Raw genomic sequence first — 40,708 nt, forward strand, 5'->3', positions numbered from 1 at the left:
TGCTTTCGGCAGCAATCTTCCAGCGACCCTTCGAGCCAACGTGCTTGCCGTGCAAGGCGCGATCGGCGCCACCTTCTTGCTGTTCATCCTGGCGACGTCCAACCCGTTCGCCAGGCTCAATCCGGCGCCGATCGAGGGCCGCGATCTCAACCCGATCCTGCAGGATCTCGGCCTCGCCATCCATCCGCCGCTGCTCTATCTCGGCTATGTCGGCTTCTCGATCTGCTTTTCCTTCTCGGTCGCCGCCCTCATCGAAGGCCGCATCGACGCGTCCTGGGCGCGCTGGGTGCGGCCATGGACGCTGGTCGCGTGGATGTTCCTGACCGGCGGCATCGCCATGGGTTCCTACTGGGCCTATTACGAACTTGGCTGGGGCGGTTTCTGGTTCTGGGATCCGGTCGAGAACGCCTCGTTCATGCCTTGGCTGGCCGGCACCGCGCTGCTCCATTCGGCGATCGTCATGGAAAAGCGCTCGGCCCTGAAGATCTGGACGCTGTTGCTGGCGATCCTGACCTTCTCGCTGTCGCTGCTCGGCACCTTCCTGGTGCGCTCCGGCGTGCTCACCTCCGTCCACGCCTTCGCCACCGATCCGACGCGCGGCGTGTTCATTCTCTGCATCCTGACACTGTTCATCGGCGGCTCACTGGCGTTGTTCGCCTTTCGCGCCTCGAGGTTGACGGCCGGCGGCCTGTTTCATCCGATCTCGCGCGAAGGGGCGCTGGTCCTCAACAATCTGTTCCTGACCACGGCCACCGCCACCGTGCTGATCGGCACGCTGTATCCGCTGGTCGTCGAGGCCGTTTCGGCCGACAAGATTTCGGTCGGCGCGCCGTTCTTCAACCTGACGTTCGGCCCGCTGATGGTGCCGCTCCTGGTCGCTGTTCCGTTCGGGCCGCTGCTGGCCTGGAAGCGCGGCGACATTTTCGCCGTCGCCCAGCGGCTGATGGCGGCCTTCGCCGCCGCGCTTCTGGCCGTGCTGGTGACGGCCTTGTTCATCGACGGTGCGTCGGTGTTCGCAGCACTTGGCGTCGGCCTGGGCTTCTGGCTGATCTGCGGCGCGCTCACCGATATTGCCGTCAAGTCCGGCTTTGGCAGTGTCGCGCCCGGCATCATGCTCAGGCGCTTCGCCGGCCTGCCGCGTTCGGTCTTCGGCACCGCGCTCGCCCATCTTGGCCTTGGGCTGACGACTCTGGGCATCATCGGCACACTTTGCTTCGGCACCGAGAAGATACTGTCGATGCGTGCAGGCGAGACCGTGCAACTGTCCGGCCACACACTGCGCTTCGAAGGGCTCTATCCGGCCCAGGGGCCTAACTACAGCGAGGATCGCGGCCGCTTCGCCCTGCTCGGCGCTGATGGAAGCACCACCGCCGTGATCACCTCGTCCAAGCGCTCCTATCCGGTCCGGCAGATGACGACGACCGAGTCGGGTATCAAGACGATCGGTTTCAGCCAGCTCTACCTCTCGCTTGGCGATGAGGCGACCGACGGCTCCGTCGTGGTGCGGCTGTGGTGGAAGCCGCTGGTGACGCTGATCTGGGGCGGCGCCCTTGTCATGATGGCAGGTGCTGCGATGTCGCTGATGGACCGGCGGCTGCGCGTCGGCGCACCGTCGCGCCGCCGCAGATCGGCGGGCGCCATGCCTTCGGCGAGCCTGCCATGACCGCAAGAAAAACTTCACTGGCCTCCCTGATCCTGCTGCTGACGCTGTTGTTTGCCGGCGCCGCACTTGCGGTGAAGCCGGACGAGGTTCTGGCCGACCCGGCGCTCGAGGCGCGAGCACGGACGCTTTCGGAAGAGCTGCGCTGCATGGTTTGCCAGAACCAGTCGATCGACGAATCCGACGCCGAGCTTGCCCGCGACCTGCGCGTGCTGGTGCGCCAGCGCCTGGTCGCCGGCGATACCGACCGGCAGGTGATCGACTACATCGTTTCCCGCTACGGCGAGTTCGTGCTGTTGAAGCCGCGCTTCAGCCTGCGCAATGCGCTGTTGTGGGGCACGCCGGTCCTTCTGCTGCTTGCCGGCGGGATTTTCATCGTGCTGACCGCCCGGTCGCGCCGTTCAACGCCTGCGGCCATGCTCACCGCCGAGGAGAAGGCAGCGTTGGACAAGGTGCTGGGTAACTAATTCGGCCCGGCCGCCCCGCCGCCAAGGCCACGGCCGTGTCACGATGTCTCGCGACCAGGTGACGAACCGCTTCAAGCCTTGTCTGCGCGCTCGGCTTCCGACGCTTCGATGATGGCGTCGATTTACGCCATGGCTTCGTCGTGCGGCACGACACGGCCAGCTGCCGCATCGGCCATGCCGCGTTTGATGCCTTCGATGATCTCAAGCTCGCGATCGACATAGGCCGATATCGCCTCGGCCGCGAGGAAGGATTTGCTGCGCCGCGTGTCGGCGGCGATCCGCTCAAGCTTCAGCTTGGTTTCGCACGAAACCCGAATCGTCATGGTGGCGCTTGCGGTCATGGTAAAAGCCTTGTGCTGAACTGTGTACAACATAGGGCGACGGGCGGGCGCAACCAAAGGGTTGGTGCCTGCAAACATTACCAAAGTTTCATGCACTGGAAATGGCGCCGTAATGTGCGCGCCTCTATTTCTCCTGGCCGAGGATGCCGACCGAAGCGCATCCCTTGAAAGAGGATACGAGACCCATGAATATTGCCCCCAATTTACATTCCCGCACCCGCAAACGCCTGATGGCTGCCGCCGCATCAGTGGCCATTGCCGGCGCGATCGGCTTCGGCGCGGTTGCCACCGGGACAGCCCCCGTCCTGGCCGAGGCCGTGCGTGTCGAGGCGCCTCAGGTCCCGAGCTTCGCCGACGTGGTCGAGCGCGTTTCGCCGGCGGTCGTCAGTGTCCGCGTCAAAGCCAAGATAGAATCGACCGCTGACGACGGCTCCGACCTTCCCGACGCCTTCGGCAATCTCCCCGACGATCCGCAATTGCGCCGCTTCTTCAGGGAGTTCCGTGGCTTTGGCGATCAGGATGGCCGGGATGGGATGCGACGTTTCGGACGTGGTGACCGCCAGCCGCGGCCGGTCGCTCAAGGGTCCGGCTTCTTCATCTCCGAGGATGGCTACCTCGTCACCAACAACCATGTCGTCGGAGAGGGCTCGTCCTTCACGGTGGTGATGCATGACGGCAAGGAACTCGACGCCAAGTTGGTCGGCACAGATCCGCGCACCGATCTCGCAGTGCTCAAGGTCGAAGGCGACGGCACGTTCACCTATGTCGACTTCGCCGACGATTCAAAGGTTCGCGTCGGCGACTGGGTGGTGGCCGTTGGCAATCCGTTCGGCCTCGGCGGCACGGTCACCGCCGGCATCGTCTCGGCCCGTGGTCGCGACATCGGCGCCGGTCCTTATGATGACTTCATCCAGATCGATGCCTCGGTGAACCGCGGCAATTCGGGTGGCCCGACCTTCAACCTCAACGGCCAGGTCGTCGGCATCAACACCGCGATCTTCTCGCCGTCCGGCGGCAGCGTCGGCATTGCCTTCGACATTCCCGCCTCGACTGCAAAACAGGTCGTGCAGGATCTGATGAAGGACGGCACCGTCCAGCGCGGCTGGCTTGGCGTCGAGATCCAGCCGGTCACCTCCGAAATCGCCGAATCGCTCGGGCTGAAGTCCGATAAGGGCGCTCTCGTTTCCAGCGCCCAGGACGATGGTCCCGGCAAGGACGCCGGCATATCGGCTGGTGACGTCATCACTCAGGTGGACGGCAAGGACGTCGCTTCGCCGAAGGAACTCGCCCGTCTGATCGGCGCCTACCCGCCCGGCAAGCCGGTCGACGTCACGCTGTGGCGTGACGGCAAGAGTGAAACGGTCAAGGTCGACCTCGGCACGCTGCCTTCGAGTGACAAGCAGGCTTCGGCCGACCAGCAGCCTTCGGCTCCGCCAAAGGCCGATACGCTGGCCGACCTCGGTCTCACCGTCACCAGGTCCGACGATGGCAAAGGGCTTGTGGTGACCGATGTCGATCCCGACAGCGATGCCGCCGATCGCGGCATCCAGCCCGGCGATGTCATCACCTCGGTCAATTCGACGGAGGTCAATGGCACCGAGGACGTCGCCAAGGCCATGGCCGACGCGGTGAAGTCGGGCCGCAAGGCGGTGCTGATGCAGATCACCCGCGACGACAGCAACCGCTTCGTCGCGCTGCCTGTCGCCAAGGGCTGACGTTCCAGACTTTTCCGATGCGGCGGTTTCAAACACCCGAGCCGTAGCATGGGAAAGCACGGGGCTTGAATACGTTAGTCAGTCATCGTGTTCCGCCCCAGCGGCAGCGGGCGCCCATCGCCCGCTGCCGCTCGAACAACAGAGCAGTCGCCCAAAGTGTGAAGCGGTTTTGGGATGACGACATGCTCAAACAACAAAGCATGTCGCCCAAATCCGAGGATGCGGCGGCTCGACGCCAATAACATTATAAAACAACGACTTACTGATCGTTCTTGAATCATTTTGTTGGCGATACACCTCGAGGCCATGATGCTATGCCGGCCACTCAATCTTCCAGCGAAATCGCGTATAACGGTCCCATGAAGATTCTCGTCATAGAAGACGATCGCGAAGCGGCCGATTACCTCCAGAAAGCCTTTACCGAGGCCGGGCATACCGCCCATGTCGCCGGCGACGGCGAAACCGGCTTCGCGCTCGCTGACTCCGGCGACTATGACGTGATGATCGTCGACCGCATGCTGCCGCGCCGCGACGGCCTGTCGGTCATCGCCGGTCTTAGATCCCGAGGCAAGACTACGCCGGTGCTGATCCTGTCGGCGCTCGGCGAAGTCGACGACCGGGTCACCGGCTTGCGCGCCGGCGGCGACGACTATCTGACCAAGCCCTATGCCTTTTCGGAGCTGCTGGCCCGGGTCGAGGTGCTGAACCGCCGCGCCAGCGCCAGGGAGGCCGAAACCGTCTACCGGGTCGGCGATCTCGAACTCGACAGGCTGTCGCATTCGGTGCGGCGCGCGGCCCGCGAGATTACGCTGCAGCCGCGCGAGTTCCGCCTGCTCGAATATCTGATGCGCCATGCCGGCCAGGTGGTGACGCGCACCATGCTGCTGGAAAATGTCTGGGACTATCATTTCGATCCGCAGACCAACGTCATCGACGTTCACGTCTCGCGGCTGCGCGGCAAGATCGAGAAGGGCTTCGACAAGCCCATCCTGCACACGGTTCGTGGCGCCGGCTATATGCTCAAGAGCGGCTAGCATGGCCCTTTCCATGCCGGCCATCATGAAGACGACGGCAGCGCGGCTTTCGGCGCTCTATCTCCTGCTGTTCGCCATCTGTGCGGTGCTGCTCGTCTTCTACATGACCTCGCTGTCGGCGCGCATGCTGACCGGCCAGACGCAGGAGACCATCAACGACGAGGTGCTCGGCCTCGCCCGGGTCTATCAGCGCGGCGGCTTGCCGCTGCTGGTCCGGGTGGTCGAGCAGCGCTCCCGCCAGCCCGGCGCCAACCTCTATTTGATCGCCGATGCCAACGGCCAGATCCTGACCGGCAACGTGCAGAGCCTGGAACCCGGCGTTCTCGTGGCCGAGGGCTGGACGACGGAGCCGTTTTCCTACCGGCGCTTTGGCGAGGGCGAGCTCGAGCGGCAACGCAACCCGATCGCCGACCCGAACGAACCCAGCCAGAGCGAAGCCCAGGTCGAAGGCGAGAAGGGCCACAACGCCATTGCCTTGGTGCTGCGCCTGCCGAACCAGATGATCATGCTGGTCGGCCGCGATCTCGGCGAGCCTGAGCGGTTCCGCGCCGTCATCCGCCGCGCCTTGACGTTGGCGCTCGGCATGATGGCGCTTGGCGGAATTTTGATCTGGTTCTTCGTCGGCCGCGCGGCGCTGAAGCGCATCGACTCGGTGTCGCAGGCCAGTCGCCGCATCTTGGGCGGCGACCTTTCCGGCCGGCTGCCGGTCACCGGCGCCGGCGACGAGTTCGATCGGCTCTCCGAAAATCTCAATTCCATGCTGGCCAGGATCGCCACGCTGAATGAAGGGCTGAAGCAGGTCTCCGACAATATCGCCCACGATCTGAAGACGCCGCTGACCCGGCTGCGCAACCGCGCCGAGGCGACGCTCTCCGGCAAGCACAACTCCGCCGACTACCGGCAGGCGCTGGAAGCGACCATCGCCGAGTCCGACCATCTGATAAAGACCTTCAACGCCATCCTGATGATCTCAAGGCTGGAGGCGGGCTATTCCTCAGAAATCACCAGCCGGGTCGATCTGGCTGCTTCCGTGCGCGATGTCGTCGAGCTCTACGAGCCGGTGGCGGAGGAGGCGGGAGTGACACTCGAGACCTCTGTGCAGGACGGCTTCGCCGTTGAAGGCAATCGCGAGCTGATCGGCCAGGCGCTATCGAACATCGTCGACAACGCGATCAAATATTCGACCGACTCGACAGCCAAGCCGACCGTTCGCGTGGCGCTCGATCGCGTCGGCAGCGAAATCAGGCTTTCCGTCACCGACAACGGCCAGGGCATTCCCGACGATGCCGATCGCGCCAGGGCGACCGAGCGTTTCGTGCGGCTGGAGAAGAGCCGCTCGCAGCCGGGTTCCGGTCTCGGCCTCAGCCTCGCCAAGGCGATCATGACATTCCACAAAGGGCGGCTTGATCTCCTGCCCGCCAATCCTGGATTATCCGTCGTCATGAGTTTTCCCGAACGGGAGGATCGCTGATGGCGGTGAAGGCGGCTGCGGAACACACCAACTGGCTTCTGAAGCCGGCGGCAAGGCTCGTGCCTCTGGATCAGAACCGAGCCCGGCGGGAATTGTCGGAGATCGCTTCCGCAGCGCAGGAAGAGGGGCTTGCCGTGCTGGCGAAATTCCTGGCCGGAGAGGGCGCCGTCCAGGAGTTTCTCGCGGCAGTCTTCGACCTGTCGCCGTTCCTGCGCGACACGGTGCGCCGCCGCCCGCAGATCCTGGATGCGCTTTTCGATGAGACCGTCGAGGCCCGGCTGGCGTCGATCGGCGCCGCCATCGACAAGGCCGCGCGGGCGGAAGCCATCTCTGAGAACGGCCTGATGATGGAGCTGCGGCAATGGAAAGCGGAAGCGCATGTTCTGATCGCGCTGGCCGATCTTGCAGGCGAGGCCGAAACTGCAATCACAGTACGGCGGCTGAGCGATCTTGCCGACGCCTGCACCCGCGCTGCCGTCGACTTCCTGCTTCGCGACGCGCACCGACAAGGCAAGCTCAAACTGCCGGATCTCGAGGATCCGGCGCGCCGGTCGGGCTGGATCCTGCTCGGCATGGGCAAGCTTGGCGCGCATGAGCTGAACTTCTCCTCCGACATCGACCTCGTCGTTTTCTTCGACCCGCAAGCGCCAGCAGTCGTCGATCCGCTCGATGCGACGGAGCTGTTTTCGCGCCTGACCCGCCGGCTGGTCCGCATGCTCCAGGACCGCACCGAACACGGCTATGTTTTCCGCACCGACCTCAGGCTTCGTCCCGACCCCGGTTCGACACCGCTGGCGATCCCGGTCGAGGCGGCGCTGCGCTACTACGAGGCGCGGGGCCAGAACTGGGAGAGGGCCGCAATGATCAAGGCGCGTCCGGTGGCCGGCGATGTCGCCGCCGGCACTGCGTTCCTGAAGGAGCTCCAGCCCTACATCTGGCGCAAATACATGGACTATGCGGCGATCGCCGACGTCCATTCGATCAAGCGCCAGATCCATGCCCACAAGGGTCTTGGCGAGATCGCGGTGAAGGGCCACAACGTCAAGCTCGGCCGCGGCGGCATCCGCGAGATCGAGTTCTTCGTCCAGACCCAGCAGCTCATCGCCGGCGGCCGCTTCCCCGAACTGCGCGGCCGCGAGACGGTGCCGATGCTTGGCCAGCTTGCGGCACGCGGCTGGATCACTGCCGATGCGCGCGATACGCTCACAAGGCAGTACTGGCTCCTGCGCCGCGTCGAGCACGCCGTTCAGATGGTCGCCGACGAGCAGATCCACATACTGCCGGACGATGACGAAGGGCTCGAACGCATTGCCCGCCTGCTCGGTTTTGCCGATGCGGCGGCCTTTGCCGAGGCGTTCCGCGCCGCACTCCATCAGGTCGAACGCCACTACGCAGCGCTTTTCGAGACCGCGCCCGAGCTTTCGGCTGGCATCGGCAATCTGGTCTTTACCGGCGATGTCGACGACCCCGATACGTTGCAGACCCTGCAGAGATTGGGATTCCAGCGGGCGAGCGACATCTGCCGCGTCATCCGCGGCTGGCATTTCGGCCGCTATCGCGTCACCCAGTCAGCCGAGGCGCGCGAGCGGTTGACCGAACTGACGCCGGCGCTGCTGCAATCCTTCGGCCAGACGCGCCGCGCGGACGAGGCGTTGATACGCTTCGACGAATTCCTTGCCGGTCTGCCCGCCGGCATTCAGCTGTTCTCGCTGCTCCACTCCAATCCGGCTCTGCTGAAGCTGCTGGCGACCATCATGGGCGCGGCGCCCCGGCTGGCCGCCATCATCACACGCCGGCCGCACGTGTTTGACGGCCTGCTCGATCCGGCCCTTTTGACCGAACTGCCGGACCGCGCCTATCTGTCCGGCCGTCTCGCCGCGTTCCTCGAAGGCGACAGGGCCTATGAGGACGTGCTCGACCGCTTGCGCATCTTTGCGTCCGAGCAAAAATTCCTGATCGGCGTCAGGCTGCTTGCCGGCTCGATCGATCCGGCGCGCGCCGGCCGTGCCTTTTCCGATCTGGCCGATCTCACCATCGACGCGGCGCTGCGGACGGTCATCGCCGAGTTCGCGCTACGCCACGGTCGCATCGCCGGCGGCACGGTTGCGCTGCTCGGCATGGGCAAGCTCGGCAGCCGCGAATTGACGGCCGGCTCAGACGTCGACCTCATCCTGCTCTATGATCACGACGCCGATGCCGAAGAATCCGATGGCGACAAGCCGCTCGCCCCGTCGCACTATTACGCCAGGATGACGCAGCGGCTGATCGCTGCGGTGTCCGCGCCGACCGCCGAGGGCGTTCTCTACGAACTCGACCTTCGCTTGCGGCCGTCCGGCAACAAGGGGCCGGTGGCGACCCATGTCGATGCCTTCAAGAAGTACCAGCGCAAGGACGCCTGGACCTGGGAGCATATGGCGCTGTCAAGGGCCCGCGCGATCGGCGGCGATCAAGCGCTATGCGCCGAGGTCGAGACCGAAGTGGCACAGGTGCTTGCCCTGCCGCGCGACAGCACCAAGGTGATGGCCGAAGCATTCGAGATGCGTGCGATGATCGAGAAGGAGAAGCCGCCGCGCGATCTCTGGGACATCAAGCTGATCCCGGGTGGTCTCATCGATCTCGAATTCATCGCGCAGGTTGCGGTGATCACGGGAAAGGTCGAAGCCGGCCGCCGGGCCACCGGGACAGCGGACGTGCTGTCGAGGCTGGCGCCGGATTTCGCCGAGGCCCAGGTCAGGCAGGAGCTTTGCGATGCCTATGCGCTCTATCTGGCGCTGACCCAGATGATGCGGCTCTGCCTCACCGGCGTATTCGAACGCGACGATGTTCCGCCGGGGCTTTCGGATCTACTACTGGCGGTCACCGACCTGCCGGATTTCGGCGTGCTGGAAGCGCACCTCAAGGAGACGTCGCAAAATGTCAGGAAGGATTTTGGCTTTTTGCTTCGTGTGAATGAGTAGTGAGTGGTGAATGGTGAATGGTGAATGGAATTAGATATTCACTACTGACTATTTCACTATTCACTATTCACTATTCACTAGTCAGGCGGCGGCCCTGACTGGCTGCGTCGGCTTCCTGGTCGGAATGCGCACCGACACGATCGTGCCGGTGCCTTCGGTGGAGCGGATTTTCAAGGCGCCGCCCTGAAGCTCGGCCAACGAGCGTGAGATGGCAAGGCCAAGGCCGGAACCGGCATGGCTCTTGGAAAACTGGTTCTGCACTTGCTCGAACGGCCGCCCGAGCTTGCTCAGCGCCTCCTTCGGGATGCCGCAGCCATTGTCTTCGATCGTCAGCACCAGAGCGCTGGAGGTGTTGCGGGCCCTTACCGCAATGCGGCCGCCCTGGCCGGTGAACTTCACCGCATTCGACAGCAGGTTGATGATGATCTGCTTGATCGCCCGGCGGTCGGCGAACAGCGTCAGCGAATCGGGGATGCGTGTTTCGACGGTGATCGACTTTTCCGCCGCCTGCAGCGAGATGACGCGCACCGTTTCCCGCATCAGCGGGCAGAGGTCGATTTCCTCCTGATCCATCGAGAACTGGCCGGCCTCGATCTTCGACATGTCGAGGATGTCGTTGATGACGCCCAGAAGATATTTGCCGCTGCCGTTGATGTCGGTGGCGTATTCCTCGTAGCGCGGCGAACCCAGGGGCCCGAACAGCGCCTGTTCCATCAGTTCGGAGAAGCCGATGATCGCGTTGAGCGGCGTGCGCAATTCATGCGACATGTTGGCCAGGAACTCGGATTTGGCCCGGTTCGCGGCCTCGGCGCGCTCGGTTTCCTTCATGTATTTGTGATTGAGCTCGACCAGTTCGCGCGACCGCTCTTCCTCTGCCCGGCGGGCAAGGCTGAGGTCATGGATCGTCGCCATCAGCCGGCGCTCACTGTCGACCAGCTTCTCCTGGTGCAGCTTGATCTGGGTGATGTCGGAGCCGACCGAGACGGTGCCGCCGTCCCTGGTCCGCAACTCGTTCACCTGCAGCCAGCGGCCATCGGCAAGCTGCCGCTCGAAGGTCACGCCGCCTTGCTGCCCGTTGGTGTTGGCAAGCCGGCGCTCCGAAGCGAAGGCAAGCATGCGATCTTCGAGAACGGCGCGCGAGGCGCCCGGCATCACGTCGCGATCCGACAGGCCGTTGTCCTGCTGGTACTTGGAATTGCACATGATCAGGCGCTGGGCCGAATCCCAGAGCACGAAGGATTCGTTGATGTTTTCGATGGCCGTTCGCAGGCGAAGATCCGCGGCCTCGGAACGCAGCGCCAAATGCCGCTGCTCGGTGACGTCGACGGCGATGCCGATCAACTGGATCTCCGGCGCTTCCGGGTCGATCACCTGCGCTCTTGCGCGCATCCACACCCATTGTCCGTCGGCGTGGCGCATCCGGAACACCTGGTCGATGTGGTCGATCTCGCGTGCGACGATCCTGTTGGCGAGCTGGAACAGGTCGCCGTCCTCCGGGTGGATGATCCCGTCGACCTCGCCGAACGACAGCATCGTGTCGCAGGGCTCATAGCCCAGCATGTCGTACATCGAACGCGACCAGTACATCTTGCCGCGCACCATGTCCCAATCCCACAGGCCGCAGCGGCCGCGCACCAGCGCCATGTCGATGCGCTGGTGCGCTTCGAGATAGATGCGGTCGGCGGTCTGGGCGCGCGCCGCCTGGCCGAAATAGGCATAGAGGACGATGATCAGCACGCCGGCCGTCAGCACGAACAGCGTGACGTTGAGCGAAACGGTCTTGCGCCACGTGTCGAAGACCGCATCCTGCGGAACGAGCGCTGCGGCAGCACCATTTCTGCCGTTTGCCAGGCTCACCGCGGCATACCAGTCCTGGCCGCCGATGCTGACCTCCATCACCCCGGCGCGGTCGCCGAACATGAACAGCGGTTGACCGCCCTGGGCGATGGCGTCGAGCGACCGCCCCTCCCAGCCCGTCGATTGCGGTGTCACGGCAACGATCTTGAACGCGCTGTCGGTGACCGCAAGCACGTGGCTTCGGCCCATGGCGCCCTGACGGCTGATGCCCTCCAACAGGTCCTGCGTCGCGCCAGGCGTCGAGGCCATGTTCGCATCGACGCTGATCGAACTGGCCAGTTGGCCCGCCGCGAGCGAGAGGATCGCCTTGGCGTCGCGTTCCACGTCGTCGCGCTCGTGCATCAGCGACAGGAACCGCAGTGCCGCGATGACAATCAGGAAAATGATGATGAGGGCCGGTATCGATCGGCGCAGCAATGGCTCGGCTACCAGAAGCCGTCGGTAGGCGGGTTCGGCGATCAGCCGCGCATTGCCGGCGAGACCGTCGCTTCCCGCCTCACGCTGCTCAAAACCCGTCCCTCCGGGCGCGCCCCACGCGTCCGCCTTCGCCATAAATGGCTCTCCCCGATCTTAAATCTGCTTGACGATCCGGCGACGCCGCACTTCCGAATCTTCAGCTAAAGAATCAAAGGTGATTCGGCTTGTCCAGTGGCGCAGCGAAAAAAGATTAAAAATCGACTAAAATAATGGCTTTATGGGCGGGCTTCCCTTCTCCCCTTGTGGGAGAAGGTGGCCGAGCGAAGCTCGGTCGGATGAGGGGTGCTCCAGCTTGGCACCGACAGCACTCCGTCCAACACCCCTCATCCGTCTCGGCGCTACGCGCCGATCCACCTTCTCCCACAAGGGGGAGAAGGGAAGGACCATTACGCCAGCGTGCGCTCAATGATGTCGCGCAAATCGGCCGACAGGTTCTCGGTATTGGCAATCGAAAGCAGCGCTTCCCTTGCCTTGCCCTGCCGGGCAGGTTCCAGCGAGCGCCATGATCTGAGTGCCGTCGCCAGCCTGGCGGCCAATTGCGGGTTGCGCTTTTCGACCTGCAGGACCGTTTCGACGAAAAACCGGTAGCCTTCGCCGTCGGCGCGATGGAAGCCGGTCTGGTTGGCGCTGGAAAACGTGCCGACGAGCGAGCGCACCCGGTTCGGGTTGGCCATCGAGAAGGCCGGGTGGCCGGTCAGGGCGCGCACTGCATGAATGGTTTGCGGGCCCGGCACGCTGGCCTGGATATGGAACCATTTGTCCATCACCAGCGGATCGGTCGCATATTTCGCTTCGAACTCCGCCAGCGCCTTGACCGTCTCGGGCGAACCGTTATGGCGAAGCGCAAGCACGCTCAATGCGGCGGCCCGGTCGGTCATGTTGGTCGCGGACTGGAAATGCCGGGCCGCAAGCGCCGCACCTCCATGCAGCAGCGAAAGATAGTCGAGCAAGGTGTTGCGCAGCGCCCGGCGACCGGCGCTTGCCGCATCAGGACTGAAAGCGTCCTTGTCGGTCAGTCGATCGTAGAGGTCGGAGAATATCTCGCGATTCGCCTCGGCGATCGCGACCGTCAGCGCCTCGCGGGCCGAGAAAATGGCATCGGGGTCGATGTTCTTGCCGATGTCACGGGCGATATCGGCTTCGCTCGGAAGCGCCAGAGCCAGCGCCCGATAGGCCGGTTCGAGTGTCTCGTCGCCGGCTATTTTGCCGGCAAGCTCGATCAACCGCGATGCGAAACCGGGCTGCTTGCCGTCAAGGACCTGGCGGAAGGTGGATATCAGAGCCTCGGTCAAAAGCGTGTTGAACGCCTGCCAGCGCGAGAAGGTATCGTTGTCATGGCCAGCAAGGAAGAACTGATCGTCGGCCCTCTGCTCGACGGAAAGCGTCACCGGCGCCGAGAAGCCGCGGTTGAGCGACATCGCCGGGCGCTCAGTGACGCCCGAGAAGCGCACCATGTGCCGGCGCTTGCGGATATGGATGACGCCGTCCTCGACGCTGGCACCCTCGACGCCGCCATATTCTATCGCTTTGCCGTCGGTGCCGACCAGGCTGAAGGCCAGCGGAATATGCATCAGCCGCTTGCGGCTTTCGGACGGCGTTGACGGCACCGACTGTTCGATCTCGAGCGTGAATTCCTGGGCCGCCGCATTGTGCGTCGAACTGATGGTCAGATTGGGCGTGCCGGCCTGATGGTACCACAGCGAAAATTGCGCGAGGTCGCGCCCGGACACATCCTCGAACACCTTGATGAAGTCTTCGATGGTTGCAGCCTCGCCGTCATGGCGCTCGAAATAGAGATCCATGCCGGCCCGGAACGTCTCGGCGCCGAGAATGGTGCGGATCATGCGCACCACTTCCGAGCCCTTTTCGTAGACTGTCGCCGTGTAGAAATTATTGATCTCGCGGTAGCGGCGCGGTCGCACCGGATGCGCCAGCGGTCCCTGGTCTTCGGGAAACTGATGTGCCTTGAGCGTGCGCACTTCGGCGATGCGTTTCACCGCTCGCGAGCGTTGGTCGGCGGAGAATTCGTGATCGCGGAAAACCGTCAGCCCTTCCTTCAGGCAAAGCTGGAACCAGTCGCGGCAAGTGATTCTGTTGCCGGTCCAATTGTGGAAATACTCATGCGCGATGATCGCCTCGATATTGGCGAAATCGGCGTCCGTTGCGGTCTCCTGGTCGGCCAGCACATACTTGTCGTTGAAGATGTTAAGGCCCTTGTTCTCCATCGCGCCCATGTTGAAGTCGGACACGGCGACGATGTTGAAGACGTCGAGGTCGTATTCGCGGCCGAACGCTTCCTCGTCCCATTTCATCGACCGTTTCAGGGCGTCCATGGCGTAGCCGGCGAGCCGCTCCTTGCCCGGCTCGACAAAGATGCCGAGCTCGACCTGGCGGCCGGACAATGTGACGAAGCTGTCCGCGACCTTGCCGAGAGCCCCCGCCACAAGGGCGAACAGATAGGACGGCTTGGGGAAGGGGTCGTGCCAGACTGCATAGTGCCAGCCGTCGGCAAGTTCGCCGCTGCCAGCCGGGTTGCCGTTGGAAAGAAGCAGTGGCGCCTCGTGGTGCGGCGCCTCGATGCGCACCGTATAGACCGACAGGATATCCGGACGATCGAGAAAATAGGTAATGCGCCGAAAGCCCTCGGCCTCGCATTGCGTGCAATAGACGTTGCTCGAGCGATAGAGGCCCATCAGGGCTTCGTTGTGCGCCGGCGCCAGCTCGGTTTCGATCAGCAGCTGGAAGCGGGCTGCTGTAGGCGGCGTGGTGATCGTCAACTGATCGGGCGTGGCGAAAAAATCGGCCGGCGCAAGTGTCTGGCCGTCGATTGCGATGCGGCCGAGCGTCAGGCCATCGCCGTCCAGCACCAGCGGCACTGACGCCGCGACGCCGTCACGGCGCTCGACCGTCAGCACGGCGATGACGCGCGTGGCTTCCGGCGACAGCCGGAAAGTCAGGCCGGTTTCCGGAATGAGATAGTCGGTGGGGCGATAGTCTTCGAGCTTGAAGACCTGGCCGGTGTCCGTGCGCATTTCCGTTGGTTTTCCTGTCGATTCCCGCAGCGGCAGGTGGGTCCGCTGGTCGAAGAAATGTGAAGCACGCGCTCTTTACACGAAACCGTCACTCGACAAAACTGGCGCAGCGCCTATTTCAGGCACTCGTTTTCCAATCATCGTCGCGAGGTATCCATGACCGTCGTCACACCGAAATTCGGCATGGGCGCCTCTGTGCTGCGTCGCGAGGACCAGGCCTTCCTAAAGGGTCTCGGTCGCTATACGGACGACATCCAGCCGGCCGGCCTCCTGCACGGCTATGTCCTGCGCTCGCCGGTGGCCAAGGCGAGCTTCACCCTCGGTTCGACCGAGGCGGCCAAGGCGGCATCTGGCGTCCATCTGGTGCTGACCGGTGCTGATCTTGCTCATCTCGGCAAGCTGAAATCCGGCGTCATGCAGAGGCAGCCGGACGGTACCAAGGCGCCGACCCGCGACATTCCGGTCCTTTGCCGCGACCGGGTCAATTATGTCGGCGACGCCGTCGCCTTCGTCGTCGCAGACAGCCGCGCGCTGGCGCAGGACGCGGCCGAACTGATCGAGGTCGATTATGAGGGCGAGGATGCCGCGTCCGGCACCGCCACGGCGCTTGACGAAGGCACGCCGCTGGTCTGGCCGGAACTCGGCTCCAACCGCGCCTTCAGCTACCACATCGGCGACAAGGCGAAGACCGCGGCGGCATTCGCCAGGGCGGCGCATGTCACCCGCATCGAATTCATCAACAACCGGCTGGTCTGCAACTACATGGAGCCGCGTTCGGCGATCGGCGAATGGAACACGCAGGAGAACCGCTTCGTGCTGACCACAGGCTCGCAGGGCGTGCATTCCATGCAGTACATCCTGGCCGATATATTCAAGATCAAGAAGAACCAGCTGCGCGTCATCACTCCGGATGTCGGCGGCGGCTTCGGGCCGAAAAGCTTCGTCTATCGCGAGCATCCGCTGGTGCTGGAGGCCGCCAGGCGCCTTGGCCGCCCGGTGAAATGGGCCGGCGACCGCACGGAGCATTTCCTCACCGATGCGCAAGGCCGCGACAATGTCGTGACCGCCGAAATGGCGATGGACAAGGACGGCCGCTTTCTCGGCATGAAGGTCGATCTCATCGCCAATATCGGCGCCTATATCTCGCAATACGGCCCGTTCATCCCCTATATCGGCGTCACCATGTCGACCGGCGTCTACGACATCCGGGCGCTCGACGTTTCGGTGACCGGCCTCTACACCAACACTTGCCCGGTCGATGCCTACCGCGGCGCCGGCCGTCCGGAAGCGGCATTCCTGCTGGAAAAGCTCGTCGACGCCTGCGCCCACGATCTGGGCTTGCCAGTCGAAGAGATCCGCCGACGCAATTTCATCAGGCCCGAGCAGTTCCCTTACCGCACGCAGACCGACCGCCTCTATGATACCGGTGAATTCGCAGGCCATATGGACCGCGCCATCGAACAAGCGGAGTGGCAGGCGTTCCCGGAGCGACTGGCGCAGTCGAAGGCGGAAGGCAAAATCCGCGGCATCGGCATGGCGACCTATATCGAGGCCTGTGCCTTTCCCGGCTCCGAACCGGCCTTTGTCGAATTGAACGGCGACGGCACGGTGACGCTGAAGATCGGCACCCAGACCAACGGGCAGGGGCATGCGACCGCCTATGCGCAGTTCCTCTCGGAAAAGCTTCATCTCGACATCGGCAAGATTCATGTCCGCCAGGGCGACACCGACGAGCTGAAGGCCGGCGGCGGCACCGGTGGCTCGCGCTCCATTCCGCTTGGCGGTGTGTCAGCTTCTCGCGCCGGCGAGGATCTGGCCATCAAGATCAGGCGCATCGCCGCCGATGAGCTGGAAGCCTCGGCCGACGACATCGAATTGTCCAACGGCGTTGCCCGCATCGTCGGCACCGACCGCACGATCGATTTTTCGAGCATCGCCAAGGCCGCCAAGAACCCGGACGATCTCAAGGGCTTTGGCGAGTTCGTGCAGGACGAATGCACCTATCCGAACGGCACCCACATCTGCGAGGTCGAGGTCGATCCCGACACCGGCGTGACGGAAATTGTCCGCTATACGATCGTCGACGATTTCGGCGTCACCGTGAACCCTGTCCTGCTGGCCGGCCAGGTGCATGGCGGCGTCGTCCAGGGCATCGGCCAGGCGCTGACCGAGAACACGGTCTATGACGAGGACGGACAGCTGTTGACGGCAAGTTTCATGGACTATGCCATGCCGCGCGCCGACGATTTGCCGTTCTTCCATTTCGAGACCCGCAACGTGCCCTCGACCACCAATGCGCTCGGCATCAAGGGGGCAGGCGAGGCGGGCACGATCGGAGCGACGCCGGCCGCGCTCAACGCGGTGACGGATGCGCTCTATCGCGCCTACGGCATCAGGCACATCGACATGCCGGCAACGCCGGCGCGCATCTGGGCGGCGATCCAGGAAGCAGCTGCCAAGTGAGCCCGACGGACCATCCCGGCGGGCACAACACGCTGACCGGGATCATGCTCAAGATCGTGTCGGTGGCGGTCTTCGTCGCCATGTCGTCCTGCATCAAGGCGGCGGGCACGGTGCCGGCGGGCCAGATCGTCTTCTTCCGCTCGTTCTTTGCCATCTTTCCGATCGTCGTCTTCCTGGCCTTTCAGGGAAAGCTTGGCACCGCGTTTTCGACCAAGCGCCCGCTCAACCACATTGCGCGTGGCCTTGTCGGCGTCTGCGCCATGGGGCTCGGCTTCTTCGCGCTGATTCGGCTGCCGCTGCCGGAAGCGATCGCGCTGAACTACGCACAGCCGCTGCTGGTGGTGGTGTTCAGTTCGATCTTTCTCGGCGAAGCGATCCGCGTCTATCGCTGGAGCGCGGTTGCGGTCGGACTGGTCGGGGTGCTGGTCATCTCATGGCCGGAACTGACGCTGCTGGGTTCGGGCGCAGCACTCGGCGATCAGGAGGTGCTCGGCGTCATCGCCGCACTGGTCGCGGCAGCGATCTCGGCCGTCGCCATGCTGCTTGTGCGCAACCTCGTCCAGAGCGAGCCGACGGCAACCATCGTGCTGTGGTTTTCGGTGACGGCGAGCCTCTTGGCCTTGCTGTCGCTGCCGTTCGGCTGGCAGGCGCTGACACCGGCGCAGGCGGGCCTGCTCATTGCTGCAGGCTTTTGCGGCGGGCTCGCCCAGATTCTGATGACGGCCGCCTATCGCCATGCCGAGGCCTCGGTCGTGGCGCCTTTCGAATACACGTCGATGCTGCTTGGCATCGTTGTCGGCTATCTCGCCTTCGGCGACGTCCCGACGGTTCATATGCTCATCGGTGGCGTGATCGTCGTTGCCGCCGGCATCTTCATCATCTGGCGCGAGCGCCAGCTTGGCCTCGAACGCGCCCGCACCCGCCAGGCGACCCCACCGCAAGGATGATCAGGACGGCTCGGCCCGCTCGTTCGCCAATCGCACCAGCACGGTCCTTGTCTGCTCATCGGCGGGGAAAAAAGATTCGATCGCCAGTTCCGACAGCGTCACGTCGAGCGGCGTGCCGAACACGGTGATGGTGCTGATGAACGACAGCACGGCATCGCCATGCGCAAGCCGCAGCGGGTGCACGATCGCGTTCGGCTCGACCGGCACCGGCCGTGCGCCGTTCAGGCCGGACGGATAGGTCCGAAGCTCGCGCTCCAGTTCGACCAGAACCGGGTCGCCAGTGGCGTCGTTCTGGTGTTTCAGCCGGTCGAGAAGATGCGCGCGCCATTCGGCCAGATTGACGATGCGCGGCGCGACGCCACCCGGGTGCAGGCTGAGCCGCAGCACGTTGACCGGCGGCTTCAGCAAGGAAGGCTCGGCAACGTTGGCGAGGAACGGGCCGATGGCAGCATTTGCCGACACCAGGTTCCAGTGCCGGTCGACAGCCAGCGCCGGGAAGGGTTCGTGCCCCTTGAGCACGATCTCGACCGCCGCCATCGCCGGCGCCAGCGAGGCATCGGTGAGCGGACGCTCGCTGAAGCTGGGGGCAAAGCCCGCGGCCAGCAGGAGCTGGTTGCGCTGCCTCAACGGGATCGACAGCTGCTCGGCCAGATGCAGCACCATGTCGCGCGAGGGTGCCGCGCGGCCGCTTTCCACGAAACTCAGATGCCGCTGCGAGATTTCGGCTTCCATGGCGAGGTCGAGCTGGCTCATGCGCCGGCGCGTGCGCCATTCGCGAATGAGGCTGCCGGCGGAAGTCTGGGTTGCGGTCATGGGCGCATGACTAGGCCGGCCGCAGATGCATTTCAATTACCGGGGAGGTTATAGCGCCGCTCTTCCCTTCACCCTCAACCCAGCGTCCGCAGTTTCGCCTTCACCTCAAGAAAATCCCGCCACGCCAGCTTCTTGTGCGCGGGGGTTCTCAAGAGATAGGCCGGGTGGAGCGTTGGCATGGCGGGGATGGCAATGCCGGCGGCGGTCGTGTGGACGCGCCAGTTGCCGCGCAGCCGCAGGATGCCCTCTGTGGTGTTGAGAAGGGTGCTTGCCGAGGGGCCGCCCAAATTGACCAGCACCTTCGGATTGACCAACTCGATCTGCCGTTCGATGAACGGCCGGCAGATCTCGGTCTCGTGCGGCGTCGGCGTGCGGTTGCCCGGCGGCCGCCAGGGAATCACATTGGCGATGTAGGCCGAGGTCCGGTCGAGGCCGATCGCGGCCAGCATCCGGTCGAGCAGCCGGCCCGAGCGGCCGACGAACGGCAATCCCTCGATGTCCTCGTCGCGCCCGGGTGCCTCGCCGACCAGCATCACCGCGGCATTCGGATTGCCATCGGCGAACACCAGGTTCTTGGCGGTGAATTTGAGGTTGCAGCCGTCGAATGCCGCCATGTGCTGGCGAAGTTCGTCCAGGGTTGCCGCCGTCGTCGCCAGGTGTCGCGCCAATGCCGCTTGCTGCTCGTCGGGCACTGTCGCCGTACCGGACGGCGCGCGCACCGCCGGCGCCGCAGCTTGCCTTTCGCCCATTCCGGCGCGTGACAGGCTTGTCGAGCGTGGCAGCGCTGCGTTTTCACCGGTTGGCGGCGTAACTGTCGCTGGTGCCCGCTCAGGCGGCTTTGACGCAGCCTCGGCAAACCTGTTCAGCGGCTCCTCTTCGAGCGCTTCATCGACCCCGGCGCTGGCGTAGAAGGCCAGCAGGTCGGCAATATCAGATCGGTTGTCTCGGGAAACGGCAGTCATGCTTTCACATTCAGCCGCGCGGCAGGAATTTGCAACATCGTGGTTGGCGCGATGCTTCATGATTTCGTCATCCAGGGCCTCAGCGACGTCGCTTCGCTCCTGCTTCGCCCTGGATGACGAAGTGGTTCAGCTCGACGGTATACGCGGATCCTGCACCAGATAGAACGTCCAGCGTGGTGTGTAGTCGGTGATCAGGTAATCGAATTTTGCCGTCTTCAACGGGTCGATCTTGCCGCTCTTGAACAGCAGCCGGTCATAGGGTTCGAAGTCGCGATCGAAATCGGCAAAGCTGCTCGACCAGATGTTGTCAGGCGTCTTGTTGCGCTGGTCGAACGACAGGCCGTCGCCGAACACGCTCGGCCGGTGGAGTATCTCCTGGAGCTCGAACTGGAACTCGACCCAGGCCTGGCCGCTGTTGTTGAGCACGTCGATGCGCATATACATGAGGCCGTTGGCAAATTGGCCCGCAGTGCCGAAGGGGTGGATCGGCTTCGTCGTGCGGATCGTCAGTGTCACAGGTGTCGCCGAATTCAACTCTTCGGTGATGACAAGCGGGTCCTCCTTTGTCCCGATGCCCGAGGCGCTGGTGATGCGGAAGCCGCCCAGCTCGTCGGAAAAGGAGTAGGCTCCGGCCACCCAGACCCTTTGCGGCTCGGCGAGGGCGCCAACGGACGCCAGCGGCAAAAGGGCCAAAACGAGCGCCCGGCAAACCCGTCCGGGCGGCGAAAAAAAGCGCGTCGATGAAAAGCCGGATGGCCCGTATGTGCGCATGGTGCGAAGTATGGCCGATAAGCAAGCCGTCGAACAATTAAAAAAAATCAGGGCAACGGCGATCTTTGGACCCGGATCGATGTTGGTGGACCCGCAAATCGCGATTTTGTAGTACGATGCGCGGCCTTTTTGACGAAATCGGCATTGTCACGTCAGCGCCGGTTTCGCGTCGCGAATTGATGCGCTATGCAGCGGATAAGCCAGCAAGATGCGCAAATGCGCTCGCATGACCCCAAAAAGTGAAATCACTTTTTGGAAAGGATCATGCGAAAATAAAGTTGCCAGAGTGTCCTTTGCGCGTCCAATGGGCGCGCGGCACTCTGGGCAGTGAGGGTTGATGAGCGAGATCGAACGCGAAAGCATGGAATTCGACGTGGTCATCGTCGGCGCCGGTCCGGCCGGCCTCGCTGCCGCGATCCGTCTCAAGCAGGTCAATCCCGAGCTTTCCGTCGTCGTCCTGGAAAAGGGCGGCGAAGTCGGCGCTCACATCCTGTCCGGCGCCGTCGTCGATCCGATCGGCATCGACCGGCTGCTGCCGGGCTGGCGTGACGAGGAGGGACATCCCTTCAAGACGCTGGTCACCGCAGACCATTTCCTGGTCCTCGGCCCCGCCGGTTCGTTCCGTCTGCCCAATTTCCTGATGCCGCCGCTGATGAACAACCACGGCAACTACATCGTTTCGCTCGGCAATGTCTGCCGCTGGCTGGCGACCAAGGCCGAGGCGCTGGGCGTCGAGATCTATCCGGGCTTTGCCGCCGTGGACCTCATTTACAGTGACGAGGGCGCGGTCACCGGCGTTGTCACCGGCGATATGGGCGTCGAGAAGGACGGCACGCATGGCCCGGGGTTCGCGCCGGGCATGGCGCTGATGGGCAAATATGTGCTGATCGGCGAGGGCGCGCGCGGCTCGCTGGCCAAGCAGCTGATCGCCAAATACCATCTTTCCGACGGCCGCGAGCCCGGCAAATACGGCATCGGTCTCAAGGAGCTCTGGCAGGTCAAGCCGGAGAACCATCGGCCGGGCCTTGTCCAGCACTCCTTCGGCTGGCCGCTCGACATGAAGACCGGCGGCGGCTCCTTCCTCTACCATCTGGAGGACAACCAGGTGGCGGTCGGCTTCGTCGTCCACCTCAACTACAAGAACCCCTATCTGTCGCCGTTCGACGAGTTCCAGCGTTTCAAGACCCACCCGGCGATCAGGGGCACATTCGAGGGCGGCAAGCGGCTCGGCTATGGCGCCCGTGCCATCACCGAGGGCGGCTGGCAGTCGGTGCCGAAACTGTCCTTCCCCGGCGGCGCGCTGATCGGTTGTGCTGCCGGCTTCGTCAACGTGCCGCGCATCAAGGGTTCGCACAATGCCGTGCTCTCCGGAATGCTGGCGGCCGAGCATGTCGCCGAGGCGATCGGCGCCGGCCGCGCCAATGACGAACTGGCTTCTTACGAGGCGGCATGGCGGGCAACCGACATCGGCAAGGATTTGAAGAAGGTGCGCAACGTCAAGCCGTTGTGGTCGCGCTTCGGCACCGTCGTCGGCGTCGGCATCGGCGGTCTCGACATGTGGCTGAATTCGCTGTTCGGGTTCTCGCCCTTTGGCACGCTGAAGCACGGCAAGGCCGATCATGCGACGCTGGAGCCGGCCGCCAGGCATAAGAAGATCGCCTATCCGAAGCCGGATGGCGTGCTCACCTTCGACCGCCTGTCCTCGGTGTTCCTGTCCAACACCAACCACGAGGAAAACGAGCCTGTCCACCTGCTGGTCGCGGATATGGACCTGCAGCAGCGTTCCGAACACGATGTCTATGCCGGGCCATCGACACGCTACTGCCCGGCCAGTGTCTACGAATGGGTCGACAAGGATGGCAACGCCGCCGCCGATCCCGAGGCGAAGGACGTGCGCTTCGTCATCAACGCGCAGAACTGCGTCCACTGCAAGACCTGCGACATCAAGGATCCGAACCGAAACATTACCTGGGTGCCGCCACAAGGTGGAGAGGGACCAGTCTACCAAAACATGTAGCCCAGCAAGACAGAACGGCCCGGCGGCCGTCTCGCCCGCCGATCAAATGAAGGCGCGTGAAGGCCTATTATATGTGCGGCGTCTAAAAGAAGTTGAAGCGGGGCGGCGCCTGTGGTTCCATTCTTTCTGACCCGGGAGATGACCATGCGCCTGGCGGTTCTGACGTGCCTTGCGGCGATTGGCGGCTTGTGCGGCTTCGCACCGTCGGCATTGGCTGACACGAAGGTGCTGGTCAAGACCCGGACCTACGACATCACTGGAACCACGGGCGCCGCCCTGATCGAGGCCATGGACCGCAACGGTCCGAAGCGGCACGGCTTCATGACGCACGCCATCGCGCTGGCCGCCTATACCGTAGATTGGGACCTCGACGTCACGAGGGAGGGTGGTGTCTGCCGTCTGCGCCAAGCCAATGGCACGCTCGATCTCACCTACACCTTGCCGCGTTTGGCCTCGGCCGCGACGCCGGCACTGCAGAAGCGCTGGAAGCGGTTTTTCGCGGGCGTTCGTGCGCACGAGCATAACCATGGCCGGATCGCCAAGGCAATGATGCGGGCGACCGAAAGATCGATCACTGGACTGGAGTTCGCCGACAACTTGTTTTGCAGCAAGACGCACCGCGAGGCGAGGCGCCGGATCAAGGCCGTCTATGCCGAATACGAGGCGAAACAGAACGCATTCGACGCGCGCGAGCATCGCGACGGCGGCCATGTCGAGCACCTCATCAGGGCGCTGTTGCGCAAGCAGTAGCTCAGCTTCGGGTCCTGCCGTTCTGTCTCACCGATGCCGTCGCGGTTTCGTGTTCATCGACCGGCTTCTTCTGTTCCGGCCTGAGCGAGAACTCCACCATCAGCGGAAGATGGTCGGAGCCGGCGTTATCCAGCCTCGACACCGAATGGATGAGAACTGCGCCCTTGCTGAAAACAAGGTCGATCGGCAGTCCGGCGAAGCGCAGGAATTCCGGCAGCTTGATAGGGAGCCAGGTCGGCCCCGGCGAAGGCGCCACAGTCAGCTTGCCAAGTCCTGCGACGCGCCGGACGGCGGCGCTCCACGGCACTGCATTGCAGTCGCATGCCATGATCGATGTCTCGCCGAGCGAGGCGAACTCCCCCGACAATCCGCCGATCTGCCATGACTGGTTGCGCGGCCATGGCCAGATGAGGTGCATGGCGGCGACGTCGACGTCGGTTCCGCCGAAATCGACCGTCGCGATGGCCATCGCGCCGCGGCCATCGCAGCGCGGTTGCGTGCCGGCGGCAAACGGCCGTCTGGACAGCAGCGCAACGCCGAAAACGCCATTGGGGTAGGGGCAGAGGATCCGGTGGGGGTAGGCGCTGGCGAGAAGGCCAAGCTTCGCCTTCCACATGTCGGACACCTCGTCGAGGGTGATCACATCAGGCTGGGTCCGGCCGATCAGCGACAGGACTTTTTCAGGCGTTGCATTGTTGAACCGCAGGTTCATCTGCAGCAGGCGGTAGACCGCCTTGTCACCGGGATGGACTGCCTGATCGCCGGGGTAAACGGGCTGATCGCCGGCCTCGACTTCGTAGGCTGCCTGGACCTGCCACAGGCGGGGCACCGACAGGGCGTTCGACGTGGTGGCAAAGGCAGCCACCGCAAAGAGCAGCGCTGTGGCCGCCTGCAGGCGAAACGAGGTCGCCAGCAGCGGCAGCGCGCAAAGCGCCATCAGCACGGCAAGATGAACGCGGAAATGAGCGAAGGAATCGAAGGCCGGATGCAGCGTTCCGAAAAACCCGGCCACCAGCGCGACCGAGAAGACGAGCATTGCGATGAATGCCATCGAAGCCATCATGTCTCGAACGGGTGCCATCTACTTTGCTTATCGGCAGAAATGCAGCCAATCAAGATGGTGAAACGCCCTGCCGCGCTGTTGCCATACTCCAATCGATGAAAGCCGCCGTCCTACTGGAACGCCGTCTCCGAAAAGCTTCTGAGCTTGCGCGAATGCAACCGTTCCATCGGCATCTCGGCCAGCTTTTCCATCGCCCTGATGCCGATGGTCAAATGCTGTGCCACTTGCCGCTTGTAGAACTCGGTCGCCATGCCGGGCAGCTTCAATTCGCCATGCAGCGGTTTGTCGGAGACGCAAAGCAGCGTACCGTAGGGTACGCGGAAGCGGAAGCCATTGGCGGCGATCGTCGCCGACTCCATGTCGAGCGCGATCGCCCGTGACTGCGACAGCCGCTGCACCGGCCCACGCTGGTCGCGCAACTCCCAGTTGCGGTTGTCGATGGTAGCGACTGTGCCGGTGCGCATGATACGCTTGAGGTCATAGCCGGAAAGGCCGGTGACTTCGGCGACCGCCTCCTGCAGCGCCACCTGGATTTCGGCCAGCGGCGGGATCGGCACCCAGACCGGAAGATCGTCGTCCAGAACATGGTCTTCCCGCACATAGGCGTGCGCCAGCACATAGTCGCCCAGCGCCTGGGTGTTGCGCAGGCCGGCGCAATGGCCGAGCATCACCCAGGCATGCGGCCTGAGCACCGCTATGTGGTCGGTGATCGTCTTGGCGTTGGAGGGGCCGACGCCGATATTGACCATGGTGATGCCGCCATGGTTCGGCTTCTTCAGATGGTAGGCCGGCATCTGCGGCAGGCGCGGCGGCGCCACGCCATGGTTGGGCGCGCTTTGTCCAGCCTTGGTGACGACGTTTCCCGGCTCGACGAATTCGACGTATCCGCCGCCGCCTTTCGCCATCAGATCGTGCGCACGGGCGACGAATTCGTCGATGTAGAACTGGTAGTTGGTGAACAGCACGAAATTCTGGAAATGCTGCGGACTGGTCGCCGTGTAGTGCGACATCCGGTGCAGCGAGTAGTCGATGCGTTGCGCCGTGAACGCCGCCAACGGCCTGGCTTCGCCTAACGCCACTTCGAACGTGCCGTTGGCGATCTGGTCGTCGGTGCCGTCGAGATCGGGCACGTCGAACAGGTCACGGATTGGCCGCCTGATGCGCTCGGCTGCCGCGCCGTCGACATGCGAGCCTTCCAGGAACGCGAAATGCAGCGGGATGGGCGTCGTCGATTCCGAAACCGTGACCGGAACGCCGTGATTGCGCATGATCAGGCGAAGCTGTTCGATGAGATAGCGTTCGAAAAGGGCGGGCTGGGTTATGGTGGTCGAGAAATGCCCGGGCGTCGGCATATGGCCGTAAGCCTGCCGCGAGTCGATCTGGGTGAACGAAGTCGTGGTGACACCGACCTCCGGATAAAACGCCCGGTAGCGCTTGTTGTTGTCGCCGCCCGCCGCGAGCGCCGTAAACGAATCGCGCAGGAATTTGGTGTTGCGGTCGTAGAGGGCCTGCAAGGCCGCGACGGCCTTTGCTGCATCATTGAAGATCTGCCGGCCAAACGGCTCCGGCATCACGACTGAGTCTATGGCTTGGGGATAGATTCGCTTTTCCATGACCCAATATAGAGGCTTGGCCATGCGGTTGGGAGGGGGCCGAAGGATCGTTTTTTATTTTGCATGGTTTCGATGAAGGCCGATTGCCTAGCCGCGCCGCAGGCTGATCAGCAGCACAAAGCCGACGCCGGTCTTCTTCAGCGCCGGCGCTTCGATTGTCGAGCCGGCATCGGCGCGCATCGTCGGCACGGCCAGAACCGGGGCCGCAAGAACCGTCAGGATGAGCGCCGCCCGTGGCAGGACCCGAAGGGTTTTCAGGACGTTGGCGACGATGCGGTTCATGGCTTTGCTTTTCTCCTCTCGAAGTCTTTGTCGGTTCAGGGGCGAAAATGGTTCACGCAACCGAACCGGCAGGAATAGGCCTGGTCCCAGTTGCGGGCCGAGCGCCCCTCGGCAACGAGAATGGCGAACGACATGCCGAACAGGCTCATCAGCAGGCAGACGATGGTGAAGCGGCGGGCGAACATGGCGTGGTGTCTCCTTCGACACGCACGAGAATGCACTGATGCAACTGAACCGGTTCTGATGCCGGCGTTCATCTGCCGTTCAAATTTGGACTGTTAGGGCGCAGAAGGCGCAGCCTGCGCGATCGATCGGTGTTCCCAAACACAGAGGCGCGAACAAAAACGGGGCCTTTTGCGGCCCCGTTTTTCATTGTGCGGCAGTCGAAACGATCAGAGCTTGTGCCAGGTCTGGCTCCTGCAGATCAGCCCGCCGAGCACGCAGCCACTCATCTTGAGCGAAGCGCCTGAGACCGAGGCCTTGCCCGAATAGGTCTTGTCGGTCTCCGGGTCGGTTATCGTACCCGTGTATTTGTTGGCGCCGGACACCTTGAACGAACCGATGTGCTTGCCGGCAAACTTGCCGGATTTGAGCGTGATGGAAAATGCGTCGCCACCGCCCGTGATGGCGGCGGTCGAACCGGCTTGCGTTTTCCAATTGCCTTCGATCGGGTCGGCCCAAGCGGTGCCGGCCATGATCAATGTGGCCGCGAGGGCCATGCTGATTTTGCGAAACATGTTTCTCCTCCCTGTGGGCATCCGGACGAACGTTCCGCCCCGCCAGTCTGCCTCTTACGCAAACGTAAGCTAATCCACCTCCCGGCAAAACAAAAGCGGTGCCGCTGCGGAAGACTTCGGGATTTTTCCCGGCCGCCTGAAGCGGTCTGGTCGGCGAGAAATGAAACACCAGGCATGCTGGCTTTGTCTTCCGTGGTTAGCGGAGTCTTGATTTGCGCCTCGCAAATTTTCATCAATTTTAGTCCAAACCGGCGCAATTGCTGATTTTGCATCGTTAATGAATTTCCGCGTTTACCTCTTGTTTTAGCTTTGTTTTCCTCAAATTAAGCACGCCGTTTAACGACGGATTCAAGCCTTCGGTTCATTCTCGAAAGCATCGAAAGAGCGGCCGCCCCAAGGGTTTCCAAGGGACAGAACGAGGCAGCTCTCGGGAGCCTGACAGGGGCTAGAACAGGGGATTGAAATGGCACGTTTTGAAATGCCTGAAGCCGGCTTCGGCGCCATGGGGGCAACTGCCCAGGCCGACATTCTTTTCGAACTGGGCATGATGTATGCGACCGGCCGCGATTGCGAGACCGATGTCGTCGCCGCCCACAAATGGTTCAACATCGCTGCGATCAAGGGCTCGGTGCGCGCCGCGGAACTGCGCTCGGAATTGTCGGCCGCCATGTCGAAAGTCGAGATCGCCAGGGCGCTGCGCGAAGCCCGCGAATGGATGACTATGCACTAAGTCTCACCTGAACTCATCATGTACTGAGATCACCGACAGGGACGCTTCAAGGCCGCGCGAAGACGGCCGGACCGGCAAGAACAAGGCCGCGCAAGACGGCCGGACCAACAATGACAAGAACGCCGCAGGCCGGATACAGCCAAGCTGCGCGACGGACAGGGAAGCGAGCGGTTTTCGGGGCGCGCGTAGCGTTCGGGATTGTTCGATCGACAAAAGCCGCGACCGGCCGGAACAAGGCCGGCGCGGCTTTTCGCGTTTTCGGACCATGGTCCCAAAAAGTGGAAACCGGTTTTTGGGAGAAGATCATGGTCAAACAGTCGGACCATGATCCCAAAAAGTGGAAACCGGTTTTTGGAAGGATCATGGCCAAACAGAAAGCCGGCAGGCCCAATCGAGTGCCGCCGATGCGCCAAGACAGGCTTGGCGAACGGTGAAATTCTCCCACCTAATCTGGAAGAGGCGCGGTCGGAGCGGCCGCGCGCGAGTGGAGGAGTTGTATCGCCATGAAAAAGTTGGGTATTTTGAGCGCGGCCATTGTCGGCCTGGTGATGAGCGCGCCGGCCTTCGCCGAAGACATCACCTTTTCGGTGGTCGGACCGATGACCGGACAGCTTGCCACCATCGGCGACCAGTTCAAGCAGGGCGCGCAAGCCGCCGCCGACGCGATCAACGCCGCCGGCGGCGTCGACGGCCGCCAGATCAAGCTCGACGTCCAGGATGACCAGTGCGATCCGAAGCAGGCGGTTTCGGTCGCAAACCGCATCGTCGCCAACGGCGTCAAGTTCATCGATGGCCATGCCTGCTCGGGCTCGAGCATCCCGGCCTCGGCCGTCTATGCCGAAGCCGGTGCGATGATGATGTCGCCGGCTTCGTCGAACCCGGAGCTGACGGACGCGGCGGCGAAATCCGGCTGGCCGACGATCATGCGCCTTTATACGCGCGACGATGCGCAGGGCGCCTTCATCGGTCCATGGATCGCCAAGAAATACGCCGGCAAGAAGGTCGTCATCATGCATGACAAGAGCGCCTATGGGCAGGGCGTGGCCGATGCCGTCAAGGCGACGATGAACCAGAACGGCCTCAACGAGATCCTCTATGAGGGCATCAACGCCGGCGAAAAGGACTATTCGGCGCTTGTCACCAAGCTCAAGGAACTGAAGGCTGATGTGGTCTATTTCGGCGGCTACCACCCAGAGGCCGGCCTCATCCTGCGCCAGTCGGCGGAACAGGACTTCAAGTTCCAGCTGATCATGCCGGACTCGATTGCCACGCCGGAATTCTGGCAGGTTGCCGGCCCGGCCGGCGAAGGCACCATGTTCGTCTTCCCGTCGGATCCGCAGGCGAAGCCCGAAGCCAAGCAGGCCATCGAAAAGATCAAGGCGGGCGGCTTCGTGCCCGAGGGCTTTACGCTGTTCTCCTATGCCGTGATCCAGGCCTTTGCCGAGGGCATCAAGCGCGCCGGCAGCGACGACCCGGCCAAGGTTGCCGAAGCGCTGAAGAATGGCCAGCCGATCAGCACCGTCGTCGGCCCTGTCACTTTCGATGAAAAGGGCGACCTCAAGAACGTCAGCTACGACATCAACCAGTGGCACGACGGCAAATACGCGCCGATCCAGCCTTGATCGCCATTGCATGTCGCGCAAAAGTGCGCAGCGGTTTTGCGAAAACGACATGCACAAAAACAAGAACTAAAGCGCGTTGCGTGCGACGCGCTTTAGCGCTTGGCGACAATCGGAGATGGCCGGGGCAGATCCGGCCATTTTCATTTGGTCATGCGTTTGCGGCGCGCGTCTTCCGTCGTCGCCTCTCCTTGGATGAACAGCGTCAGCCGTGGGCTTCCTCGGCAAAACGCACCAGCACCGTCCCATCGGTGACCTGTGCGCCCTCTGTTGCGATCTCGGCGATCGTCCCGTCATGCGTGGCGGAAATCGTGTGCTCCATCTTCATCGCTTCGAGGATCAACAGCGGCTGGCCCTTGATGACGGTTTCGCCTTTTGCCGCGCGCACCAGCTTGACCAGTCCCGGCATCGGCGCGCGCAGGCTGTCGGCACCGGCGGCGATTTCGTCGGCCCTTGCCAACGGGTCCGGCACCGCGAAGCTGTAGCCGACGGCGCCTGAAAAGACAGTGACATGGCCTGGCCAGCGGGCGAGGCGAGGGGCGGCGCGAAGATCAAGCGCGCTGTCATATGGTGCGTCCAGTGCCACCTGGAAGCGCCCGTCCGGCCGCATCGATACAAGCGCCAGGATATCGTCCTCGCCGTAGCGAAGCCGCGTGCGCCGCGCCATCGCGTGGAAATGCGCATAGCCGGCAAGCGACGACCACGGGTCGCGGGTCGGCGCCTGAGCCCCGGCGCCGGACGCTGCAAGTGCGGCCGCGGCGACGATCTCGCTGCTCGGCGGCGGCACTGCGGTCAGCGCTTGCTGGTGCCTGCCGATCAGCCCGGTGTCGACGTCACCTGCCGAAAAATCCGCGTCAGCGGCGAGAGCCGCGAGAAAGGCGGCGTTGACGGTCGAGCCGGCGATCTCGGTTTGCGAAAGGGAAATGCCCAGTGCTTCGAGCGCCGCCTGCCGGTTCTTGCCATGGACGACGAGCTTGGCGATCATCGGGTCGTAGAACGGCGAGATGGCATCGCCGGTCCGCACGCCGGTCTCGATCCGCATGCTGGCGCCCTCGGGCGCTGTATCTGGAAATTTCAGGTGATGCAGCGTGCCCGTCGCCGGCAAAAAACCCTTTGCCGCGTCTTCGGCATAGATGCGCGCCTCGAAGGCATGTCCGGAGAGCGCAATCTCGCTCTGCGTCTTCGGCAGCTTTTCGCCGGACGCCACCCGCAACTGCCATTCGACCAGATCGGTGCCGGTGACCATTTCGGTGACGGGATGCTCGACCTGCAGGCGAGTGTTCATTTCCATGAACCAGAAGCGGTCGGCCTTCAGTCCTTGCGAGGCGTCGACGATGAACTCGATCGTGCCGGCGCCGCAATAGTCGATCGCCTTGGCGGCCTTCACCGCCGCCTCCGTCATTGCCTTGCGCAATGCCGGCGTCATCCCGGGGGCGGGGGCTTCCTCGATCACCTTCTGATGGCGCCGCTGCGCCGAGCAGTCGCGCTCGTAGAGATGCACGACATTGCCGAAGATATCGCCGAAAACCTGAACCTCGATGTGGCGCGGCTTGTCGACATATTTCTCGACCAGCACGCGGTCGTCGCCGAACGCGGCCTTGGCCTCGCGCCGCGCACCCGACAGCGCCTCGGAAAAGTCGTCGGGATGTTCGACGCGCCGCATGCCCTTGCCGCCGCCGCCGGCGCGCGCCTTGATCAGCACGGGATAGCCGATCTCGCGTGCCTTGGAGGCGAGCAGCACGATCTCCTGCGCCTCGCCGTGATAGCCCGGCACAACCGGCACGCCGGCCTTCTCCATCAGCCGCTTGGCCGCGTCCTTCAGCCCCATGGCGCGGATCGAGGCGGCCGACGGGCCGATGAAGACGAGTCCGGCCGCTGTCACCTGATCGACGAAGTCAGGGTTTTCCGACAGAAAACCGTAGCCGGGATGGATGGCTTCGGCGCCGGTGGCCAAAGCCGCCGCGACGATCTTGTCGCCGCGCAGATAACTTTCGCCGACCGGCGAGGGCCCGATATGCACCGCTTCGTCGGCCATCCCGAGATGCAAGGCGCCGGCGTCGGCGTCGGAATAGACGGCGACCGTGCGCACGCCCATCCTGCGCGCGGTGCGGATCACCCGGCAAGCGATCTCGCCGCGGTTGGCGATCAGGATTTTGGCGAACATGGGACCTCCAAAGCCAGAGCTTGCCGCCAACGGCGCGAATGCTCCTTCACGCGGGCTGTGGCAACACCCTGCTTTGCAGTCCGGCCATTGTCAAAGGATCGGTAAGCCAGGCCCGCTTACGTCTGAAAACGTTGCAGTGTCATCTTCGCCCCATCCCGCTGGTATTTGCGCCCGTTGCTGCAGCAACCTACTTGGAGGCGGCGATGGCGCAACCGCCTGCCGCCGTCTTGAGTTTCCACCTCGTCAAGCCGGCCTGACAATTGCGCAACGCTCTCTCTTCCGCGGCCTGTTGCGAGGGGGCGTTGAGCGTGGAACCACAGATGATGTAGAGGTCGCTGACGCGCGAATAGAACGTCGTCGCATAGGCCGAATGGCCGCTGGCCGCGACATAGGATTTGTAGGCTTTCGGGCAATCTCCGGTCGAACCTGCCGGAAAATTGACGGCGAAACGACGGTCGCCTTTGTTTCCCGCCAGCGATTCCGCCGCTCCCACGCCAGGGGTCGCTAATATAAGCAACGTCGAAAGTACTGACATAGTTGTTTTTTGAAAAATCTGCAGTCTCATCTTCGCCCAATCCCCACGGTATTTGCGATGAGCAATAAACGCGATTCTTTCGTCTGACCAGATCGGTGAATGAAAATAAGTCTGAAACTATGAAGGGATTTTCCTACCTGTGCCGGTCACGCTCCGCCAACGCCTGCTGGTATAGGTCCGCCGTCTGCTGGTCGAAGCAGCAGAAGATGACGGTTTCAGGAACCGCATTGTGGCTGACAAAGGCGCTCACCGTGCCAACGGCGATCTGCGTCGCCTGGTCCTTTGGATACCGGTATACACCGGTCGAGATCGCCGGAAATGCCACCGTCCTGCAATCCTTGCCGGCGGCGAGTTCGAGCGAACGGCGGTAGCAGGAGGCCAACAACTCGGCTTCGCCCTTGCCGCCGCCTTGCCAGACCGGCCCGACCGTGTGGATGACATAGCGTGCCGGCAGCCTGTAGCCCTTGGTGAGTTTTGCGTCGCCGACCTTGCAGCCATTGAGGGATTGGCATTCGGCCAGAAGTTCGGGGCCGGCCGCACGGTGGATGGCGCCGTCGACGCCCCCGCCACCCAGAAGTGAGGTGTTGGCGGCGTTGACGATGGCGTCGACCGCCAGCCTGGTGATATCGCCGACATGAACGCGAATCCTTGCCTCGATCTCGCTCATCGGTCACATCCTGAACACGCCGAAGCTTGTCTCCTCGATCCCGGCGTTCAGCGCTGCGGACAGGCTGAGCGCCAGCACCTCGCGCGTCTTGGCCGGATCGATGATGCCGTCGTCCCAGAGCCGGGCGGAGGAATACAGAGGGTGGCCTTCATGCTCGTATTTCATCAGGATCGGCTTCTTGAATTTTGCCTCCTCCTCCGCGCTCCATTCCCCGCCCTTGCGCTCGATCCCCTCGCGCTTGACCACGGCCAGCACGGTGGCCGCCTGCTCGCCGCCCATCACCGAAATGCGGGCATTCGGCCACATCCACAGGAAGCGTGGCGAATAGGCGCGTCCGCACATGCCGTAATTGCCAGCGCCGAACGAGCCGCCGATGATCATGGTGACCTTCGGCACGCGGGCCGTGGCGACCGCCATCACCAGCTTGGCGCCGTCCTTGGCGATGCCGCCGGCCTCGTATTTTCGCCCGACCATGAAGCCGGTGATGTTCTGCAGGAAGATCAGCGGAATCTTGCGCTGGCAGCACAACTCGATGAAATGCGCGCCCTTCAGCGCACTTTCGGAAAACAGCACGCCGTTGTTGGCGACGATGCCGACCGGCATGCCGTTGAGATGGGCAAAGCCGGTGACCAGCGTGGTGCCATAATTCTGCTTGAACTCGTCGAATTCGGAGCCGTCGACGATGCGGGCGATCACTTCACGCACGTCATAGGGCTGGCGCAGATCGGTCGGCACGATGCCGTAGAGTTCTTCGGCTGCATGAAGCGGCGCAATCGGATCGCGTAGCGCCAGCCCGATCTGCTTCTTTCGATTGAGGTTTTTGACGATGCGGCGCGCGATCGCCAGCGCATGCTCGTCGTCCAGCGCAAAATGATCGGCCACGCCGGAAAGCCGCGTGTGGACCTCGGCGCCGCCCAATTCCTCCGCGCTGACGTCCTCGCCGGTAGCGGCCTTCACCAGCGGCGGGCCGCCGAGGAAGATGGTCGCCTGGTTGCGCACCATGATCGTCTCGTCCGACATCGCCGGCACATAGGCGCCGCCCGCCGTGCACGAACCCATGACGCAGGCGATCTGCGGAATGCCAGCAGCCGACATGTTGGCCTGGTTGTAGAAGATGCGGCCGAAATGGTCGCGGTCGGGAAACACCTCGTCCTGGTTGGGCAGGTTGGCGCCGCCGCTGTCGACCAGATAGACGCAAGGCAATCTGTTCTGCAGCGCGATCTCCTGCGCGCGCAGATGCTTCTTCACCGTCATTGGATAATAGGTGCCGCCCTTCACCGTGGCGTCGTTGACGACGACCATCACTTCGGTGCCTTCGACGCGGCCGATGCCGGTAATGATGCCGGCCGATGCGATGTCCTCACCATACATCGACCACGCGGCGAACTGGCCGATCTCGAGGAATGGCGAGCCGGTGTCGAGCAATTGGGCGAGGCGCTCGCGCGGCAAAAGCTTGCCGCGGCTCTGGTGGCGCTGACGCGCTTCCTCTGAGCCGCCACGCTCGACGGTTGCCGCCTTTTGCGCAATGTCGGCGACCAGCGCCCGCATGCGCTCGGCATTGGCGCGGAAGGTGTCGGAGGCTGGCGAGATTTGCGAGGTGAGGGGGGCCATTGGCGTTACCGGATCAGTTCGATCTTGCAGCCGATATCCAGGTCGCCCCAGCCGCGGTCGGCGGTGACGGCTATGGCGTTCTCGCGAATTGCCAGGGCCAGGCAGGCCCGATCGCCCAGCGACAAGCCGCGATGCCGCGTCAGCTCGCGAAGCTGACCGGCGGCGATGCCCATCATCTCGTCGAAAGCAGCGACCGGCATGCCGAGACTGGCGAGGTCGTCCGCGGCCTCTTCCATGCTGCGTCCCTTGTCGATCAGCTTGGCGATAATTTCGGCCGCATTGACGGAGCTGAATTGCGCATCCGGCGCGAAACCCAAGGCAATATCGGTGCCTTTCTCGTTGAGCAGGATCGCAAGCGCTGCCGAGCTGTCCATGACGTAAGCTTTCACTTCGCTCCCTTCCTCGCCATTCCCAGGGCATGAAGCCGGTCCAAACGTCTATCGCTTCGACGCTGTTCTTCCCGCCGCTCCTTCAGAAATTCGTCGACGACACTTTCGCCGGGCTTTTTCAACGCTGACAATTCGGCCTGGACGCGCCGCAGATTCCGAAGCCACGACCTTACCCGCAACTCGCCGTTCTCGACATGAAGGATCAAGTCTTCACCAGGCTTCACGCCCATTTCCTCGCGCATCGCAGCCGGGATCACGAAGCGTCCGCCCTCGCCAAGTCTGACGCGCTCGCGTTTCGCTGGCAACCGGAGCGGAGTTTTTTGAGCGCCTGCGTCGAATTGTGTCGGCGGGTTCTCGTCAAACCCAGCCTTTTCGGTTCCTTTCGCCATGTTCTGCCTCGGTCCGGAAATATGACATGCCAGGAGAAATATGGGGCAAATTGTCCAGCATGGCAAATTCATGAAATAGTGCCATCAGACTCCTTCCGCCATGATTTCCCGCCCGATCAGCCAGCGGCGGATCTCGCTGGTGCCGGCGCCGATCTCGTAGAGCTTGGCGTCGCGCAAAAGCCGGCCGGTCGGATAGTCGTTGATGTAGCCATTGCCGCCCAGCAGCTGGATGGCGTCGAGCGCCATCTGCGTCGCCTTCTCGGCAGCGAACAGCACGCAAGCGGCGGCGTCCTTGCGGCTCGTCTGGCCGCGGTCGCAGGCAGCGGCGACGGCATAGACATAGGCGCGCGCGGCGTTCATCGTCGTATACATGTCTGCGAGCTTGCCCTGCACCAGCTGGAACTCGCCGATAGGCTGACCGAACTGCTTGCGTTCGTGCACATAGGGGACCGCCACATCGAGGCACGCCGCCATCAGCCCGAGCGGGCCGCCGGCGAGCACCGTGCGCTCGTAGTCGAGACCCGACATCAGCACCTCGACGCCGCGCCCTTCCTCATGCAGCACATTGTCGAACGGCACTTCGACATCCGAAAAAACCAACTCGCCGGTGTTGGAGCCGCGCATGCCGAGCTTGTCGAGCTTTTGCGCGACGGAAAATCCGGCGAAATCCTTTTCGACGATGAAGGCGGTGATGCCGCGCGACTGGAGTTCTGGATCGGTCTTGGCGTAGACGACCAGCGTCTCGGCGTCCGGGCCGTTGGTGATCCACATCTTGGTGCCGTTCAGCACATAGCAATCGTTGCGTTTTTCCGCGCGCAGTTTGAGCGACACGACGTCGGAGCCGGCGCCGGATTCCGACATTGCCAGCGCGCCGACCTTTTCGCCGCTGCACAGCGCAGGCAGATATTTTTCCTTCTGCGCCGGTGTCGCCCAGCGATTGATCTGGTTGACGCAGAGGTTGGAATGGGCGCCGTAGGAGAGGCCGACCGAGGCAGAGGCGCGCGAAATCTCCTCCATCGCCACGACATGGGCGAGATAACCCATGCCGGTGCCGCCGAATTCCGGATCGGCGGTGATGCCGAGCAGGCCGAGCCCACCGAGCTCGGCCCACAGATGCGACGGAAATTCATTCGAGCGGTCGATCTCGGCGGCGATCGGGGCGATCTTGTCCTGGGCGAAGCGCCGCACCAGGTCGCGCAGCGCCTCGATGTCTTCGTCAAGCCCGAAGTTGAGTGTGTGCGTGTACATGCCGTTTCCTCCCGGCGCACGGCCCGAAATCGAATTCAATTTCGGGAAGGGCGCAAAATCAAAGTGCTACAGCGTCCTTTGCGCGCCGGCTGTGGCGCTGCAGGCGCGTTGTCGCGCCATGGGCCTTTGCTCCAACCAGGCGCATCGTCATTGAAAGATATGTGGCGGTTACCTCCGAGATCGATAGCCGCTCGCCCGGCCGGAACCAGACGATGACGCCGGTCATCATCTGGATCAGCGCCATGGCTGTCAGCCCTGTGTCTTCGACGTCGAAGACGCCGGCTTCCGCGCCGTCGCGCAAGATGACGCGCAGCTCCTTCTCATAGGCGGTGCGCATACGCAGGATCTGCGTCAGGCGGTCATGCGACAGGCTGCGCAATTCCATGTTCGAGACATGGGTGGAATGGCGACGCTCGACATGGAAGGCGATGTGGTTTTCGACAAAGGCGGCGAGCCGTGTCGCCGGATCGGCCGCGGCCGGGCGGGCCGCGTCCCACGCCTCGATCAGCCCTTGCATGTGCTCGCGCATCAGCGTGAACAACAGGTCTTGCTTGGTCGGAAAATAACGGTAGAGCGCCGCCGCCTGGACGCCGACCTCGGCGGCCAGCTGGCGCATCGACATTGCCTCATAGCCAAGACGCGCGATCAGGCTGACCGCCGCCTCGCGGACCGCTGCTTCGGTCTTTTCGCCGTCGGAACCGGTCGTGCGCGCCATGCAAGCCTCGCTGAGAGAGTAAGAATAAAACGAACGTTCAATTAATTCAAGGGCGCGACTCCTCCTTCTCCCCTTGTGGGAGAAGGAAGAGCGCTATTCAGTTTCCCCGTGCTGCCGCCAGTGCACCCGGCAATTCCTCGGCAAAAATGTCGAGCTCGTGGTCGAGGCCGACGCTGACCCTGATGCAGCGGTCGAGCACCGGCACCATCGGCTTGCGGATGAACACATCGCGCGACAAAAGCGCCTGCAGCACGTTAAGCGCGAAGGCGCCGTCGCCGCCGCAGTCCATGGTGACGAAATTGGTCGCCGAGGGCAGCGGCTTCAGCCCATTGGCCTCGGCGATCTCAGCGATGCGCCGACGGCCGGAAGCGACGCGCGCCACCACGCTTTGCAGATAGTCCTGATCGGCCAGCGCCTCGACGCCGGCAATCTGCGCCATGCGGCTGACGCCGTAGTGGTTGCGGATCTTCTCGAAATCGCGGATCACCTGGGCGTCGGCTACCGCATAGCCGCAGCGTATGCCGGCCAGCCCGTAGGCTTTCGAGAAGGTGCGCATGCGGATGACGTTCGGTCGCGACACGTCGATCGGCGGCAGCGCCGAGGCAGGGCCCAATTCGCCATAGGCCTCGTCGAGCACCAGCATGGTGGTCTCCGGCAGGGCTTCGATGAAGCGGATGAGCTCCGCCGCCTCCCACCAGCTGCCCATCGGATTGTCCGGGTTGGACAGGTAGACCAGCGGCGCTTTGTCCCTGGTGATCGCAGCCAACAGGCCGTCCAGGCTTTCCCGGTCGTTCTCGTAGGGGACCGCGACCAGCCGGCCGCCGACGCCGGCAATATGGAAATTGAAGGTCGGATAGGCGCCGAGCGAGGTGACCACCGCGTCGCCTGATGCCACATACATGCGCGCCACCAGGCTGAGCAACCCGTCTATGCCTTCGCCGACCACCACGTTTTCGACGCCAACGCCAAGATGCCCGGCAACAGTCACCTTCAAATCGTGATTGTCTGGATCACAATACATCCACATGTCGCGGGCGATGCCGGCCATGCGGGCGATGACGCGCGGCGAGGGGCCAAAACTGCTCTCATTGGCGCCGATGCGGGCGCGAAAGGCGCGGCCGCGATTTCGCTCCTGCGCCTCCGGGCCGACAAACGGCACCGTCGAAGGAAGCGCGCTGACGATCGGCGTGAGGGGAGGGCGCTGGCGCATGGCAAGTCTCGCTAAAAAAGGGGGCTCGCTCGAAAAGTGCCTTCTTGCTAGCGCGGCACAGATAACCGCGCAAGCTCCCGCCTTGGCTGGAGCCAGCATGCTGGATTCCCCCCGCACTTTTTGCTAGCGAGATATTTCTTTTTGCTAGCGAGATATCATGAACAATCGACTCCCGCCTGCCTGGTCAAAGCACATCAAGCCCGGACCCGCGCCAAAAGTGAAGGGGCCGATAGTGAAGCCTTTGGTGAGCCCGCAGAAAGCAAGCGCCCAATCGCGTGCGCAGGCCGACGACGCATTGCTAAAACAGGCATATGCCTTTCAGCAGGCCAAGCGGCTCGACGAGGCTCAGGACCTATGCCTTCGGGTTCTGGAGCGCACGCCAAACCATCCGCTCGCCTTATACATCCTGGGGACCATATACCTGGGTTACGACGATGAGCGGGCCCTGCGATATTTCGCACGGGCGGTCGGCGAGGAACCTAAAAACCCCTACTACCATCTCAGCCTGGGCGAGGCCTATGTGAAGGTCAGCGAGTATGCGCCAGCAATCAAGCATATGCAGTACGCCCTGGAACTGCAGCCCGGCCTTATCGAAGCACTTTGTGCATTGGGGCGCACTTACACGGCGTTTGACAAGCCCGACATGGCTCTGCCGCTTTACGAGAAGGCGCTGAAAATCAACCGCGATCATCCCAAGGTGCGAGCCGGGCTGGCCAGCGCGCTCAGCGGCCTGGGGCGTATGGATGAAGCCGCCGCCTATCTGAAGCAAGCAATCGCACGTCGTATTGGCGTGCCGGCTGCCTACAACGACCTTGTACAGACGCGAAACTTCACCGAGGAGCCCGAGGAGCTCCAATCCATCCTTCGTGAGCTCGGTAATCCGAAACTTGGTTCGGAAGGCGCGCAGCAACTCCATCACGCCGCCGGCAAGGTGCTGAACGACCTCAAGCGCTATGACGAGGCATTCGACCATTTCAACAAGGCGAAACAGGCCTCCGGCCAAAGGTTCGATATCGATCTGTATCGTCGGTGGGTCGATTCGATGATTGAAACCTTCACGCCGGACTTTTTGGCTGCCAGGGCCGGCTATGGAAATCCTTCCGAAGCGCCTGTGTTCGTGGTTGGCATGCCCCGCTCGGGGACGACGCTCACCGAGCAGATCTGCGCCAGCCATCCCGACGTTCATGGCGCAGGGGAGCTTAGCAAGCTGAGGCGGGTCGCGAATGCGATCGGTCTCAAGACATCATCGGCTGGCGATTTGAGCCAGCCGGTCACCTCGATCACGGAAGTCCTGTCCAGAACCTTGGCCGAAGAGCACCTGTCCTATTTGCGCGAGCGGGCGCCTGCCGCGCTTCGCGTCGTGGACAAGACGCCGCACAATTTTGAACTGATCGGCCTTATCGGCCTTCTCTTCCCCAACGCACGCATCATTCATTGCCGACGTGATGCCATTGACAATTGCGTCTCCTGCTTCGTCCTCAACTTCAGCGAGGCACACAGCTACAACACCGACCTGAATACACTAGGCCTGTACTATCGCGAGTATGACCGCCTGATGCGGCACTGGAACGAGCTCTTTCCAGGCCATATCTTCGAAAATCGCTATGAAACGCTGGTTGAGGACCAGGAAGCCCAGTCGCGCCGCCTGATAGATTATCTCGGGCTGCCTTGGGATGACGCCTGCCTGCGATTTTTCGACAGGGATGGTTCGGTCAACACGCCCAGCCGCTGGCAGGTTCGCCAACCGATCTACAAATCGTCGGTCAAGCGCTGGAAGAACTATGAAAACGAAATTCAGCCGCTGATCCAGTCGCTGGGCGATCTTGCTGAGATTTGACTTGGGGATGGCGGTCCGCATTGCGCGGACCGCGAACTGCCAACCGACCTGTCCTGTTCCTTCCAACCGTTCCTGCTTTGCAGAATTTGATAGTGTCCTGAAGGTTCTGCAAAAAGCTCTGGAGAGAGAGCAGCCCTTACTCTGAGGCGAGGGGCGGCCATGGCA

General features: G+C 63.1%; 34 protein-coding genes (1 of these 34 cut by a window edge). 13 read left to right on the forward strand and 21 right to left on the reverse strand.

Features of this window, described 5'->3' with window-relative positions:
- Together AC0L18_RS21615 and AC0L18_RS21620 are read left to right on the forward strand one after the other, a co-directional pair.
- On the forward strand, positions 1-1,663 hold the 3' portion of the coding sequence (locus AC0L18_RS21615) for a heme lyase CcmF/NrfE family subunit (RefSeq protein ID WP_473494135.1). 329 nt of this gene lie to the left of the window's left edge; 1,663 of the gene's 1,992 nt are visible here — the last part of the coding sequence; its start codon lies off the left edge, out of view; its stop codon occupies positions 1,661-1,663.
- Positions 1,660-2,127, forward strand: a complete 468-nt coding sequence (locus tag AC0L18_RS21620) for a cytochrome c-type biogenesis protein (protein WP_473494136.1) — start codon at positions 1,660-1,662, stop codon at positions 2,125-2,127. Before AC0L18_RS21615 ends, AC0L18_RS21620 begins: the two co-directional genes overlap by 4 nt.
- A gap of 122 nt (positions 2,128-2,249) precedes the next feature.
- On the opposite strand, the gene AC0L18_RS21625 is transcribed toward AC0L18_RS21620, so the two are convergent.
- Complete coding sequence (locus AC0L18_RS21625; RefSeq protein ID WP_473494165.1) at positions 2,250-2,468, reverse strand: CopG family ribbon-helix-helix protein; 219 nt, start codon at positions 2,466-2,468, stop codon at positions 2,250-2,252.
- A 185-nt stretch (positions 2,469-2,653) separates the two neighbouring features.
- Between AC0L18_RS21625 and AC0L18_RS21630 the strand changes: the two genes are divergently transcribed.
- The 4 genes from AC0L18_RS21630 (at position 2,654) to AC0L18_RS21645 (ending at position 9,645) form a co-directional block, all read left to right on the forward strand.
- A complete protein-coding gene (locus tag AC0L18_RS21630) occupies positions 2,654-4,183 on the forward strand; it encodes a Do family serine endopeptidase (protein ID WP_473494137.1) in 1,530 nt (509 codons plus the stop codon).
- A 359-nt stretch (positions 4,184-4,542) separates the two neighbouring features.
- Positions 4,543-5,217: a winged helix-turn-helix domain-containing protein gene (locus tag AC0L18_RS21635; protein WP_473494138.1), complete on the forward strand. Its 675-nt coding sequence runs from the start codon at positions 4,543-4,545 to the stop codon at positions 5,215-5,217.
- A 1-nt stretch (position 5,218) separates the two neighbouring features.
- Complete coding sequence (locus tag AC0L18_RS21640) at positions 5,219-6,688, forward strand: sensor histidine kinase (RefSeq protein ID WP_473494139.1); 1,470 nt, start codon at positions 5,219-5,221, stop codon at positions 6,686-6,688.
- Complete coding sequence (locus AC0L18_RS21645) at positions 6,688-9,645, forward strand: bifunctional [glutamine synthetase] adenylyltransferase/[glutamine synthetase]-adenylyl-L-tyrosine phosphorylase (RefSeq protein ID WP_473494140.1); 2,958 nt, start codon at positions 6,688-6,690, stop codon at positions 9,643-9,645. Before AC0L18_RS21640 ends, AC0L18_RS21645 begins: the two co-directional genes overlap by 1 nt.
- A gap of 81 nt (positions 9,646-9,726) precedes the next feature.
- Here AC0L18_RS21645 and AC0L18_RS21650 read toward each other — a convergent pair whose 3' ends face one another.
- The gene (locus AC0L18_RS21650) at positions 9,727-12,054 is read right to left on the reverse strand and encodes a PAS domain-containing sensor histidine kinase (protein ID WP_473494141.1); all 2,328 of its coding nucleotides are present in this window, start codon (positions 12,052-12,054) and stop codon (positions 9,727-9,729) included.
- 311 nt (positions 12,055-12,365) lie between these two features.
- Positions 12,366-15,011: an aminopeptidase N gene (gene pepN / locus AC0L18_RS21655; RefSeq protein WP_473494142.1), complete on the reverse strand. Its 2,646-nt coding sequence runs from the start codon at positions 15,009-15,011 to the stop codon at positions 12,366-12,368.
- A gap of 156 nt (positions 15,012-15,167) precedes the next feature.
- Between pepN and AC0L18_RS21660 the strand changes: the two genes are divergently transcribed.
- Both AC0L18_RS21660 and AC0L18_RS21665 read left to right on the forward strand, forming a co-directional pair.
- Positions 15,168-17,474: a xanthine dehydrogenase family protein molybdopterin-binding subunit gene (locus AC0L18_RS21660; RefSeq protein WP_473494143.1), complete on the forward strand. Its 2,307-nt coding sequence runs from the start codon at positions 15,168-15,170 to the stop codon at positions 17,472-17,474.
- A gap of 44 nt (positions 17,475-17,518) precedes the next feature.
- On the forward strand, positions 17,519-18,421 hold the full coding sequence (locus AC0L18_RS21665; protein ID WP_473494166.1) for a DMT family transporter: 903 nt from the start codon (positions 17,519-17,521) through the stop codon (positions 18,419-18,421).
- Here the strand turns inward: AC0L18_RS21665 and AC0L18_RS21670 are convergent, their stop codons facing one another.
- From AC0L18_RS21670 to AC0L18_RS21680, 3 genes are all read right to left on the reverse strand, one after another.
- Positions 18,422-19,234 (reverse strand): helix-turn-helix domain-containing protein, encoded by an 813-nt coding sequence (locus tag AC0L18_RS21670; protein WP_091590402.1) that lies wholly within the window; start codon positions 19,232-19,234, stop codon positions 18,422-18,424. It lies immediately after the preceding gene.
- Between the two features lie 74 nt (positions 19,235-19,308).
- The gene (locus AC0L18_RS21675; protein ID WP_473494144.1) at positions 19,309-20,196 is read right to left on the reverse strand and encodes a uracil-DNA glycosylase; all 888 of its coding nucleotides are present in this window, start codon (positions 20,194-20,196) and stop codon (positions 19,309-19,311) included.
- Positions 20,197-20,322: 126 nt separating this feature from the next.
- On the reverse strand, positions 20,323-20,967 hold the full coding sequence (locus tag AC0L18_RS21680; RefSeq protein ID WP_473494145.1) for a hypothetical protein: 645 nt from the start codon (positions 20,965-20,967) through the stop codon (positions 20,323-20,325).
- A gap of 337 nt (positions 20,968-21,304) precedes the next feature.
- Between AC0L18_RS21680 and AC0L18_RS21685 the strand changes: the two genes are divergently transcribed.
- Together AC0L18_RS21685 and AC0L18_RS21690 are read left to right on the forward strand one after the other, a co-directional pair.
- Entirely contained in the window at positions 21,305-22,984 is a 1,680-nt protein-coding gene (locus tag AC0L18_RS21685) for an electron transfer flavoprotein-ubiquinone oxidoreductase (protein ID WP_473494146.1), read from the forward strand.
- 144 nt (positions 22,985-23,128) lie between these two features.
- Positions 23,129-23,734, forward strand: coding sequence for a DUF922 domain-containing protein (locus AC0L18_RS21690; protein WP_473494147.1), 606 nt, complete (start codon positions 23,129-23,131; stop codon positions 23,732-23,734).
- 1 nt (position 23,735) lies between these two features.
- Here the strand turns inward: AC0L18_RS21690 and AC0L18_RS21695 are convergent, their stop codons facing one another.
- The 5 genes from AC0L18_RS21695 to AC0L18_RS21715 form a co-directional block, all read right to left on the reverse strand.
- Positions 23,736-24,785 (reverse strand): endonuclease/exonuclease/phosphatase family protein, encoded by a 1,050-nt coding sequence (locus AC0L18_RS21695; RefSeq protein WP_473494148.1) that lies wholly within the window; start codon positions 24,783-24,785, stop codon positions 23,736-23,738.
- Positions 24,786-24,907: 122 nt separating this feature from the next.
- Entirely contained in the window at positions 24,908-26,368 is a 1,461-nt protein-coding gene (locus AC0L18_RS21700; RefSeq protein ID WP_473494149.1) for an AMP nucleosidase, read from the reverse strand.
- 129 nt (positions 26,369-26,497) lie between these two features.
- Positions 26,498-26,692 carry a hypothetical protein gene (locus tag AC0L18_RS21705; RefSeq protein WP_128168071.1) on the reverse strand — a complete coding sequence of 65 codons (195 nt, stop codon included), beginning with the start codon at positions 26,690-26,692 and terminating at the stop codon, positions 26,498-26,500.
- Between the two features lie 35 nt (positions 26,693-26,727).
- On the reverse strand, positions 26,728-26,877 hold the full coding sequence (locus tag AC0L18_RS21710; protein WP_473494150.1) for a hypothetical protein: 150 nt from the start codon (positions 26,875-26,877) through the stop codon (positions 26,728-26,730).
- 207 nt (positions 26,878-27,084) lie between these two features.
- Positions 27,085-27,429, reverse strand: a complete 345-nt coding sequence (locus tag AC0L18_RS21715; protein ID WP_473494151.1) for a DUF2147 domain-containing protein — start codon at positions 27,427-27,429, stop codon at positions 27,085-27,087.
- 463 nt (positions 27,430-27,892) lie between these two features.
- Here AC0L18_RS21715 and AC0L18_RS21720 point away from each other — a divergent pair, with 463 nt between their 5' ends.
- Positions 27,893-28,159 (forward strand): SEL1-like repeat protein, encoded by a 267-nt coding sequence (locus AC0L18_RS21720; RefSeq protein WP_027152750.1) that lies wholly within the window; start codon positions 27,893-27,895, stop codon positions 28,157-28,159.
- Positions 28,160-28,205: 46 nt separating this feature from the next.
- On the opposite strand, the gene AC0L18_RS21725 is transcribed toward AC0L18_RS21720, so the two are convergent.
- Entirely contained in the window at positions 28,206-28,529 is a 324-nt protein-coding gene (locus AC0L18_RS21725) for a hypothetical protein (protein ID WP_473494152.1), read from the reverse strand.
- 133 nt (positions 28,530-28,662) lie between these two features.
- On the opposite strand from AC0L18_RS21725, the gene AC0L18_RS21730 reads away from it, so the two are divergent.
- Entirely contained in the window at positions 28,663-29,781 is a 1,119-nt protein-coding gene (locus tag AC0L18_RS21730; RefSeq protein WP_128172686.1) for an ABC transporter substrate-binding protein, read from the forward strand.
- A gap of 202 nt (positions 29,782-29,983) precedes the next feature.
- On the opposite strand, the gene AC0L18_RS21735 is transcribed toward AC0L18_RS21730, so the two are convergent.
- The 9 genes from AC0L18_RS21735 to AC0L18_RS21775 all read right to left on the reverse strand — a co-directional run bounded on the left by AC0L18_RS21735 (position 29,984) and on the right by AC0L18_RS21775 (position 38,706).
- Positions 29,984-31,942, reverse strand: coding sequence for an acetyl/propionyl/methylcrotonyl-CoA carboxylase subunit alpha (locus tag AC0L18_RS21735; RefSeq protein WP_473494153.1), 1,959 nt, complete (start codon positions 31,940-31,942; stop codon positions 29,984-29,986).
- Positions 31,943-32,129: 187 nt separating this feature from the next.
- Positions 32,130-32,507: a hypothetical protein gene (locus AC0L18_RS21740; RefSeq protein ID WP_473494154.1), complete on the reverse strand. Its 378-nt coding sequence runs from the start codon at positions 32,505-32,507 to the stop codon at positions 32,130-32,132.
- A 103-nt stretch (positions 32,508-32,610) separates the two neighbouring features.
- Positions 32,611-33,144, reverse strand: coding sequence for an O-acetyl-ADP-ribose deacetylase (locus tag AC0L18_RS21745; RefSeq protein WP_473494155.1), 534 nt, complete (start codon positions 33,142-33,144; stop codon positions 32,611-32,613).
- Between the two features lie 3 nt (positions 33,145-33,147).
- Positions 33,148-34,755 (reverse strand): carboxyl transferase domain-containing protein, encoded by a 1,608-nt coding sequence (locus AC0L18_RS21750; RefSeq protein ID WP_473494156.1) that lies wholly within the window; start codon positions 34,753-34,755, stop codon positions 33,148-33,150.
- 5 nt (positions 34,756-34,760) lie between these two features.
- A complete protein-coding gene (locus tag AC0L18_RS21755; protein ID WP_473494157.1) occupies positions 34,761-35,144 on the reverse strand; it encodes a type II toxin-antitoxin system VapC family toxin in 384 nt (127 codons plus the stop codon).
- Positions 35,141-35,533: an AbrB/MazE/SpoVT family DNA-binding domain-containing protein gene (locus AC0L18_RS21760; RefSeq protein WP_473494158.1), complete on the reverse strand. Its 393-nt coding sequence runs from the start codon at positions 35,531-35,533 to the stop codon at positions 35,141-35,143. The genes AC0L18_RS21755 and AC0L18_RS21760 overlap by 4 nt, the downstream gene beginning before the upstream one ends.
- An 84-nt stretch (positions 35,534-35,617) precedes the next feature.
- Entirely contained in the window at positions 35,618-36,781 is a 1,164-nt protein-coding gene (locus AC0L18_RS21765; RefSeq protein ID WP_473494159.1) for an isovaleryl-CoA dehydrogenase, read from the reverse strand.
- Positions 36,782-36,839: 58 nt separating this feature from the next.
- Entirely contained in the window at positions 36,840-37,496 is a 657-nt protein-coding gene (locus AC0L18_RS21770) for a TetR/AcrR family transcriptional regulator (protein WP_473494160.1), read from the reverse strand.
- 97 nt (positions 37,497-37,593) lie between these two features.
- Positions 37,594-38,706 carry a pyridoxal phosphate-dependent aminotransferase gene (locus tag AC0L18_RS21775; RefSeq protein ID WP_473494161.1) on the reverse strand — a complete coding sequence of 371 codons (1,113 nt, stop codon included), beginning with the start codon at positions 38,704-38,706 and terminating at the stop codon, positions 37,594-37,596.
- Positions 38,707-38,863: 157 nt separating this feature from the next.
- Between AC0L18_RS21775 and AC0L18_RS21780 the strand changes: the two genes are divergently transcribed.
- Positions 38,864-40,543, forward strand: a complete 1,680-nt coding sequence (locus AC0L18_RS21780; RefSeq protein ID WP_473494162.1) for a tetratricopeptide repeat-containing sulfotransferase family protein — start codon at positions 38,864-38,866, stop codon at positions 40,541-40,543.
- Positions 40,544-40,708: the final 165 nt, after the last annotated feature.

The organism is Mesorhizobium sp. WSM4819, from assembly GCF_055811215.1.

Bases quoted from the DNA above. Each gene is read 5' to 3' on its own strand.
- AC0L18_RS21620 (WP_473494136.1), top strand. From the start codon at position 1,660: ATGACCGCAAGAAAAACTTCACTGGCCTCCCTGATCCTGCTGCTGACG.
- AC0L18_RS21625 (WP_473494165.1), bottom strand. From the start codon at position 2,468: ATGACCGCAAGCGCCACCATGACGATTCGGGTTTCGTGCGAAACCAAG.
- AC0L18_RS21630 (WP_473494137.1), top strand. From the start codon at position 2,654: ATGAATATTGCCCCCAATTTACATTCCCGCACCCGCAAACGCCTGATG.
- AC0L18_RS21635 (WP_473494138.1), top strand. From the start codon at position 4,543: ATGAAGATTCTCGTCATAGAAGACGATCGCGAAGCGGCCGATTACCTC.
- AC0L18_RS21640 (WP_473494139.1), top strand. From the start codon at position 5,219: ATGGCCCTTTCCATGCCGGCCATCATGAAGACGACGGCAGCGCGGCTT.
- AC0L18_RS21645 (WP_473494140.1), top strand. From the start codon at position 6,688: ATGGCGGTGAAGGCGGCTGCGGAACACACCAACTGGCTTCTGAAGCCG.
- AC0L18_RS21650 (WP_473494141.1), bottom strand. From the start codon at position 12,054: ATGGCGAAGGCGGACGCGTGGGGCGCGCCCGGAGGGACGGGTTTTGAG.
- pepN (WP_473494142.1), bottom strand. From the start codon at position 15,011: ATGCGCACGGACACCGGCCAGGTCTTCAAGCTCGAAGACTATCGCCCC.
- AC0L18_RS21660 (WP_473494143.1), top strand. From the start codon at position 15,168: ATGACCGTCGTCACACCGAAATTCGGCATGGGCGCCTCTGTGCTGCGT.
- AC0L18_RS21665 (WP_473494166.1), top strand. From the start codon at position 17,519: ATGCTCAAGATCGTGTCGGTGGCGGTCTTCGTCGCCATGTCGTCCTGC.
- AC0L18_RS21670 (WP_091590402.1), bottom strand. From the start codon at position 19,234: ATGACCGCAACCCAGACTTCCGCCGGCAGCCTCATTCGCGAATGGCGC.
- AC0L18_RS21675 (WP_473494144.1), bottom strand. From the start codon at position 20,196: ATGACTGCCGTTTCCCGAGACAACCGATCTGATATTGCCGACCTGCTG.
- AC0L18_RS21680 (WP_473494145.1), bottom strand. From the start codon at position 20,967: ATGCGCACATACGGGCCATCCGGCTTTTCATCGACGCGCTTTTTTTCG.
- AC0L18_RS21685 (WP_473494146.1), top strand. From the start codon at position 21,305: ATGAGCGAGATCGAACGCGAAAGCATGGAATTCGACGTGGTCATCGTC.
- AC0L18_RS21690 (WP_473494147.1), top strand. From the start codon at position 23,129: ATGCGCCTGGCGGTTCTGACGTGCCTTGCGGCGATTGGCGGCTTGTGC.
- AC0L18_RS21695 (WP_473494148.1), bottom strand. From the start codon at position 24,785: ATGGCATTCATCGCAATGCTCGTCTTCTCGGTCGCGCTGGTGGCCGGG.
- AC0L18_RS21700 (WP_473494149.1), bottom strand. From the start codon at position 26,368: ATGCCGGAGCCGTTTGGCCGGCAGATCTTCAATGATGCAGCAAAGGCC.
- AC0L18_RS21705 (WP_128168071.1), bottom strand. From the start codon at position 26,692: ATGAACCGCATCGTCGCCAACGTCCTGAAAACCCTTCGGGTCCTGCCA.
- AC0L18_RS21710 (WP_473494150.1), bottom strand. From the start codon at position 26,877: ATGTTCGCCCGCCGCTTCACCATCGTCTGCCTGCTGATGAGCCTGTTC.
- AC0L18_RS21715 (WP_473494151.1), bottom strand. From the start codon at position 27,429: ATGTTTCGCAAAATCAGCATGGCCCTCGCGGCCACATTGATCATGGCC.
- AC0L18_RS21720 (WP_027152750.1), top strand. From the start codon at position 27,893: ATGGCACGTTTTGAAATGCCTGAAGCCGGCTTCGGCGCCATGGGGGCA.
- AC0L18_RS21730 (WP_128172686.1), top strand. From the start codon at position 28,663: ATGAAAAAGTTGGGTATTTTGAGCGCGGCCATTGTCGGCCTGGTGATG.
- AC0L18_RS21735 (WP_473494153.1), bottom strand. From the start codon at position 31,942: ATGTTCGCCAAAATCCTGATCGCCAACCGCGGCGAGATCGCTTGCCGG.
- AC0L18_RS21740 (WP_473494154.1), bottom strand. From the start codon at position 32,507: ATGAGACTGCAGATTTTTCAAAAAACAACTATGTCAGTACTTTCGACG.
- AC0L18_RS21745 (WP_473494155.1), bottom strand. From the start codon at position 33,144: ATGAGCGAGATCGAGGCAAGGATTCGCGTTCATGTCGGCGATATCACC.
- AC0L18_RS21750 (WP_473494156.1), bottom strand. From the start codon at position 34,755: ATGGCCCCCCTCACCTCGCAAATCTCGCCAGCCTCCGACACCTTCCGC.
- AC0L18_RS21760 (WP_473494158.1), bottom strand. From the start codon at position 35,533: ATGGCGAAAGGAACCGAAAAGGCTGGGTTTGACGAGAACCCGCCGACA.
- AC0L18_RS21765 (WP_473494159.1), bottom strand. From the start codon at position 36,781: ATGTACACGCACACACTCAACTTCGGGCTTGACGAAGACATCGAGGCG.
- AC0L18_RS21770 (WP_473494160.1), bottom strand. From the start codon at position 37,496: ATGGCGCGCACGACCGGTTCCGACGGCGAAAAGACCGAAGCAGCGGTC.
- AC0L18_RS21775 (WP_473494161.1), bottom strand. From the start codon at position 38,706: ATGCGCCAGCGCCCTCCCCTCACGCCGATCGTCAGCGCGCTTCCTTCG.
- AC0L18_RS21780 (WP_473494162.1), top strand. From the start codon at position 38,864: ATGAACAATCGACTCCCGCCTGCCTGGTCAAAGCACATCAAGCCCGGA.